The organism is Actinophytocola sp. (assembly GCF_035634895.1).
Taxonomy (GTDB): Bacteria; Actinomycetota; Actinomycetes; order Mycobacteriales; family Pseudonocardiaceae; genus Actinophytocola.
The window spans coordinates 1-42,353 of sequence record NZ_DASQCC010000249.1 but is presented as its reverse complement, the minus strand read 5'-3'; the positions used below and the strand labels follow the sequence as shown (position 1 = coordinate 42,353).

Here is a 42,353-nt window from a genome sequence, read left to right as displayed (position 1 = left end):
GCGGTGCCAGGCGACGGTGACGCGCCGGTCGTGGTTGACGAGCGTGACCACTTCGGACTGGTGTGCCTCGACCCGGCCGGCCAGCCAGCTGCCGGGTGGCAGGGTCCCGAGGTCCGGCAGCTCCTCGGCGAGCAACGCGGCCTCGGTGCCGGTGATGGTGATGTGCAGGGCGGCGAGCACGTCGGCGATGTGGTTGGCGTAGCTGTTCGCGTCGTTCGCGTCGCCCGCGAAGTGCAGCCCGACGACCTTGCGGTTCTGGTCAACGACCACCGCACCCGAGTCTCCCGGCCCGGCGAACGGGCCGGTGTCGCCCTGTATGTGGATCTGGTTGGTGAACGTGTAGGTCTTGCCGTCCAGATCGATGGACAGGGAGGGGAAGCTGGTGGTGATGATCCTTCCCGACGTGCGGTCGCTGGTCCGGCCGACCTTGAAGACCGGCTGACCGCTGACCGCGGCCGCGGTGCCCGCGACCGCGTTCGACCCGCCGACGGCGAGTTCCCTGACGACGTTGTCGAAGCCGATGCCGCAGTTGCAGCAACAGGAATAGCAGGTGTTGACGCGTGCGATCGCGCAGTCGACCTTTGCGTCCACCTTGTAGTCGGCAATCTTCGCGACCGCGTTCTTCATGCTGACCGGGCGTTTCGGATACCGGTCGTCCACCGTGTCCTCGGTGATCTCCGAGTCCGGCTGGAAAATGCTCTCGCCGTAGGTCGCGCCGTTCGCGGTCGCGACATGCCAGGCGGTCAGCAGGACGGGCTTGCCGTCGGTGACGTGGGTGGCGAAACAGCCGAGCGTGCCCGTCTCGTACTCGACCTCGGTGTGGTCGGCGCTCAACACCTTGATGCCGTTCGTGATCTGTATGCCGCCGGTCAACCCGCGGTACCGGAAGGAGTCGGACGTGAACCTCACCCGCCCGACCTCGCAGACATCGGTGCGCACACCGGAAACCGTCGACGGCACGGGTTCGTGCGACAGGGCGGCCAGTTCCCGCTTCTCGTGGACGTAGGCCTTGACGCACAGCTCGTCGGTGGCGCGGCCGCCGACCTCCTTCAACCCGGTCGCGACATGGTAGACGCCGGGCACGGCGAGCAACCGGTCCCGCGCACCCCCGGCGAGAATTCCCTCGATTCGCCGATTCTCCGCGATGAGTTCTTCGATCGAATCAGGCATCGAATTCCCCCCATGCCACATGCCTCGCAGCAGGATTTCAGTCAGCAGAGCACATCTGCTACCGCTGTCCGGGTGAACACGGAGAACGATTCAATGCCCTTTTGTCCACCCTTTCGGGCGCCTATTCAGTGGGAAAACAACAGGCCGGTCGGCCGCGGATATCTCGCGGCGCGAGTGTCGTGAGTCGCGTATCGCGATGGGTGCCGTACCTGGCCGACAGCGTCCGTGGACAAGCCCCGCCGGTCCCGGAAACCGGCACGCCATGTTCCGTGACCTGCGGCGACGCTGATCGACTAGGCTCGGCGGGTGAGCACCGCGACAGCTACCCTCCCCCGCGGTCTCGTCATCGCGTGGGCCGGGTTGGGGGACGGTGTCACCCGCGCGGTCGCGGTGGAGCACGTCGAGGTCCCGCGGGACCGGGAGGCCGGCTCATGAGGGTGTCCACCTCGGACGGCCTGGTCGTCGGTGACTGGCCGGCGTGGCCGGAGGTCACGGCGGTCCTGGAGGCGGCCGGGGTGGTGCTCGCGTGGGACGTCCTCGCCGGCGACGCCGTGCCGGCCGCGCGGGTGCACGACCCGGCGCGGGCGGCCGGGTGGCTGTGGGAGATCTACGGTTCGGCGGCCGGGGACATCCTCGCCGGCGCGCGGGACGTGACCGTGCCGGCGGCCGGTGACTGGTCGGTCCGGGACGCGTGCCGGACCGTCGCCCAACTGGACTGGGCGCAGGCGTGGTGGCCCGCGTCGGTCGCCGCCGAGGTGCCGGCTCTCGATCCCGTCGTGCTGCGGGCGGAACACGTCCTCGCGCTGTCCGGTGTGGAGCATCTGCTCGACGATCCGGGCGCCGTCGAGCGTGCCCTGGGGTCGGTCGCGTTGCCCACCGACCCCGACCTCGCCGGCCGGCTCTCCGCGCTCGCCGCGGACCACGGCATCGACCTGTCCCCCGCGCCGACGCCGGCGCGGGCGGGCTTCGCGCTCGCGGCGGGTGCCGACACCCGCGGCGGCACCACCGTGCTCACCGGAACGTCCACAGTGGACTGGACGCTCGTGCCCGCCGGTGCGGTGGACGCCGCGGCGCCGGCCGAGTGGGCGGTCGTGCGGCGCGAGGGGGCGACGGTCCTCGACGTGTCGGTCGTGCCGGGGCCTCGGCCGGGCGGCCCGTTGGCGGCCCGGTTCGGCGACGTCGAGGTGACGCTGGGCGAGGCCGACGGGCTGGGCCGTGTCACCGGGTCGGCGCCCGTGCCGGCGTCCGTGCTCACGCTGCCGCCGGACCGGCGCGTGGTCGTGGTGTACGCACCAGGCTTCGCCGTGCCGGCCGCGCCGGCACCCGGAGCAGCCGCGCGGCAGGCCGCGGTCATCGCCTACGCGCGGTTCCGCGTCGGGTCGCCGTCGGCGACGCTGACCGAGCGGACCGCGCGGTGAGGCGCCGCGGCGACACGCGGTCGACCTGCTGACCGAGCCTGCGCGCGGTGCCGGTGACGGCGGCGCGACGAGCGGGTGACGTCAGGGAGACCGGCGTCCACCATCCTTTCCACTACGCGGCGGACCTGGAGGCGCCCGCGTTGTCGATCGGACGGTGAAACCGTGACGCTGTACTACTCCCGAGTGTCGCCCCGCGACGCCGTGCCGGACGTGGAGGCGCATGTGCGTGCGCACCTGTCCGCGGTCGCCGACGGGAACGACAGCCCCACCAGCCGTGCCGGCGAGGTGCGGCTCCGCCATGACGACCACACCGAGGGTGTGCTCGTCACCGGCGAACTGGACGCGGAGCCCGACGCCCCGTACCTGCGCCCGGGGTTCACCCCGGAGCAGGACGTCGAGGCGAACCCGCTGACCGTCGAACCGATCGGGGACCGGCCATGAGCGTCGCGCGGTGCGCGGAGATCAACGCACGGCTCCGCGCCGCCGGGGTCGTGGTGCACGAGATGCCCGGCTGGCAGTCCCGGGGCAACGGCATGTCGTCGGCCTACGAAGGAGGTCTGATCCATCACACCGCCACCCCGTTCGGGATGGCGCTGCCGGGCACGAACGCGGGCCGGCTGCTCGTCGACGGCCGGACGAACCTGAGCGGTCCGCTGTGCAACTACGCCGGCAACGAGGACGGCTCCATCACGGTGATCGCGGCCCATCCGGCCAACCACGCCGGCGCGTCCGGCGGCCGGTCCATGGGGCCGCTGCCGGTGACGACGCTGTTCAACAAACGGGTGCTGGGCCTGGAGATCGTGTACCCGGGCACCAGCCCGATGCGGGACGTCCAGTTCCACGCGGCCGTGACCTGGGCGCGGGCGGTCGCCGGGGTGTTCGGCCGCGGCGAGGTCCAGCGGATCAGGGCGCACGCCGAGACCAGCGTCACCGGCAAGTGGGATCCGGGCGACGCGCCGGGACGAACCATCGACATGACCGCGTTCCGCAACGCGGTGGCGAGCGGACAGGAGAACGACTTGACTCCCGACGAGCACAACTGGCTGAAGTTCGTCCACGACCGGGTGGCGGGGATCCTGCCGCAGCGTTACTTCGTGCCGGACGGTGCGGACCCGAGCGGGCAGGCGGTGCGGGAGGTCGGGCCGGACGCGCCGGGCGCCACCCCGGCGCACGTGCTCGACACCCTGGACGGGAACTTCCTGGCGCGGCACCTGTTCCCCCTGGCCGACGACGCGGCGAAGATCCTCGCCGCGATCAGCGGCCTGCGGGAGGACCACGGGAAGGTGAGGCCGGATCAGGTCAGGCAGCTCGCGGAGGAACTGGCCGCGCGGCTCCCGCGAGACCTGGAGGACGAGTTCACCACCGAGCTGCACGCGGCGTTCGAGCGGGCGGGCCAGAAGTAGAACCAGCCGGAGCAGAACCAGACGTGTGGGGTCCGACCTCGCATACCCGCCCGGGTGTCGTTGTCCTTGGTTCGGACACACGAAATCGGCAGGTCCCGGTCTGCCTGACGGGACCCGCCGATTCGCGGCTATGAAGTCCGGATTACCCGGACGAGATCAGATGGTGGTGACGGCGGTCGCCTGCGGGCCCTTCTGGCCCTGGCCCACGGTGAACTGCACCCGCTGGTTCTCCTCCAGGGACTTGAAGCCGCCGCCCTGGATCTCCGAGTAGTGCACGAACACGTCAGCGGAGCCGTCATCCGGGGCAATGAAGCCGAAGCCCTTTTCGGAGTTGAACCACTTGACTACGCCCTCAGCCATGATATTTACGTCCTCACCAGGTTTGAAGTACGGAGCACCGCTGGCGCGGCGACCCGGGTTGTCTGCAACGGGACCGCTTCCACCAGCCTGGAGAAAACGCGAACGCCCGGAACAATGTTTCGCGAGCGTGTAGACACGAACACAAAACCAACCATCGAACTCAGCATACAACACCCGCGATCACCGCGCTCGCCCCGACCCCGCGGGTCGCGGATCTCACACGCCGACCAGCGGCGCGAGCAGCCAGGAGTCAGCGCCCAGGGGCCGGACACGTCCACCGCGGACAGCTCACCGACCGCGGCGGCCGCGGCGGGTGGGGGGCACCGCGGTCATGGACCGGAGCGACCCCGTGACGGTGCACGACCGCATCGAGGCCGCCGGGCGGATCGTGCGCCCGGCGGACACCCGGGACCGCCGCCGGCACGTGCGGCCGGCCCCCGGGGAAGGCCGCGATGCGACGCGCGGACCAACTTTCCGGTCAGGGTTTGTTATTCACCGATCCCCCGGTATTACCGTCGCCACCGGTTTTCACCCCAACGAGTGAATGAGCTGTTTGCGGCCAGCGGGACCCGTAGGCTTTCCCGATGGGACTTGTGTGGACCTAGTGGATTTGGCAAAGATGGACAGACACATTGGTTTTGTCGTTGATTCGCAGAGCGAGTTCGACGAGTTGGTTCTCCCTTTGTTCGACGAGGGGCTCCGGTCGGGTGAGAAACTGATCGTGTTCGGTTCCGGACCTGGGTCCGACGCGGGCGGGTTCTCGCGTAACGAACAGTGGCAGGTGAACGGCATGGCGGCCGAACTGCGGCGCGAGGTCGCGGCCGCGCGGCACGAGGGTTATCGCGGGGTTCGGGTGCTCGCGGAGATGCACGAGCTCGGCATGACCCCGTTGAGCACACAGGAACTGATCGCCTTCGAGCTCGCCCTCGACCGCACGGTGAAGACCTGCGGCGCGACCATGCTCTGCTCCTACCGGCGACACATGTTCGCCCCCACCGCCGTCGCCGCCGCGATGTCCGCGCACGCGCACAGCTACGGGGCCAACTACGACGACCTCGGTTTCCGCATGTGGAGCGGCGACGGCAACCGGTGGAACGTGCGCGGCGCGATCGAGCTGGGCAATGTCGCCAGTTTCCGCACCGCGCTGCACAGCGCGGTCGACGAGAACACCACTCTGCGGTTGTGTTTCGCGGATCTGCGATTCCTCGACCTGGCGGGGCTGCAGACGCTCGCCGACCTGGTCGAGTCGTTTCCGAAGTTGTCATTGCGGGTGGAGTCGCCACCGCATTCTTTCCGCCGGTGCTGGCAGATGCTGGGTTACGACGAAACCTGCCCCAGAGTGGAGATCACGGGTTGAGCGTCCAACACGAAGCGTACCTTTACCGGGACCTCGCCGAGTTCGTCGCCGCGGCACAACCGTTCGTCGAACAGGGCGTGGCGGCCGACGAAACCGTCCTCGTCGCGGTCCGGGCACCGCAGATCGACGCCCTGCGTTCCGTGCTCGCCTGCCCCGACGACGTCGTGTTCGCCGACATGGTTGAACTCGGCAGGAACCCCACGCGGATCATCGCGACGTGGCGCGAGTTCATCCGGCACAACGTCGAGGCCGGCCGCGGGGTCCGCGGCATCGGCGAACCGATCTGGCCCGGCCGCGGCGCGGCGGAACTGCTGGAATGCCAACGCAACGAGGCGCTGTTGAACGTCGCGTTCGCGGACGGACCCACGTGGCGGCTGATGTGCCCCTACAACGTCACCACGCTCCCGCCCGCCGTGATCGAGGAGGCACTGGCGAGCCACCCCATCATCGCGATGGACGGCGTGCGCACCCCGAACGACCGCTACCAACCGGGTCTGGACCGGCTCGACGGCCCGCTGCCGGTTCCGCCGCCCGGCGCGGTCGAGGTCGCCTTCACCGTGGCCGGCCTCCCGGCCCTGCGGGACGTCGTCGTGACGATGGCCAGCCGGGCGAACCTGCGTCCCGACCGCGCCGCGGAACTGCTGCTCGCGGTCCACGAGGTCGCGGTCAACAGCATCCAGCACGGCGGCGGCGAGGGTCTGCTCCGCGCGTGGCTCGATCAGGACACCGTGGTGTGCGAGGTCACCGACCGCGGCTGGGCGCCCGACCCACTGACCGGCCGCGAACGCCCACCCGCCGCGGCACGCCACGGCCGGGGCCTGTGGCTGGCCAACGAATGGTGCGACCTCGTCCAGTGGCGCTCGTGGACCACGGGCACGTGCGTCCGGCTCCACATGGCGCGACGGGGGCCGGGATGAGGGCGCCCATGGATCGTGCCGGAACGCCGCTAGAGAACTCCGGGAGGCGGAGTGGTGCGGATGGCCACCAGCGCGATGTCGTCCTCCGCGTCCCGGCCGAAGTGCTCCAGGAGGGAGTCGCAGAGGGTCTCCAGGTCCGCGTCGGGCCTGACGTGGTTCTGTATGGCCACCATGCCCCCGTCCACGTTGCGGTTCCTGCGTTCGACGATGCCGTCGGTGACGAGCAGGACGAGCGTGCCCGGCGGCAGCTCGACGTGTGACGCGGGTGGCCTGCGCCAGCCCGCGCCGAGCAGGGGGCCGACCACGTCCAGGTACCGGTTGCCGCCGGCGTCGGAGAGGAGCGGCGGGATGTGCCCGGCGTTGGCGACCTCGGCCGTGCCGGCCGCCAGGTCGACGAGCATCACGCACATCGTCGTGAACCACTCCGGGTGGAACCGGCGCACCAGTGCGTCGAGGCGTTCGAGGATGGTCACCGTGTCGTGGCCCTCGATCGCGTACGCGCGCAGCGCGTGCCGGATCTCACCCATGACCGTCGCGGCCTTGAGGGAGTGCCCCACGACGTCGCCGACCGCGACCAGCACGCGGTCACCCAGCTCGGCCACCTCGTAGAAGTCGCCGCCGATCTCGGCGTCGTGGGTCGCGGGCACGTAGCGGGTCGCGATGCTCAGGCCGGGGACGGTCGGGTTCTCGCCGGGTAGGAGGCTGCGTTGGAGCGTCACGGCCCGGGTGTGTTCCTCCGACCGCACGCGAAGGCCCTCGCACGCGAGGGTGGTGGCCTGCCCCAGCTGCAGGAGCAGCTGGCGCAGCTCGTCCCCCGAGGCATGGGCGGTGTCCACCGCGATGCACACCGGGACGGCGGATGGTTTCGGCCTGCTGACGAACACCGTGGCGCGCCCCTCGCCGTGCCAGTCCACGCTGTCCACTGTCACCACGGCCGGCAGCTGGACCGTGCCGGTGATCTCCTCGACGGCGGGCGGCGGCGCGGGCTCCGTGCCGGCCGTCACCTCACCCGCCGGCGTGCTCGCCGCCCGCACGAGGCCCAGTGGGGTCGAGGTCAGCACGGTGGCCGCCCCACCGAACATCGCCGCCGCGCCCGCCGCCGCCGCCGCGAGCAGCGACTCGAAGGTGGTGGCCGAGTTCAGGGCGTGCGTGGCCCTGGTCAGCTCGGTGAGCCGGGCGGCGAGCCGTTCCGCCACCTCGCGGGCGCGGTAGTACCGCAGCACCGCCTCGATGGTGGCAACCAGCACCCGGGGGTCGACGGGTTCGAGCAGGTAGGCGTCGGCGCCGCCGGTCAGGCCCCGCGCCTCGTCCTCGGGTTCGACGGCGGTCGCGGACACGTGGATCACCGGGACGACCGCGGTCCTCGGGTCGGCCTTGACCTGCGCGCACACGTCCAGGCCGCTCATGTCGGGCAGGTTGACGTCCAGCAGCAGGAGATCGGGACGCTCACCGGTCAGCGACGACAGTGCCTCGGCACCGGTCGACGCCTCGGTGACCCGGTAGCCGACGCGGCGCAGCCAGCTGCTCAGCAGGTAGCGGTTGGCCTCGGCGTCGTCCACCACCAGGATGGTGGCCGGTTCGGTAGGTACTGTCATTGCCGCTCCGACCTCGGTAGGACCATCAACGCCTCGGTGATCGCGTGCCGGAGCGTCTCCACGGACAGTTGCGACTTCGGCAGCAGCGCCGCGCCGAGGCCCGCGCTGGACAGGTCGAGGCCGTCGGGTACCGAGGAGGTCACCACCACGACCGGCAGAGTCCGCAGCTCCGCCTTCTCCCGCAGGACGCCCAGCACCTCGCGGCCGTTCATCCCCGGCATGTACAGGTCGAGGAAGACCATCCCCGGCCGGTGCTCGGCGACCGCGTCGAGGGCCGCCCGGCCGTCGGCGGCGTAGCTCACCGCGTCGCTGAACTCCCCGAGCAGGGAACCGATCCGGTCCCGGAAGCTCTCGTCGTCGTCCACCACGAGCAAGGTCCCGAGGTCCGGGAGGCCGCGGTCCTCGGGGTCGCGGACGGGCAGCCGGAGGGTGGCGGTGGTGCCCTCGCCGGCCTGGCTCTCCAGCACGAGGCCGCCCCCGAGGATCACGGCGAGCCGCCTGGCATAGGGCAGCCCGAGCCCGGTGCCGCCCGCGCGGGTCTGCAGCGGGGAGCGGACCTGGTGGAACTCCTCGAACACGCGCTCGATCTGGTCGTCGGGTATCCCGATCCCGGTGTCGGTGACGGTGAACCGGACGTGCCCGCCGTCCCCGGCCAGTTCGGCACGCAGGCGCACCTCGCCGCACTCGGTGAACTTGAGGCTGTTGGACAGCAGGTTGCGCAGGATGCGCACCAGCATCGTCTCGTCGGTCCACAGCGGGGGCAGCGACGACGGGTCGTCGATGACGAGCGCCACGTCGGCCGACCGGATCGTCGACCGCATGGTGCCCCTCAGGTGACCGAAGACGTCGACGAGGTTCACCGGGACCAGCTGCGGCACCAGCCGGCCGGACTCCGCCTTCGCCGTGTCGAGGAGCTCGTTGACGAGGGCGAGCAGTGTCGTGCCGGAGTCCTCGATGAGCTGGACCTGCCTGCGCTGCTCGTCGGTCAGTGGTTCGGAGCCGGGCGCGGACAGCAGCTGCGCCAGGCCGCGGACGGAGTTGATGGGTGAGCGCAGCTCGTGGCTGATCGTCGACCAGAACCTCGTCTTGGCCTCGTTGACGGCCTTGAGCTGCGTGGACTTCTCGTTCAGCTCCGCGTACAGGGCGACGACACCCCGGTTGGTCTCGTCCAGCTCGTCGGAGAGCTCCTTGTACAGCGCCATGACACCGCGGTTGGTCTCCTCCAGCTCCTCGTTGAGCCGCAACAGCTCCTTGCGCTGGAACTCGACGTTCTCGAGCGTGTCGAGCAGCTCCTGGTTCTGGGCCCGCAGCTCGTCGAGCGGGTCGGCGGCACGACTCTCGGTGAGCCTGGCCCGCAGCCCGGCGATGTCCGAGTCGGAGAGGGGCGGCAGGGTGGCCGGTCGCAGCTTGCGCAGCACGAGCCCGCCGCGGCCGTTCGCGTGGACGGGCTCCGCCGCGTCGAGCAGCCGGCTCGCGGTCGGAAACCCGTTCGGCAGCACCCGTTCGGCCGGCTCACCCTGCCAGGAGAACTCCGCCCGCAGGCTCGTCGCCGGTTCGGTGTCGATGGCGAAGGTCACGACGGCGGTCACGCCCTGGCGGACGAGGTCGCGGCCGATGTCGCTCAGTGCGGCGGCGAGCCGGAGCTGGTCCTGGCGGTCGAGCCCGATCGCCTCGGCGAACTCACGGCCCCGCTGCCGGACGGTGAAGACATCACGTTCGGTGGCACTGGTCATCCGCAGCACGTCGCTCGGCAGGTGGGACGGGGTCATCTGTCCGGCGGCCGGGCGACGAGAACCCCGGCGTCGTCCTTCCGGACGCCCGCGTCACGCAGCAGGGTGGCGGCGATCAGCAGCGGCTCGCGGTTGAACAACCGGATCCGGTCCTCGGGGCTCCAGCGCTCGGTGAGGCCGTCGGAGTGCAGGACCACGGTCGCGCCCTCGGGCAGCGAGTAGTCGAAGGTCTTGATCGTCCTGGCCTGGTAGCCGGCGATGCCGGGGACCGAGACCATGCCGTTCTTCCTGCCGTCGGCGACCACGGTGGCGGCGATGTTGCCGAGTCCGGCGAACCGCACCGCACGTCGTTCGAGGTCCAGGTCGGCCACCGCGACCGCACCGCCGCGGGTGCCGCGCATCGCCGCGTGGACACGGGCGAGGATGTCGCCCGGGCCACCGGAGTGGTCCTCGTGGAACGACCGCACGCCCGCCTGTGCCGCCCACGCGGCCAGCGGTCCGTGCCCGGAGCCGTCACACATCATCAGCCTGATCCGCCCGTTGTCACCGCACACAGCGTAGGCGTCCCCGCAGACCTCCTCCCCGTCGATCGGGAGGGTGATCCCGGCCGCGACCTCGCCGGGCAGCTCGTCCGGTATGCCCCGGCGCCGGTGGAACCGGGCCGCGACCACCGTGCCGGCGCCGGGCTCGGACGACACCGAGCACGTGTCGGCCAGGCGGCTGACCGCGCCCAACCCCACCCCGAGGGTCCCGGTCGACGACCGGCCGTCCCGCATGGCCTGGTCGACGTCCGCCATCCCCGGTCCGCTGTCGACCGCCACGATCTCGACCGCGGCGGCCTCGACGGCTCGGACCGACCGGACGAACACCATCCCCGCGCGCGCGTGCTTGTGGAGGTTGGTGCCGAGCTCCGTCACGGCTATCTCGATCTCCGCGACCCGGGTCTCGCCGAACCCGAGCTCCGTGGCCAGCGCCGCCGCGACCCGGCGGGCCCGCCCGGGGGCGGACACGTCGTCGATCCGGACCACGTCGACGTCCGCCACCACCGGCAGGCAGCACAGGTCGATCACCGGGACCACTTCACGACCGTCACCCGGGTGCCCCGGCCGACCTCGGTGTCCAGCTCGAAGTCGTCGACGAGCCGCTTGGCCCCGCTCAGTCCGAGGCCGAGCCCCTTCCCGCTGCTCCAGCCGTCGGCGAGCGCGAGTGTCGTGTCCGGAATGCCGGGTCCCTCGTCATGGAAGGAGGCACGCACGCCGTTGCGCCTGCCGTCGGTGACCATCTCCACGGTGGCCACCCCGCCCCCGCCGTACACCAGGGTGTTGCGTGCCAACTCGCTCGTGGCGGTGACGAGCTTGGTCTGGTCGACCAGCGACAGCTTCGCCTTGGTCGCGTAGGTCCTGGCGAGCTGGCGGACCCGTACCACGTCGCCGTCGTTGCCGATGGCGATCTCCTCGACCGGGCCCGACGCGGTGGTCATGCGCCGGCCACTGCGGAGCCGGCCTGGCCGTCGTGACGGAGCCCCTCTCGCCTCCCTCGCACGGCGTGCAGGATCTTCATGCCCCGCTCGAGGTCGAGGGCGGTGTGCACCTCGCCGAGCGAGAGGCCGAGCTCCACCAGTGTGATCGCCACCGCGGGACGCATGCCGACCACGACCGTGTCGGCGTCGAACAACCGGGAGATCGAGGCGATCGTGGCGAACATCCGGCCGATGAACGAGTCCACGATCTCCACCGCGGTGATGTCGATGACGACACCGGTCGCGCCGGTGGTGCTGATCTTGTCGGCGAGGTCCTCCTGGAGCGCGATGGCGCTCTGGTCCTGCAGGTCGATCTGGATCGACACCAGCAGGACGTCACCGATGCTGAGGATCGGCACTCGTTCCGTCACGACGCTCCCAACCGGCGTTGTGGTGTCCCACTCACGAGGTCACCGCGCCCGGTCTCCGGACCACCTCGACGCCGTCCCGGAGCAGCGCGTGCCGCAGCGCGTCCGCGAGGGTCGCCTTCGTCATGATGTCGCCGAACTCGATGCCGAGCGCGACGATGGTCTGGGCGATCTGCGGGCGGATGCCGGAGATGACGCACTCCGCGCCCATCAGTCGCGCCGCCATCACGGTCTTGAGCAGGTGCTGGGCGACCTGCGTGTCCACCGCGAACACGCCGGTGATGTCGACGATGGCGTGCTGGGAGCCGGTCTCGACGAGCGCCTCGAGCAGCTTCTCCATCACCACCTGGGTGCGCGCCGAGTCGAGGGTGCCGACCAGCGGCACCGCCAGCACGCCCTCCCACAGCTTCACCACGGGCGTGGTCAGCTCCAGCAGCTGCTCGGACTGCTCCTTGATGATCTCCTCGCGCGCCGCGACGTAGGTCTCGAACGTCCACAGCCCCAGTGCGTCGAGCAGGGCCGAGAACGTCTGCTGAGCACGGAACACCTCAGGGTCGTCGTCGTTCTCGGTGAGCTCGGACACCGCGCGCTTGAGCACGAACACGCTCGACGCCGTCTCCGACGGGGTGAACCCCTGCCGGGCCCGCGCGCGCGACAGGTTCGCGAGCAGCGCCTTGACCTCGGCGTACTCGCCCCTGTCCAAAGTGGATCCGTCGCCGCCCACTACGGGGAGCAACGAGTCGAACAGCTCCCGGAAGTCCTGCTGCAGTTCGGTGGTCGTCACCCTGCCGCGCACGGGGACCGCCGCCAGCTCCACCCACCGCGTGACCAGGCGATCACTGTTCGCCCGCATGCTCTCGGCGAGGCGATGACCGCTCGTCGCGTCCGTCGTCACCCGGTTCCTCCTCGTTAGGGTGTTGCCCGATCGCGGTAACCCTAGCCTGAGGATTTTCGCCGATACACCGACCGGCCAAACCCGCCGCCACCACCGGAGACACGGGTGTGAACACACCGTCGTCGGGTACCCCGCGGTTGATTTCGCGGCTCCAGGTCGGAGCACGCCTGAAACGGACAGGTACCACCGTCGGTCGAGCTGACGACAGGAGCACACGTGAGCCATGGCTCGGACGACACGGTTCTCTTCTCCGGAGACATGTCGGCATCGCGGCTCGGGCCAGCACGGCGACTCCTCAGCGACTGGGCCACGGCACGGGGGCTTGAGGCCGACGTCGTCGACGCGATCGTCCTCAGTGGGTACGAGGCCCTGGCCAACACCGTCGAACACGCCTACCGCGAGCACGGCGGCGGCCCGGTCGAGCTGCGCGCGCGGCTCGACGGGGAACTCGTGACCATCATCGTGCGCGACCACGGGCAGTGGCGGGCCCCCGCGGCGGAACCCACCACCCGGGGTGGGCGCGGCCTCGTGTTGATCCGCAGACTCGGCACCGACGCCGACGTGCGCCACACCCCCGACGGCACGATCGTCCGGATGACCTGGCGGCTGCCCTTCACCTGATTCGCCTTCGCCGTGAAACGGTCGGCTGCCGTCGGCCCACCGGGTGGCACCGCTCTTGCGCCGGCGTTCCCGCCGGCCCGCGGAAACCTTCCAGGGGTGCCCGGCACCGCCGTTCGGGCGGCGGCCGCCACGCGGCGGCGTCGGCCGCGTCGGGCCTTCTCGTCTCGAGCTGAACATTGTTGGGACACAGGCAAATCTCGAAGACGGGACCTGTGACTGGCGTCACGGACGGGCCGCCTATCATGGCGCCGTCCACTCGCGCTCTCTCCCCGAGATCATCGCTCTCGAAAGGGGATCAACACCCATGCCCGAGATCATCAACTCCCTGTTCGGCCGCGGCAGGTACGGCTCAGCGGACTCCGGTGAGCCCGCCGCCACCCCGACCGACAGCACCCAGCCCGAAGCCGCCGGCGTGGCCGTCATCGACGAACCCGTTGCCACTGAAGCAATCGACGCCGACCCGACCGAGGCCACGGCGACGGACCCCACGGACGACGCCGCCTCTGAGGACGCCACCACGGCCGACGACGCCACGGCTGAGGACGACGCCGAGACCACTGACGCCGAAGCGGAGCCCACCGACCTCGACCCCGCCCACACCGAGGACGGTGACGACGCGGAGGCCGAGGCCGACGCCGAGGACAGTGAAGACACCGACGACGAGGCCGACGAGTCGAACGGCGTCGCCGAACTGGACGACGCCGAAGAGTCCGACGACGCCGCCCTGTTGGACGACGCCGCCGAACTGGACGACGCCGCCGACGACGCCGACGCCGCCGACGACGACGCGGATGACACCGACGACGCGGATGACGCGGATGACGCCATCGAGCCGGAGGTTGCCGCCGAGCCGGAGGATGCCGCCGATCAGGCTGACACCGACGACGTCGGGGACGAAGCCGCGATCGAGACCGCTGACGACGAGTCGGTCGCCGAAGACGCCGATGCCACAGAGGAAGCCGCTCCCGAGGCGGCCGCCGAAGATGACACGAGCGTGGAGGGCATCGAGCCGGTGGCCGCCGAAGCCGATGACACGCCTGCCGCGGACGACGCCGACACCGACGCCACCGACGCAGACGGCACCGACGCAGACGGCACCGACACGGATGACACCGACACGGATGACACCGACACGGATGACGTTGCCGGGGTCGACACCGACCCGGCCGACGCCGCTGCCGACGCGAACGCCGTCGCCGTCGACACCGACGCGGACACCGACGCGGACACCGTCGATGCGGACGAGGCTGCGGTCGACGCGGACGAGGTCGAGCCGGTCGTCGTGCCGGTGACGGTCGGGACGCGTGCGGCCGCGGGCGCTCGCGGGAACGTCACGGTGGGCGAAGGGGTCGTCGCGAAGGTCGTGAACATCGTCATCAGCAAGGTCGACGGTGTGTACGGGCTTGCCGACGACGGCATCGCGGCCGACGTGGCCGACGGGGTCGCCACGATCAACATCTCGTTGGTCCTCGAGTACGGGCACGCGATCAAGGCGCTGGCCGAGCAGATCCGGACCGGCGTGATCGAGGCCGTCGAGCAGTTCCTCGGTCTCGATGTCGCGGCGGTGGACGTCCACGTCAGCGACATCCACCTGCCGGTCACCGTCTGACCGACACCGACACCGACAGCGAAACCGACGCGGGCTCGGTCCCGGGTGCGCAACGCACCCGGGACCGAACCGCGACGACTCGCCACCTCACAACCCTTCTCACGACGACTCGCCGCTTCACACCCCTCGTCGCCACACCCCCTTCTTCGGCCCGATGCGGCCCTCCCCTCTTCCAGCCGCGAGGCTCACGGCGGGTGTGCACCTCGCACCTCGCGTCCGCGCGCCGCGCATCCGCGCGCCGATGAACCGAGCCACCACGCGTGCCGACCCCAGGTGACCGCCTGGCACGTCCCCTCATACGGACCGCACGCCATCCGATGCGGCGCGTTCTCCAACAAAATCCCCCGGCGATGTCGAGATCGGCGTTCCTGCTTCGACGCTCTGGCGAGGACAGAAAGGAACGCCCCACGATGACCGCATCCCGGACGGCCGGCCACCGGCTCGCACGCGTCCACCACCTCGGCGTCCGCGCCGCCGGCGACGCCCTCGGCGACGCCGGCGACGCCCAGGTCGTCGCGCACCCGACTTTCCCCAGGAGGACCTCATGACCGTCGCCTCGGCACCGGACCGGGTCCGGAGTCCGCGGGTCGCGCTCGCGCTCCTGGCGTTGCCGTCGCTGCTCATCGCGATCGACATCAGCGTGCTGAACGTCGCGTTGCCGCGGATGACGGCCGACCTGCACCCGACGCCGACCGAGCTGCTGTGGATGAACGACATCTACGGCTTCATGGTCGGCGGCACGATGGTCACGATGGGCACGGTCGGCGACCGGATCGGCCGGCGACGCCTGATCGTCCTCTGTGCCGCGGTGTTCGCGGTGGCGTCGGCGGTCGCGGCGTTCGCCGTCGCGCCGTGGATGATCATTCTGACGCGTGCGGTCATGGGGGTCGCCGGGGCCGCGATCATGCCGGCCTCGATGGCCCTGATCGGGCGCATCTACCCCGATCCGAAGGCGTCGGTGTCCGCGATGGGCGCCTATATGACCTGCTTCCTGTCCGGTATGGCGGTGGCGCCGCTGATCGGCGGCGTGCTGGTCGAGCACTGGTGGTGGGGGTCGGTGTTCCTCATGGGCGTGCCCGTGATGGTGCTGACGGTGCTCGCGGCGCCGCGGGTGCTGCCCGAGTTCCGCGCGGAGAGTCCCGGCCGTCCCGACGTCCGCAGTGCCGTGCTGTGCCTCGCGTCGATCCTGCTGGTGGTGTACGCGCTGAAGTCGATCGTCAACAACGGCTGGACCTGGCCGGCGATCGCGAGCGCGGTGCTCGGGGCCGGGCTGGGCGTCCTGTTCGTGCGGCGGCAGAACCAGCTGGCGCACCCGCTCGTCGACCTGGGACTGCTGCGTTCTCCCGGGGTGGCCCGGACCATGTGGGTGCTGCTGCTGACGGCGCTGGTGATGGGTGGGACGTCGATCTTCGTCTCGTTCTACCTGCAGTCCGTGCAGGGCCTGACGCCACTCGAGTCGGCGATGTGTTTGCTGCCGCAGATGATCGCGATGATCATCGCGGCCAACCTCGGGCCGTGGCTCGGCCGCAAGGTCCCGCCGGCGCGGATCGTCGCCGTCTGCATGGTCGTGATGACGGCCGGGTTCACCATGTTCGCGCTGGTTCCCGACGGGCTCGCGGGCCTGCTGGTACTGGTCGGTGGCTCGGTGCTGACGACCGGCGGCATCGGGGCCGCGTTCCCATTCCTGATGAACGACGTGATCTCCCACGCGCCGGAGGAACGCGCCGGCTCCGCCGCGTCGTTCGCCCAGACCGCCAACGAGATCGGCATCGCGATGGGGCTGGTCATCCTCGGCAGCGTCGGCACCGTGTTCTACCGCACGCGGCTCACCACCGACACGGGCCATGCGGACGGGTCCTGGGTGGACGGCTTCGACGCGGCCGCCGCACACCGGGACGGCGCGCTGCTCGGCCACGTCCAGCAGGCGTTCACCTCCGGGTTCCACGCCGCCGCACTGACCAGCGTCGCGGTCATGGCCGTCGTGGTGTTCGTGACGTTCCGTGCCCTGACCAGGGGGCAGGGCACGGGGTGACACCGTGGGTGGCGGGCCGCACCGGCCCGCCACCCCCGCGTGGTGCCGGCCTCACAACTCGGTGTGTGCGAACGCGGGACTCGCTATGTCTGAACGCGGGACTCGCGCCGGGGTGGGACGGCGGCGCAGGTTCGGCGCCAGCAGCGCGGGTGGCTGGTAGGCCTGGTCGAGCGTGCCGACGTCCGTGCCCGGCGGGACGATCTCGTCGATGCGGTCGAGGACGTCGTCGGAGAGGGCGACGTCGACGCCGGCCAGCAGGTCGTCCAGCTGTTCCCCGGTGCGGGCTCCGAGCAGGGCACTGGTCACGCCGGGGTGCGCGATGGTGAACGCCATGGCGAGGTGGGTCATCGGGATGCCCGCCTCCCCGGCGAGCGCGATCAGCCGCTCGACGACATCGAGGCGGCGTTCGTCGTTGAGGTGCCTGAAGAAGCGTGCACGGCTCAGGTCGTTCCCGCCGCCCTTGCGCACGCGGCCGGTGAGCAGGCCCTGCCCGAGCGGCCCCCACACCATCGTGCCCAGGCCGAGGCGCTGCGCGACGGGCAGCACCTCACGTTCGATCCCGCGGTTGAGCATCGAGTAGACCGGCTGTTCGGTGCGAAACCGTTCCAGGCCACGGCGTTCGGCCACCCACCAGGCGTCGACGATGTCCGACGCCATCATCCCGGACGCGCCGATCGCCCGCACCTTGCCGCTGTGGACCAGGTCGGAGAGCGCCGAGAGCGTCTCCTCGATGTCGGTGGCCAGGTCGGGGCGGTGGATCTGGTAGAGGTCGATGTGGTCGGTCCGCAGCCGCCGCAACGAGTTCTCGACCGCCGTCATGATCCACCGCCGGGACCCGCCCTGCTGGTTGGGGTCGTCGCCCATCGGGCGGCTGAACTTCGTCGCGAGCACGACGTTCTCCCGCCGGCCCCGCAGGGCCTCGCCGACGACCTCCTCCGAGTCGCCGTACGCGTCGGCGGTGTCGACGAGGTTGATCCCCGCGTCGAGTGCCTTGTGGATGACCCGGATCGAGTCGCCGGGGTCGGCGTTGCCGACGGACGTGGCGAACATCAGCGCGCCGAGCGCGTACGGGCTCACCTTGATGCCGGTCCGGCCGAGGGTGCGGTACTGCATGACGGGCTCCTGCCGTATGGTGGAGACTAAGTGGAAAGCTATTCCGGAACTATACGGAAAGGCTTTCCGGTTAGGCAAGCGGCGGAGGGACGGCTGTGACGGAAAGCTCGCGCCAGCGGCGCGCCGACGCGCGACGCAACCTCGAGTCCCTGCTGGAGGCCGCGAAGGCCGTCTTCGCCACGTCCGGGGTGGACGCCCCGGCCAAGGAGATCACCGACCGGGCGGGGGTCGGGGTGGGCACGCTCTACCGGCATTTCCCGCAGCGCTCGGACCTGGTCCTCGCCGTGCTGGAGCGGGAGATCGACGCGTGCGCCGAGGCGGGCCCGGCGCTGTCCGCCACCAACCCGCCCGCGGCGGCACTCGTGAAGTGGATCCAGCGCTACACCGAGCTGGTGGCGACCAAGACGGGTCTCGCGTCCGCCCTGCAGTCGGGCGACGCCGCGCACCAGGCGCTGCGCACCTACGTCCACCAGCGCATGGTGCCCATGCTCGACACGATGATCGAGGCCGCGACCGCGGCCGGCGAGCTCCGCGCCGGCGTCGGCGCCACGGACCTCCTGCACGCGGTGGCTCTGCTGTGTCATCCGATCCCGGGCGAGCGGCCCGACTACGGCCGGCACCTGGTCGAGATCTTCGTCGACGGTCTGCGGCACCGCACAGGCTGACCGTGCGAGGACCGCGTGGACAGGTGGAATTCACCGGCGGGTCACCGCGCGAACAGGCCGGTGGCCGGGCGCGAAGCACCCGGCCACCGGCATCTCCGTGTCAGGACCTCAGCTGGTCGACACGTCGTCGATCAGGAAGTTGGTCGCCAGGCCGGCGTCCTCCGTCCCGGTCCACTTCAGCACGACCGACTGGCCCGCGAAGGCCGCCAGGCTGGACGACCGCAGGACGTACCCGGACCCGGAGTCCAGGTTGGAGAACGTCGCCAGGGTCGTGCCGTTGGCGGTCAGGGTGAGCGTGTCGAAGGCCGACGATGGTTCGTCGTCCGTGTCGATCCACAGGTAGTAGTTCAGCGTCGCGCTGCAGCCGGACGGGACGGTGATGGTCTGCTGCAGCGTGTCGGTGTGGGTGCTGCCGTAGCCGTCGAGCCACGCGAATCGGGTGCCCGCGTGCGCGTTGCTGCTGCCCGAGCTGATCACGCCGGAGGTCGCCGACCATCCGGTGCTGCCGCTCTCGAACCCGCCGTTGGCGATCAGGTTCTGGCCACAGGTGCCACCACCGCCGCTGACCGTGAACGTGAACTGGGTCGACCCGGTCTTCGCCGGGCTCGAGCTGTCGGTCACGTTGACGGTCGTGCTGAACGTGCCGCCCGCGGTCGGGGTGCCGGACACCTGGCCGCTCGTCGCGTTGATCGAGACGCCCGGGGGCAGCCCGGTCGCCGAGAAGCCGTACGGCGAGGTGCCGCCGCTCGCGGTGATCGTGAAGGCGGTGATCGCGGTGCCCACCGTGCCGGTCTTGTTGCCCGGGTTGCCGACGGTGAGGCCACCGCTCGCCGAGCAGGTCGGGTCGGCCGACTGCGCCGGCACGCTCACCGCGTCCCACGCCTTCTTCGTGGCGTTGAACAGACCACAGGTGGCGTCGAGGTTCTTCGCCGCGGTCAGCGTCCAGGTGCGGTACTTGAGGTAGGAGCTGCTGGAGGTCTTCATCAGCATCGCGCCGTACATGATCTTGATGGCGTTCTGGATGCCGACGCCGGTGACGGTGCTGCTGTTGCAGGTCGGGCTGGTGGGCTGGCCGTTGGTCGGGCTGGTGCCCTCGGCGAGCAGGTAGAACCAGTGGTTGCCCGGACCCGCCGCCGCGTGCACCTCGGAGCCGGGGGTCGAGCTCGAGTAGCAGTTCGCGTGGCCGGCGAGCGACGGGTTGTACATGTAGCGGATCGGGCCGTTGCCGGTCAGGTTGACCTGCTCGCCGACGGTGAAGTCCGGGGTGTCCCTGGTGGACTCGTTGGCGTACCACTCACTGGCCGCGCCGAAGGTGTCGGCGACGAACTCCTGGGTGCCGCCGTTCGAGATGCCACCGGGGGTGTGGTCGTCGATGCCGTGGCCCTGCTCGTGGGAGATCACGTCGATGGCGCCGATCCAGCCGCCGGCCTGGTTGTGGCCGATCTGGATCTGGCTGCCGTCGTAGAAGGCGTTTAGGTCGTTCAGGCCGACCCGGATCGGCCACGCGCCGCCCGCGCCGTCCGGCCCGTTGCGACCGAGCCAGCTGGCGAGCATCGCGTTCTCGGTCTGCGAACCGAAGTACGCGTCGACGCAGCCGGTCTCCCGGTCGCTCGCGGTGCCGTTGCCCCAGGAGTCGTCCGTGCCGGAGTAGACGGTGTTGCCGGACGCGTTCTGGCAGCTGAGGTTGGTGATGCTCGGGTCACGCAGGGAGAAGGTGGACCCGGAGTGGGTGGTGTTCAGGGTGACGGGGTTGGCGTTCCACGCGCTGGTGCCCGTGCCGTGCATGACGTGCTCGCGGGTCTCGAGCACCTTGCCGCTCCGCGCGTCGACGACCACGGAGAGCTTGCTGTAGCCCTCGCTGCCGGTGCCGGTGACCGTGGTCTGGTAGGCGAGAGCCGGCGTGCCGTGGGCGTAGACGACGAGCTGGGTGCCGGTCACCGAGGTGACGGATTTCAGCTCCTGGCCGGCGGTCGTCTCGGCCTGCTTCGCGGTGACGGCCGGGGTGGTCGAGGCGAGGTCGATGGTCTGGTCCTGGGCCACCGAGGTGTCCATGACCTGGCCCGAGGAGTTGGTGACGACCACGAAGTCGCCGCCCACCACGGGAAGTCCCTTGTAGGTGCGGTCGAACGGCACGTACTGGGTGCCCTTGAAGTCGACCACGGAGTGCTGGGTGAACGCCTCGCTCGCGCTCGCGTGGAGCGCGGCGGGCTTGGCCGCCACGAAGGCCGACGCGGCGCTGGCGGCGAGTGACTGCGCATCCGGTGTGGCGCCCGGTGTGGGTTGTGCTTGTGCCGCGGACGTTGCGACCCCCGCGGCGAGTACGCCGACGGAGGCCATGACGACAACACGTCTCAGAAACATGTACGGAACTCCTCTGTGCAGGGCGCAGCGCCCCCGAGCCCTCGACGGGGGTCCACTGCGTGAAGAGGTGATCTGGTTCGCGCGAACCAGCTCAAGAATCAAGTGCGGGTCAGTGCCGCACAAGGACCGTTTGTCGTCAACGTATAAACAGATAATGGGTATGACCGCTTTGTCCCGAACTCACCATGACGCCGACCCCGAATACTGGTAAAAACCCGTGCGGCGCAACGGATCGGTGGTCAAACGCGGAAAAGCGGCGGAATGTGTCGCTGCCGCCCGGCGACGTCGCCAGTGGACCGGACAAATCACCCGGCGCCGTCGCATGAGGACGGTCCGGCCGGGTTCAGGAGACCGCCGTGGAGGCGCGGACGACGAGGGTGGTGGCGAGCTCGATGTGCAGTGCCTCGGGCCGGTGGCCGTCGAGCACGCGCATGAGCTGGGTGACGGCGATGCGTCCCATCTCCTGCAACGGTTGGCGGACCGTGGTCAGGGGCGGGTCGGTCGCCTGGCTGAGGTCGATGTCGTCGAAGCCGGCGATGGCGAGGTCCACCGGCACCCGCAGGCCGCGTTCGCGGGCGGCCTGCAGGGTGCCGACCGCCACCTTGTCGTTGAAGCAGACGATCGCGGTGGGACGCGGGGCCTGGTCGAGCAGGTCGGCGGCGGCCAGCCGGCCCGCGGCGGTGTTGGCCTCGATGTGCCGCAACCGGTTGGGGGCCAACAGGATTCCGGCCTGGGCGAGCGCGGCGCGGTGGCCGGCCAGCCGGGCGTCGCTGGCCAGCCACTCCTCGGGGCCGGCGATGACGCCGATGTCGCGGTGGCCGAGACCGATCAGGTGGTCGGCCACGGCCCGCGCGCCGGAGAGGTGCGCGGCCGAGACGGCGGCGACGTCCGGCGGCGGCGGGGTGCGGGGGTCGACCACGACGAACGGGAAACCGCTGCGGGACAAGGCGACCAGCTGGTCGCCGTCCTCCGGGGGCAGGATGAGGATCGCGGCGTCGACGTCCTCCTGGGCCGGCAGGCCGGGCAGCGCGGCACTGTGCTGGCCGGACTCCCCCGCGTCCAGCAGCAGGCGCAGGCCGTGCAGCTTCAGCGTCTCCGCGATCGAGGACACGATCAGGCCGAAGTAGTCGGTGAGCACGTACGGGCAGCGGACGTAGACGGTGCGCGGCCGGACGGGCTCGGCGGCCGGCAGCTTGCGCCGCTCGACGGCCCGCAGGACCAGGTCGCGTGTCCGGGGGGCCACGTTGACGTGGTCGTTGAGCACACGGGAGACGGTCGCGACCGAGACACCTGTCTCCGCGGCGATGTCGCGGAGCGTCGCACGCGGGTTATCCGGCATGGCGCTGTTTCAGGAGACCAGGCTCGCGTTCCACCTGGTCAGTATAGCCAGACCGGCCCATGGGGTTGACGCTGCCGAAGCACGGGGTGTTTCATCATGAAAAGCACTTGTTTCACAGTGATTGATCTACTGTTACATCCTGCGGGTGCTCAGCCAGAAGGACGACGATGAGAACGATCGCGATCGTGGCCCTGCTCCTCGGTCTCACGGCCGTGCCCCCGGCGCAGGCCGCCGCCGGGAGGGACGTCCCGCGGGCCCAGGTGTGGGTGACCACTCCGGACCGGGCCGAGCTGATGGCGCCGCGCGCGCCCGTCACGTTCGGCACCACGCCCTCGACCCAGCCGACGATCGTCGTCGACCCGGACCGCGCCTACCAGACCGTCGACGGGTTCGGCGCGTCCATCACCGACTCGTCGGCGGCCGTGCTGGCGGGCCTGTCCCCCGCGGTGCGGGCCGACACCATGCGCAAGCTCTTCGACCCGGTGCGCGGCATCGGCGTGAGCTTCCTGCGCCAGCCGGTCGGCTCGTCGGACTTCACCGCGTCGGCGCGGCACTACACCTACGACGACGTCCCGGCGGGCCGGACCGACTTCGCGTTGCGGCACTTCAGCATCGCCCACGACGAGGCGACGGTCCTGCCACTGCTGCGCGCGGCGAAGCGGCTCAACCCACGCCTGTCGGTGATGGCCACGCCGTGGAGCCCGCCCGCGTGGATGAAGACCACCGGCTCGCTCGTCGGCGGCCGGCTCATCGACGACCCGGCGGTCTACGACGCCTACGCGCGCTACCTGGTGCGGTTCGTCCAGGCCTACCGCGCCGCCGGCGTGCCGGTCGACTTCCTGTCGGTGCAGAACGAGCCGCAGAACCGGACCCCGGACGCCTATCCCGGCACCGACATGCCCGTCGCCCAGCAGCTGAAGGTCATCGCGGCGCTCGGCCCGATGCTCCACCGGGCCAGCCCACGCACCAGGATCCTGGCCTACGACCACAACTGGGCCACGCACCCGAACGACGTCGCCAACACGCCCCCGGGGTCCAGCCCGGAGACCGACTACCCGTACGAGATCCTGCGCGACCGGGCGTCCCACTGGATCGCCGGCACCGCCTACCACTGCTACTACGGCGACCCCAGCGCCCAGACCGCCCTGCACGACGCGTTCCCCGACAAGGGAATCTGGTTCACCGAGTGCTCGGGCTCCCACGGGCCCACCGACCCGCCGGACAAGATCTTCCGCGACACGCTGGTGTGGCACGCCCGCACGGTCGCGATCGGCACGACCCGCAACTGGGCACGCAGCGCGGTCAACTGGAACATCGCCCTGGACGCCACCGGCGGCCCACACAACGGCGGCTGCGGCACGTGCACCGGCCTGGTCACCGTCGGGCCGGACGGCTCGGTGACCACCGGCGCCGAGTACTACACCATCGGGCACCTGTCGAAGTTCGTGAAGCCGGGCGCCCGCCGTATCGCCAGCACCTCATTCGGCACCACCGGCTGGAACGGCCAGATCATGGACGTGGCGTTCCGCAACCCGGACGGCTCCACCGCGCTGGTGGTGCACAACGAGAACGACGACCCGCGGACGTTCGCCGTCGACGTCGGCGACCGCACGTTCGAGTACACCCTCCCCGGCGGCGCACTCGCCACGTTCACCTGGCCGCGGAGCGGGGAACTGCGGAGCAGGCTGGACCTCGTGCCCCGCCACGGCGCGACCGCCACCGCGTCGCTCGGCACGGACGCCGCGCTCGCCGTGGACGACGACGCCTCGACCCGCTGGTCCAGCGAGACGGCCCAGGCGCCCGGCCAGTACCTCCAGCTGGAGCTGGGCGCACGCCAGCACTTCCGCCGCGTCGCCGTCGACAGCGGCGGCAACCTCGGCGACTACGCGCGCGGCTGGCGCCTGGCGGCCAGCGACGACGGCACCACCTGGCGCACCCTGGCCGCCGGAACCGGCGCCGGACAGCTCACGAACATCGACGTCCGGCCCACCAGCGCCCGGTTCCTGCGGCTCACCGCCACCACCGCCGCGAACAACTGGTGGAGCGTCGCCGACGTCCGGCTCTACGACTGACCTCTCCACAACCGGTGTGGAGACTGCTCCCAACCCTGCAAGGAGCATCATGTCGATATCCAACACACGCCGGCGGGTGGCCGCCGTCGTGACAGCGGTCCTGGCCACCGCCGGGACGTTGCTCGCGCTCCCGGCCGCGCCGGCGCTGGCGGCGACGACCGCCAGCGTCTGGCTCACCACCGCCGACCGGTCGAACCTCCTGCGACAGCAGGGGAACGTCTCGTTCGGCACCGGCGGCAGCGGATCTGTGATCACCGTGAACCCGAACACCACCTACCAGTCGATGGTGGGCTTCGGCGCCTCGCTCACCGACGCCGCGGCGTGGAACATCTTCAACTCGCCACGGCGCGACGAGATCATGAACGCGCTGTTCAACCCGGGCAGCGGCGTCGGGATGAGCTGGCTGCGCCAGCCGGTCGGCGCGACGGACTTCTCCCGCGGCTTCTACACCTACGACGACGGTGCGGCCGACCCGAGCCTCTCCCGGTTCTCCGTCGCGCACGACAACGCCTACATCCTGCCGCTGGTCAGGCAGGCGAAGGCGTTGAACCCGAGACTGTCCATCATGGCGACGCCGTGGAGCGCGCCCGCGTGGATGAAGACCAACAACAACCTCGTCGGCGGCTCCCTGTCCGACAGCCAGATCGGCGTATACGCCGACTACCTCGTCCGGTTCGCCCAGGCGTACGGCGCCGCGGGCGCCCCGGTCGACTACCTGAGCGTCCAGAACGAGCCCAACTTCTCACCACCCGGCTACCCCGGCATGCTGATGTCGGCGACCCAGCAGTCGAACATCATCAACAACCTGGCGCCGAAGCTGCGCTCGGCGGGCCTGTCCACCAAGCTGCTCGGCTACGACCACAACTGGGACGACACGAGCTACGCGCAGCAGGTCAACAACAGCACGGGCGGCAACGTGGTCGGCTCGGCGTGGCACTGCTACGGCGGCAACCCGAGCGGACAGTCCACGGTGCACAACGCCCAGCCGAACAAGGAGATCTTCTTCACCGAGTGCTCCGGCACGTCCTCGGCCGACGACGCGGCCACGTTCCGGGACTCGTTGCGCTGGCAGGGCATCAACCTCGCGGTCGGCACCACCCGCAACTGGGCCCGGACCGTGACGACGTGGAACATGGCCCTGGACGCCGGCCACGGCCCGGTCATCGGCAGCTGCGGCAACTGCATGGGCGTCGTGACCACCAACGGCGGCAACGTCACCTACAACGCCGAGTACTACGTCCTGGGTCACCTGAGCAAGTTCGTCCAGCCGGGCGCGGTCCGCGTCGACTCCACCGGCTACGGCGAGGGCGGCATCCAGAACGTCGCGTTCCGCAACCCGGACGGCACGATCGTGCTCGTCGCCGTCAACAGCGGCGGCACGCAGAACTTCCAGGTCTCCTACGGCGGCCAGTCGTTCGGCTACCAGCTGCCCGGCGGCGCGATGGCGACCTTCACCTGGCCGGGCAGCGGCGGCACCACGCCACCGCCCACCGGCCGCACCGGCCCCGTCAGCGGGCTGGGCGGCAAGTGCCTCGACGTCACCGACGGCTCGACGGCCAACGGCAACCAGCCGCAGATGTGGACGTGCTCGTCCGGTCCCAACCAGCAGTGGACCCTCGGCACGGACGGCACGATCCGCGGCCTGGGCAAGTGCCTGGACGTGACCGGCAGCGGCACGGCGGACGGCACGGCCGTCCAGCTGTGGGACTGTTTCGGTGGCGGGAACCAGCGATGGACCTACTCCTCGGCCGGTGACCTGGTCAACGCCGGCAGCGGCAAGTGTCTCGACGTGAAGGACCGCAGTACCGCCGACGGCGCCAAGCTCCAGATCTGGACCTGTACCGGCGCGTCCAACCAGAAGTGGACGGTGCCGGCGTAACAGCTCGTTCGTGAAGGGGCGCCGCGTCCGCCGGCACCCCTTCACGAACGTCCCGGCCACTGGCCGCGCAGCCCTGCTACGCCGACGGGGAGCCGGGTTTCTCCGTCGCCTTCGGGGAGCCGGACACCGTGGACACGACGGTGCCCGGGCCGTCGAGCGCCCGCGCCAGCAGCCGGTCGACGGGCACGCCGCGGATGGCGGCGTCCAGCACCTGCACGGTATGCGCGACCGGCAGGCGCCGCCCCATCCGGGCCAGCGTCGTCGCGACCTGCATCCAGCAGCCGGGGTTGGCCGTGACCATCACCTGGGCGCCGGTGGCGAGCACCGCGTTCGCCTTGCGTTCCCCGAGCTCACGCGCGGGCCCGGGGTTCAGTAGGTTGTAGGTACCCGCGCTGCCGCAACAGATCTCGGCCTCACGCAGCTCCCGCAGCTCGACCCCCGGGATGCCCCGCAGCAGCCGGCGCGGCTGGTTCCGCACGCCCTGCGCGTGCCCGAGGTGGCACGCGTCCTGGTAGGCGACGGTCATCGCCAGCGGGTGCCGCTCCGCGACCGGGCCCAGCTCGTCGAGCAGCTCGCTGATGTCGCGGGCCTTGGCGGACAACGCTTTCGCGCGCTCCGCCCACGCCGGCTCGTCACGCAGCTGGTGGGCGAAGTCCTTGAGGTTGGACCCGCAGCCGGCCGCGTTCACCACGACGTTGTCCACCCCGGCCGCCTCGAAGGTCTCGATCACCCGTTTGGCGAAACGGAGCGCCTCCGGCTCGCGGCCGGCATGCGCGGACAGCGCACCGCAGCAGCTCTGGCCGCGCGGCACGACGACCTCGCAGCCCTCCGCGGCCAGCACCCGGACGGTGGCGGCGTTGACGTCGGGGAAGAACGTGCCCTGCACGCAGCCGGTGAGCAGCCCGACCGTGCGGCGCCTGGTGCCGGCGGCCGGCGTTCGCTCGGCCAGCTTCGCCATCCTGCCGAGCTTCGGCGCGAGCGCCTCCATGGCCTGCAACGGTTCCGGCAGCCTGCGCAGCAGTCCGACGCGGGCCACGAGCCGGCCGAGGCCGCTCGCCTGGTAGGCCCGCAGCGGACCACGCAGCACCCGGAGTCGCCGGGGGTACGGGAACAGGGCGTAGATCAGCCTGCGGAGCCACCGCTGCGACGGCGGTCGCGTCACCCGCCGCTCCAGCTGCGCGCGGGTGGCCTCGATCAGCTTGTCGTACTGCACGCCGGACGGGCACGCGGTCACGCAGGCCATGCAGCCGAGGCACTGGTCGAGGTGCCGCACGCTGTTCGCGTCGAAGACGTCGCCGGCGACGCCGGCCTTCATGATGTCGATGCGGCCGCGCGGGCTGTCCATCTCCTCGCCCCACAGCACATAGGTGGGACACGTGGGCAGGCAGAACCCGCAGTGGACACAGTCGCTCAGCAGCGCGGGGTCCGGCGGGTGGTGCTCGTCGAACGCGCTCCCGCGCGGCGGTCCGCTGGCCGGCATGCCGAGCCCGACGGTCGCGCCGGGGGCGCTGGCCGCGATCGGGCCGCCCTGGCCGAGGTCCACCGGCCTGCGGGCGCCGACGGCCTCGGCGGCGGCCTGGTCGGTGGCGCGGCTCGCGCCATCGGGCAGCTGGTTCGAGTCCGTGGTCATCACAGTCCTCCCAACAGGCGACCGGGCGACAGGCGTCGGCCGGGGTCGAACTGGTCCTTGACGCGGGTCATCAGCCCGAACGAGTCGGGCACCGGCCCCCAGTGGTCGACCGCCAGGCCGGCCGGCCTGTCGAGGACGACCGCCGACCCGTCGTACGGCGCGATCGCCGCACGCAGTGCCGCCAGGTCCGTGTCCGCCGGCACCGACAGGTAGGCGACGCCGGTGCCCGCGGAGGCGGTGCCGGCCGCGGCCGCGGGCAGCGCGGCCAGCACCCTAGGCAGGGCGTGCGGCTCGTAGGCCAGCCGCAGCACCACTCCCCCGGTCGGTCGGGCGCCGAACCAGGGCGGTGGCTCGTGGGCCCGCTCACCGCCGCCCAGCAGCTCGATCGCCGCGGCCGACTGTGCGTCGACCGAGGCCGGGATGGACTCGAACAGCACGACCAGCTCCCCCGAGCCGCCCTCCCAGCGCAGCTCGACCGCGGACGGGGTGAGGGTCGACCGGACGACCAGGCTCGCGAGCCTGCCGGCCTCGGCGGCGTCGGCGACTCCGACGGCCACCGTGCCGGCCGCGGCCGGGAGCGGGTGCAGCCGCCACGTCGTGGACACGAGCACGCCGAGCGCCCCGTGCGCGCCGGTGTAGAGCTTGCCCAGGTCGTAGCCGGCCACGTTCTTCACGACCTTCCCGCCGGAGCGGGCTGTGGTGCCGTCCGCCAGCACGACCGTCACACCGATCAGCAGGTCGCGCACGGTGCCGTAGCGCAGGCGGCGCGGGCCGGAGGCGTTGGCGCTGACGATGCCGCCGAGCGTCGCGCCCGGCTCGGGCGGGTCGAGCGCGAGCATCTGGCCGTGCTCGGCGAGCCGTGCCTGCAGGGTCGCGAGCGGCACGCCCGCCTCGGCGACGACCACCAGGTCGCCGGGCACGTGCTCGACGACGCGGTCCAGCGCGGTCGTGCGCAGCAGCAGGTCGCACGAGGCGGGCGGCGCGGCCCAGCCGGTCTTGGTGCCGGCGCCGACCGGGACGACGGTGCCGGTCGTGGACCGCAGGACGTCGGCGACCTCACCGGCCGAGGAAGGGGTGACGAACCCGGACGGAGTGACGCCAGCGATCGAGGAGGAACTCAGGGCCGCCACGTCAGAACACCTCTCCCAGCGCCGGGTCGGGTGCGGTGTCCGCGGTGCGCACCCCCGGCCGCTCGCCGCACAGCCGCGGGGTCGGGAAGAGCTTGCCGGGGTTGGCCAGGCCGTCCGGGTCGAACGCACAGCGCACGAGCTGCATCGTGTCGAGGTCCGCCGGGGAGAACTGACCGGCCATCTTGGACTTCTTCTCCAGGCCGACACCGTGCTCGCCGGTGATCGAGCCGCCCGCCTCGATGCAGAGGTCGAGGATCGCGAACCCCAGGTCCTCGGCCGCCTTCGACGCGCCGGGCACCGCGTCGTCGAACAGGATCAGCGGGTGCAGGTTGCCGTCGCCGGCGTGGAAGACGTTGGCCACGCGCAGGTTCGCCTCGTCGGCGAGCGTGCTCATCGCGGCGAGGATCTCCGGCAGCCGGGTGCGCGGGATGACGCCGTCCTGCACGTAGTAGGACGGGCTGATCCGGCCGACCGCCGCGAACGCGGACTTGCGGCCGCGCCACATCAGCGCCCGGTCCTCGGCGTCGGCGGCGATGCGGGTCTCGAACGCGTGCCGGGCCCGCGCCAGCGTCTCGACGTGCCCGAACTGCTCGTCCACCTCGACCTGCGGGCCGTCCAGCTCGATCACGAGCACCGCCTCGGCACCCCCCGGATAGCCGCACCGCACGGCGGCCTCGGCCGCCTCGATCGCCAGCGCGTCCATCATCTCGATGGCGGCCGGCAGGATCCCGGCCGCGATGATGTCGCTGACCGTGCCCGCCGCGTCGGCGACGGAGTGGAAGCCGACGAGCATCGTCTGCACGGACTCGGGCACCCGCAGCAGCCGGACCGTCACCTCGGTGACGACGCCGAGCGTGCCCTCGCTGCCGACGAACGCGCCGAGCAGGTCGAAGCCGGGGTGCTCCGGCGCGCGGCCACCGAGGTGCACCACCTCGCCGTCGGCGAGCACGACCTCCGCGCCCATCACGTGGTTGACGGTGAACCCGTACTTGAGGCAGTGCGCGCCACCCGAGTTCTCCGCGACGTTCCCGCCGATGCTGCACACCTGCTGCGACGACGGGTCCGGCGCGTACAGCTGGTCGTGCGGAGCGGCCTCGCGGGTCACCCACAGGTTGATCACCCCGGGCTCGACCACCATCCGGGCGTTGTCGGGGTCGACGTCGACGATCTGGCGCAGCCGCGACAGCACGATCAGCACGCCGTCCGCGACCGGCACCGCCCCGCCGGACAGGCCGGTGCCGGATCCCCTTGCCACGAACGGGATGCCGGCCTCGGCACACAGCTTCACCGTGCGCACCACGTCGTCGCGGTGCTCGGCGAGGACCACGACGCCCGGGCGGACCCGGAACGCCTCCAGCCCGTCACACTCGTACGTGCGCAGCTGCGCGGGATCGGTGAGTACCTTGGCCGCGCCGATCGCGGCCCGCAGCCGGCCGGCCAGCTCAAGCGTCCGCGGCGATGCCTGCTCCGCGATGTCCTTAGCATCTCCTGGGGAACTCATACCGACCATGGTGCAAGGCCGGAGCGGGATTCGCGCCATCGAAGAGGGCGGTAGTTCACCCGCACGGGCCCGGGCGAGCCACCACGATCCGGCGGAAGCCGGCCGAGTCACCCCTCGTTCAGCGTGGCCCGGGCGGTCGCGCGCACCAGTTCGGACCACTCGTCGCGGTCGTCCCGGATGGTGCGGCTGATCTCCACGTGGACGAACGGGGTTCCGCGCTCGGCCGCGTCGCGGCCCTGCACGTTGGTGGTGCCCTCGAGCCGGCCGCAGTCCTGCCGCCACGAGCGGCACACCTGGAAGTCCTCGGCGAGCTGGTCGGCGACGCGGCGCACGTAGCCGCCCGGCTCGCCGGCACCCGGGGAGACCACCACGTCGCTGTCCGGCAGGTTGTCGTCGTGGAAGCCGTGCAGCTGGACCTGGGGCAGGCCGCGCCCCGCGAGGTCGCTGGCGACGGCCTGGAACATCGAGTCCGCGTGGTGGGCCACGTCGGCCGCGCCGTCGCCGGCCTTCCGGTGGGCGCCGGCGACCAGCAGGACCGAGCCCGGCACCGACCGGTACAGCGCCAGCCCGACCTCCTCCGTGTGCAGGTCGGAGTTGGGGTGCGGCACCTCGATCACGAGCCGAGGCGGCGCGGACCGGTCGACCAGGTACCAGCCCCACGCACGTTCGCCCGGCGGGTTGACCAGGAGCCCGAAGGGCCGGCCGGTCTCCTCGTCGTTGCCCGTCCGCACGGTGAACCCCGGGGCGTGGGCGGGCCTGCCCGCCTCCAGCGCGTGCAGCGCCAACAGCAGCCTGCGCCGTTCGGCCGGCCCGGGTGGGCGGTACGGGTCGCCGGCGTGCAGGCCGGCGGCGAACTCGCGGAGCTGCGCGCCCAGGTCGGTCGCCTCGCTCGGTGCGGCCGCGGGTTCCTCGCGGGTGATCACCAGGAACGTGCCGGTCACGAGCACGACCCCGAGCACGAGCCACAGCGCCGGCCGTCTCAGGACACTCATCGGCGCGCAGCTTAGAGCCACCGGGCCGTACCGCCTAGTGCGGTGTCCACCAACGTTCGCCGGGTCTCTCGGCTGCCCAGCGAGCGCCGGGCCGGCGAGACGGCGTTGCCGATCCGCCCAGGTACGGTCCAGCACGAGGGCGAATCGGCGCCTTGCCAGCGGAAACCTGGATCCACCGATAGACCCACCAACATCGGTGGACACCGCACTCGTAGGCAGTTGCCCGTTCGACCAAATCGGCAAGAACCGCTTCGGGGCCGCCGTACGTATTGATCACGACGGGAAACTGGCCGAACACGGATCTAGGGTGAAGCGCGCAACCATGGGAGTCCGAACCAGACGACCGCGCCCTCAGCCGGGGCACACGCTGACCGACCAGCTGCCGGAGAGCGGCTTCCCCGCCGGTGTCAGCACCCCGTCGGTCACCGTGTTCGCCCTGCTGCTGCTGCATGCGGGGCTGTGTGCGGTGCTGCTCGGCGGCAGCGGGTCCGGCACCGTCTCCGCCGCCATCGCCGAGTCCCAGGCGCAGCTCGTCCGGGACGCCGGTTCGGCCGTCGGCGCCTCCGCCAGCCAGGGCATCGCCGACCTCCGCGCGGCGACGGCCGTGCCGGCGGCGACGCCGGAGGACCTGCTGACGCGGCTGTTGCAGAACGGGAACTGGCGCGGCGCGGCCGTGCTGGACGCCCGCACGCGGGGCCTGGTCGCGTCCCGCGGTGAGCCCGTCTCGGTGCAGTCGGTCCCGAAGACCGTGACCAGCACGACCGTCACCCCGGTGGTCGGCGGCGACGGCGCGCTGCGCGTGGTCGTGGCCGAGGCGTTGCCCGACGGCCAGGTGCTCGTCGCCGCCCGCGGCACCCGGCTCCCGGACGCCACGTCCGGCGGCGGCCGGCGGGCGGCGCTGCTGCTCACCACCGGCGACGGCAAGGTCATCGACGCGCGCGGCACCCCACCGGGCAAGGCCGACAAAGACGTCAACCGGTTGGTCGCGCTGGCCAGCGCCGCCGGGGCGGCCGGCGAGAAGGGCAACCTGACCGGCAGGACGGTCACCGGCCCGAAGGGTGGCGTCGAACAGCCGACGGTCGTGTACTCCCCCGTCTCGTCCGCCCAGGTGAGCGGAACGCTCGGCCTCGCCGTGGTGTCGGTGGTGCGTGCGCCGGTCACCGCCGCGGGGCCGGGCGGCAACGGTCTCGTGCCGGCGGTCGCGCTCGGGTGTGTGGCGGCATTCGGCCTCCTGCTCGTCCGGCGGGTGCTGGTCGCCCCGGTCCGGCGGCTGCGGGCCGACGCGATCGCCGTCGCCGACGGCCGGCTGATGACGACGCACGTCAGGAGATCGCGAACCCGGGAGGTGGACCGGATCGCCGCCGCGTTCGAGCACTGCCGTGCCGAGCTGGGCGGCGAACCGGAGCGTGCCGTGGGGCGCAGGCGCGCCGGGCTGGCCCCCGCGCTCGCGATCGGGCTCACCACGGTCGCCGTGCTCGGCTGGTCGGCCGGGGTGGCGTTCACCGTCGGCAGCCGCGACGTCGCCGTGCCCGACACGGTGGTGTCCAGCATCCGCGACCAGACCACGGCGGCGACGGAGGCGCTGCGGCGCAGCCTCAACGACGGGCTCGCCGACCTGACCTCGCTGGCCGGCGGCGGCAAGCCCGGCGAGGTGCGGTCGAGTCTCGACGAGCTGTTCGCCGGACAGTCCCGCTACCGCAGCGTGTACCTGGTCGACGAGGCCGGCCGTGCCACCTCGGTCGTCGGCCGCGAACCGCTGCGCACCGCCGAGCCGCTGCCGGCGGAACCCGGTCTCAACCTGCGGCGGGCCGGCGCCCCGGTGCCCGTGCTGTTCGCCAACGCGCCGCTGCCGAACGGCCAGGCGCTGGTCGGCGAGTTCGACCTGGACCACATCGCGCGGCTCCTCGGCCGCGCGCCGGGCTCGGTACAGCTCGTCGACAACGGGCTGCGCACCATCGCGGCCACCGACGGCTTCATCGCCTTCGCCGACCTGAGTGTGGAGCTGCGCGACAGCGCCATCGAGTCCGGCGGTGGCCGCCCGGTCGCCAGGACACAGGAGGGCACGACCGGACGGGCCGTGATCGTGTCCGCCCCGCTGCGCGGCGGGGCGAGCGGCAAGCTCGGGTGGAAGGTCGTCGCCGAGCAGCCGGTCACCGACCTCGCGCTGCCCGGCAACGAGCTGCGGCGCAACGCCATGGTCGCCGCGCTGGTCGCCGCGCTCCTCGCGCTGCTGCTGTTCGGCTGGCAGTACCTGCTGCTGATCCGGCCGCTGCGCCGGGTGGCCGCGGCGGCCGACGAGATCGTCGCGGGCCGGTACGGGTCGGTGGTCTACCCGCAGCACCAGGACCAGGTCGGCACGATCGCCTCGTGCCTGGAGATCTGCCGGCAGGCGATGACCGACGGGGTGCGCAGGCTCGGCGGCGCCCGCCGGCCCAGCGGCGCGGCGACCGACGCCACCGAGCTGATCGCCGTGGTGCCCCCGGCGCCCCCGCGCGGCCGCGGGCAGGCCAGACCTCGGTCCACCCGCAAGGCCACCCGCCCGGCCCCCTCCCCCGCCCGGCGAGGCCGCTGATGGTCTTCCTGTACTGCGTCCTGCTCGGGGGCGCCACCGTGCTGCTGTTCGCCGGCATCGTCGAACAGCGCCGCCACTACGCCAACCTGGCGCGGATCCCGCGCCGGATCATGATCAACGGGATCCGCGGCAAGAGCTCGATCACGCGGCTGTGCGCGGGCGCGCTGCGGGGCGGCGGACTGGTCACCGTCGCGAAGACCACCGGTACCGCGGCCAGGTTCATCCACCCGGACGCCAGTGAGGAACCGGTCTACCGCAAGTTCGGGATCGCGAACGTGATCGAGCAGGTCGGCATCGTCCGGCGGGCGTCGGCGTACCGGCCGGACGCGCTCGTCATCGAGTGCATGGCGGTCATGCCGGACCTGCAGGGAATCAGCCAGGACAAGCTGATCCGCTCGAACATCGGGGTGCTGTGCAACGTCCGCGAGGACCACCTCGCCGAGATGGGCCCGACGCTCGACGACGTCGCCAGGTCCCTCGCCAGGACGATGCCGGTCGGCGGGGTGTGCGTGACCGCGGAGCGGGAGCGGCTGCCGCTGCTCAAACGCGAGGCGGCGCGACGGGACTGCAAGCTCGTGGTCGTGCATCCCGAGACGGTCACCGACGAGGAGATGGCCGGGTTCAGCTGGATCACCTTCAAGGAGAACGTCGCGATCGCGCTCGCGGTCGCCGGCCTGCTCGGGGTCAACCGGTCCTCTGCGCTGGCGGGCATGTGGTCCGCGCCGCCCGACCCGGGCGTGCTCGAGGTCAAGCGGTACCTCGTGACCGGCAAGCTGCTCCGCGTCGCCAACGTGTTCGCGGCCAACGACCCCCGGTCGACGCTGATGAACGTGCGCCGCCTCCTCACCTCGAAGGCCATCACGAGACCGTTGCACCTGGTCATCAACTGCCGGCCGGACCGGATCGAGCGCAACGGCCAGATGGGCGAGCTCGTCGCGGACATCGAGCCGGAGCGGGTCGTGCTGATCGGCACCCCGACCCGCAGCGCGCGGGTTGCCATCCCGCAGAAGTGGCACGACCGGATCGTCGACCTCGGCGGCACCCGCGACGCGCTCGAGCTCGTCGCCGAGATCATGGGCGGGATCGACGAGCAGGCCTCCCTCGTCGCCGTCGGCAACATCCACGGCCAGGGCGAGCTGCTGCTCGAACAGCTCGCCACGCTGCCGGAGGCGCCCGCCGCGACCGTGCGGGAGCCACGCGACCGGCCGCTCGACCGAGAGCGCCCACGGCCCACCCCGTACCGGCGTGACGTCGCGGCCAGTAGCCGCCAGCCCCAGCCGAACGCGGCCATGACGCAACCACTGCCCCGCATCCGGCACCGGAGCGAGCCGTGACCGTCTACAACCTGGTACCCGAGGTGGCCACCCTCGGGTTGGCGATCGGGTTGCTGTTCTCGCTGATCTGCTACCTGACCACCAACCTGTCCCCCGGCGGCATGATCACCCCGGGCTGGGTGGCCCTGACTCTCGTCGAGGACTACCGGCGGGCGGCCCTCGTCGTGTTGATGACCGCGCTCACCTTCGGCGCGAGCAAGCTGCTCCAGCAGGCGGTGATCCTCTACGGCAAGCGCCTGTTCGCCGCGGTGGTGCTCACCGGCGTGCTGTTCCAGAGCACGCTGTTCCTGTTGATCCAGCGGGACTTCCCGCTGCTGTTCGCGCACCAGACCCTCGGCTTCGTCGTGCCGGGGCTGATCGCGTACCAGCTGGTCCGGCAGCCGCCGGTGTCGACGTTGCTCGCCACCGGCACGGTCAGCTTCGCGAGCTACGGCGTGCTGGCCAGCGGGGTGCTCGTCGGGCTGGTGCCGACGATTTGAACCAACCGTTTGAACCAACCGTCCCGCGAGGACGTGCGTGAGGGCATGGCACGTGACCCCGGCAGGCAGGGCGCCAACCGCGCGCTGCGAACAGGCGTGGTGCTCGCGGTGATCGGGTTGAGCGGGTTCGGCGTGGTGCAGTTCGCCCGCCAGCACGCGAGCGGCGACGCCGCGACCGCACCGCCGGCGACCGCGGTGGCGATCCGGAGCGAAGGCGGCTCGGCCGCCCCGGCCGAGGGCGCGCCGGCCGCGGGCCCGAGCTTCGACCGGCTGGCGAACCCACCACGGACCGTGGTGCGGGACCAGACCGGCGCGGTGCTCGCCACGTTCACCGACGGCGCGCGGACCGTGGCGCTGACCGGCCCGGCACGGACGTTCGCCGAGCCGCGGTTCACCAGGGCGACCATCACCACGACGACCTGGGTCCGGCTGGCGCCGGAGGCGTGGACGCCCGGCGCCGAGTCCGCGCCGTGGTTCGCCCGGTGGTTCGACACCGCCAGGAAGGACACGACCCCCGACGTGTTCGATGTCGCGATGCAGTACTTCGACGGCGCCGCCGCGGAGAAGAACACCGACGGTCTGCAGGTCCGGGGTGACGCGATCTTCGGGCCCGTGGAACCGCAGGGCTACGCGCGCCTTGAGCAGTCCGACTTCATGGACTACCTGGGCATCCGCTACTCGTTCCCGGACATGGGCACGAAGCTGCCCAAGCCCGCGCACCGGGGTGCGCTGGACTGTTCCGGCTTCGTGCGGATGGTGTACGGCTTCCGGCTCGGCTACCCGTTGCTGGGCACCAACAACCCCGGCCCCGGCCTGCCGCGGCGCGCGTGGGCCATCGCCGAGAACGGGCCGGGCGTCAAGCTGATCCCCAACACCCGTACCCGGGTCACCGACTACGACGCGCTGCAGCCGGGTGACCTGTTGTTCTTCGAGGTCGAGGGCACCGCGGACGAGCTCGACCACGTCGGCGTCTACCTCGGCATCGACTCGGCGGGCCACCACCGCTTCATGTCGAGCCGGGAACGGGCGAACGGCCCGACGTTCGGCGACCTCGGCGGCACGTCACTGCTCGACGACGGCGGCATGTACTCGCAGGGCTGGCGTGCCGCGCGGCGCATCTGACCACGGTGTCGAACGGTCGGCGTGCCCGCCGCCGAGGTCCGCGGCGGGCACGTGCACGGTAAGGGAAATGGTTCGCACAGCGGGAACGCCGTGAATTTCTCCGATGTCACACACCGACATCCCGCTGGTTGCCGGCCGGCGGATGCTGGAAAGCACCGACACCGCGCACGGGTAGTCGTGCACCGAGTTCCGCCGGATTCTCGGCACACGTCGGCACCACCCGCTCCACATCGATCTCCTCGCGCAGGATGACGTCGATCCGGGCCGATGCCCTGCGTAACGCGCGCCGGACCAGAAGCAACACCGTGACCGCCAACGCGCAGACCAGGATCGGCATCAGGCCGACGACCGGTGTCTCCTGCCAGGTGGCCAGTGCGGCGGACAGGCTGAGCACCCCGACGACCGACGCTCCGGCCAACAGGGTCGCGCGGGCGGAATAACGACTGAAAACTCTCGGTAACATATCCGGGCGCCCCCATCCTCGTTGTGGTTTTCGAATTGGTCGTTATTTCTTTGTTCGTTTCGACAAACCACGGCGTTACTTGTTCACCAAACAACTACCTACTCACGCACAGTGATCACCGTCGAGAAGAACCGCTGTGACGCGCATTACACACTGTGATATCCCGAATCTAAAGTGAAATTGGTTCACAAATTGCGACTCGGTGACGCATGGACCACTCACAGTCGGTACGTCACCCGAGTGAGTTAACGACCGCGGAAGACGTCCAATCTCGACCAGGTGGGCGTCCAGGCCCCGTCTCCTCGGCCGGCCGGCCGGTGGACCCCCGTTCACCAGTGCGAACGAGCCGCCCGTGGGCCGGTCGGCGGTGCGGGCCAGGTTGCTAGCGTGTGCGCGATGTCTGAGCGAGGACGACCCGGGCGCCTGGTCGACGGCCGGTTCGAGCTGCTGGAGCGGCTGGGTAGCGGTGGGATGGGGACGGTGTGGCGCGCCCGCGACGTGGGCCTGCACCGCGAGGTCGCCATCAAGGAGGTGCGCCCGGCCGACTCCGCGCTGCTCGAGCACAACCCGGTGCTGGCCGCCCAGCAACGGGAGCGTGTGCTGCGTGAGTCCCGCGCACTCGCCCGGCTCCAGCACCCGAACGTGGTCTCGATCTACCAGATCATCGAGTCGCCGGACTCGCCGTACCCGTGGATCGTCATGGAGCTGGTCCGCGGCACGTCCCTGGACTCCCGCCTGCAGAGCGGCGCGCTCACCCCGGCGGAGTCGGCCCGCATCGGGCGGGACGTGCTCGCGGCGCTGCGCGCGGCACACGCGGCCGGCATCCTGCACCGCGACGTCAAGCCCGGCAACGTCCTGCTGCGACCGGACGGCGGCGCCGTGCTCACCGACTTCGGCATCGCCGCCATGCACGACTCCACCCAGCTCACCGCGACCGGCGAGGTGATCGGCTCCCCGGAGTACATGGCCCCGGAACGGCTGCGCGGCGACGAGACGCAGACCGCCTCGGACCTCTGGTCGCTCGCGATGCTGCTGTACGTGGCCGTCGAGGGCTACCACCCGATGCGCCGCGCCACCACGATGGCCACCCTCGCCGCGGTGATGACCGAGCAGGTCCCGCCACCGCGGCGCGCGGGCGCGCTCGGGCCCGCGCTCAGCGCGGTCCTCGTGCACGATCCGGCCGCCCGGCCCACCGGCGAGCAGCTCGACCTGATGCTCGCGGCCGCCGAGCACGGGGCGCTCGGGCCCCTCACGCCCGCGGGACCCGCCTTCCCGGCGCCGCACACCCCGGCGGGCGCCTTCCCGGCACAGCACAGTGGCCCGCAGGCGCCGCGGTACCAGCAGCCCTACCCCGCCTACCAGCCGTCGGAGCCGGTCACGCGGCCGCCCACCGCACGCGGGCGCGTCGTCGCCGTGGTCGCGTCGTACTCGGTGAGCGCCGTGGTGGTGATCGCCGCGATCGTGTTCCTGCTCAACAGCTTCCGGGGCGTGGACGACCCGTCGAAGTCGAACACGGGCTCGCACGGCACGGTCCCGAACGTCGGTGGACGCCCGTCGACGACCACCCGCGCGCCGGCGGAGGACCTGCTCACGCCCGCCGGCGCACGCAAGGTCGTCGACGCGCTGAAACCGGTGATGGGCGGCAGCAAGGTCTCCGACTTCACCCTCTACGTGGACAGCGCGTCGGCCACCGCGCCGGCCAAGGGGGTCAAGAACGGCTACGACGACTTCGTGTACCGCGACGGCGCCGCGACCCGCGCACGCCCGGACACGGTGGACGCCGACCGGACCGTGCTCGACCTCGACACGGTCAACTGGGACGCACTGCCGGCCCTGTGGGCGCGGGCGAACAAGGAGCTGGGCGTCGACCGGCCGACCAGCCGCTACGTGGTCGTGGACACCGACATCATCGACGGCACCCCGTCGATGAAGCTCTACGTCTCCGACGACTACGGCGCCGGCTACCTCGCCGCCGACCTGGCCGGCAACGTGACCGACCTCTACCCCCGCGGCTGAGCCCGGGGCGCGGCCGGTGTGTCCACACGAGATTGCATCGGCGGTCAACCACGCGTTCACGTCACGGAAACCAACGTGGCGGCCCCGCTGACATAGTCTCTCGCCATAATCGACGAGATTGATCCATTCATCGGCACGGCCGCCACCTCACTGCCCGCGGCGCAGGGGCTGGCGGCTACCTGGTGGTCGCCGAAACCGCAGGTGGGCAACACCCATCCGGGTGCGACGTTCCCGCTCGGCATGGTCTCGGCCTGCGCGTACTCCGGTGCGTACCCGACCGGCTACGGCCAGTACACCAAGGGCACCGAGGGGGTGCCGGAGGAGCTGTTCGGCCAGCTCCAGGCGTCCGGTTTCACCCACTTCCAGCAGTCCGGCACCGGCGCGATCCGCAAGTACTACAACTACGTGCGGGTCACCCCGATGGTCCAGCAGCTGGACGTCCTCGGCGTGTCCTGGCCACTGCGGGACGAGGCCGCGGAAGCCGGCTACTACGCGGCCACGCTCGACACGGACATCCGGTGCGAGCTCACCGTCGGTGCCAAGGTCGCGATCCACCGGTACACCTTCCCCGCGCACCGCAGTGCCCGGATCGTCGTCGACCTGTCCATCGGCGGCCTGGCCATCGACCTCGGGCGGACGGTGCCGCTGCGGGCGCACGTGGAGAGCCTCGGCAACGGCCGCGCCCAGGGCACGGTGGTCGTCGAGGGCATCCCGCTCTCGGTGTACCTGGAGGTCGACTGCCCGGGCTGGCGCCAGATGCTGTGGCACGACAGGAGACTCATCGAGGGCGGCACACGGCTGGACTTCGACCGCATCAGGCCGACCACGCTGCGCCCGTTCGGGATGCTCTACATGGGACCGACGACCGCGGGCCAGCAGGTCGAGATCCAGATCGGCTTCTCACTGCGCGGCTGCGACCAGGCCAGGGAGAACCTGTACCGCGAACGCGGCGGCGGGTCGCCGGCGTTCGACGACCTCCGGGCCAGGACCGCCGACCGGTGGCGCGACCACGTCGACCGGATCGAGGTCGAGGGCGGCTCACCGGCCCGGCGCCAGGTGTTCGCGACGGCCCTGTACCACTCGCTGATCAAGCCGTGCTTCGCCGACGACGAGAGCCCGTTCTGGCCGTCCTCCGGGCCCTTCGCGTTCGACGTCTGCACCATGTGGGACATCTACAAGACCCAGCTGCCACTGCTCACCGCGATCTGCCCGGAGCGGGCGGTCGACCTGCTGGAGTCACTGATCCGGGTCTGCGAGGAGGAGGGGAACTTCCCCATCGGGTACCGGATGGCGCGCGGCGCGGACAGGTTCTTCCGGCAGGCGAGCGCGCTGGTGCACACCGCGCTGGCCGACGTGCACGCGCTCGGCCTCGGCGACCTCGACTGGGCGTGGGCGCTGGTGCACATGCACGACGACCTGCGCCGGATGTACGGGGAGGACTTCTACGAGCACGGCGTCGTGCATCCGATCTCGCACACCCTCGACCTCGCCTACGCCTGCCACTGCACCTCCGGCGTCGCCAGGGCCCTGGGCGACACGCGGCTGGCCGACGACCTCGACCGGCGGAGCCGCCTGTGGTCCAACGCCTTCGACCCGGCCACCGGCCTGCTGTGCGACTCGTCGTTCTACGAGGGCGGCAAGTGGAACTACTCGTTCCGGCTGCTGCACGACATGGCCGCGCGGATCGCGATGGTCGGTGGTGACGACGCGTTCGTCGGCATCCTCGACGCGTTCTTCGGCTACGACGCGCCACGGGTGACACAGCCCGGCCGCCGGCCCGACCCGGCCGAGATGCGGGCCGGGTACGCGCTGAACCGGTTCGAGGGGCTGAACAACGAGCCGGACATGGAAGCGCCGTGGTCCTACCACTACGCGGGCCGGCCGGACCGCACGGCCGAGATCGTGCACGCCGCGCTGACCTGGCAGTTCGGCACGGGGCCCGGCGGGCTGCCGGGCAACGACGACTCCGGCGGGCTGAGCTCCTGGTACGTGTGGGCCTCGCTCGGGCTGTTCCCGGTCGCCGGGCAGAGCATGTTCCTCGTCAACGCGCCCGCCTTCCGGCGCGCGACCCTGCACGTCGGGGCGCACGACTTCGTCGTCGAGACGCGAGGGCACCGCGAGAACTCGATCAGCTCCGACGGGCTGGACGGCGTCCCGCCGCCGCAGTACGTGCAGTCGGCCCGGTTGAACGGGAAGCCGCTGGAGGCGGCGCACCTGAGCGCCGCCGAGGTGCACGCCGGCGGCCGGCTGATCCTGGAGCTCGGCCCGCAGCCGTCGGACTGGGGAACCAAGCTCCTGCCACCATCGCTGTCCGACCCCATCGGGAAGGGGACCCGCTCATGAGCAGGCGTCTGGTCATCGTGGTCCGGGCCGACCCGGTCATCTGCGGTCACTCGGGCGAGGCCCGCAACCTCGCCGAGGTCGCGCTCACCCGCGGCTTCTCCGACGTCAGGCTGCTGACGTGGCCCATCCCGGTCCTGCAGGCGGCGGGCCTGCCGCTCAAGCCGCTGGACGGGATCCTCCCCTACAGCAAGGGCATCACCGTGGAGCGGTCGTCGCCGCGTTCGCCGTGGCGTTCGCCCTGTTCTCGCCCGCGCCTTCGGCCGGCGCGGCCACCAGCACGCCGGTGGTGTTCGTGCACGGCTACACGGGCAGCGCGTCCAACTGGGTCACGGCCATGTCGGTGTTCCG

The 42,353-nt window shown here is 71.4% G+C and carries 35 protein-coding genes; 19 read left to right on the top strand and 16 right to left on the bottom strand.

Annotation, left to right across the window (positions count from 1 at the left end):
- The coding region (locus VET29_RS38720; protein WP_324930558.1) for a hypothetical protein at positions 1 to 1,170 on the bottom strand (1,170 nt) is incomplete at its 3' end.
- A gap of 306 nt (positions 1,171 to 1,476) precedes the next feature.
- Here VET29_RS38720 and VET29_RS38715 point away from each other — a divergent pair.
- The 4 genes from VET29_RS38715 to VET29_RS38700 all read left to right on the top strand — a co-directional run bounded on the left by VET29_RS38715 (position 1,477) and on the right by VET29_RS38700 (position 3,991).
- Positions 1,477 to 1,605 carry a hypothetical protein gene (locus VET29_RS38715; protein ID WP_324930556.1) on the top strand — a complete coding sequence of 43 codons (129 nt, stop codon included), beginning with the start codon at positions 1,477 to 1,479 and terminating at the stop codon, positions 1,603 to 1,605.
- A complete protein-coding gene (locus VET29_RS38710) occupies positions 1,602 to 2,588 on the top strand; it encodes a hypothetical protein (protein ID WP_324930553.1) in 987 nt (328 codons plus the stop codon). Before VET29_RS38715 ends, VET29_RS38710 begins: the two co-directional genes overlap by 4 nt.
- A gap of 162 nt (positions 2,589 to 2,750) precedes the next feature.
- Positions 2,751 to 3,029 carry a hypothetical protein gene (locus VET29_RS38705; protein WP_324930550.1) on the top strand — a complete coding sequence of 93 codons (279 nt, stop codon included), beginning with the start codon at positions 2,751 to 2,753 and terminating at the stop codon, positions 3,027 to 3,029.
- On the top strand, positions 3,026 to 3,991 hold the full coding sequence (locus VET29_RS38700) for an N-acetylmuramoyl-L-alanine amidase (protein WP_324930547.1): 966 nt from the start codon (positions 3,026 to 3,028) through the stop codon (positions 3,989 to 3,991). Before VET29_RS38705 ends, VET29_RS38700 begins: the two co-directional genes overlap by 4 nt.
- Positions 3,992 to 4,147: 156 nt before the next feature.
- Here VET29_RS38700 and VET29_RS38695 read toward each other — a convergent pair whose 3' ends face one another.
- Positions 4,148 to 4,351 carry a cold-shock protein gene (locus tag VET29_RS38695; RefSeq protein ID WP_324930544.1) on the bottom strand — a complete coding sequence of 68 codons (204 nt, stop codon included), beginning with the start codon at positions 4,349 to 4,351 and terminating at the stop codon, positions 4,148 to 4,150.
- Between the two features lie 544 nt (positions 4,352 to 4,895).
- Between VET29_RS38695 and VET29_RS38690 the strand changes: the two genes are divergently transcribed.
- Together VET29_RS38690 and VET29_RS38685 are read left to right on the top strand one after the other, a co-directional pair.
- Entirely contained in the window at positions 4,896 to 5,708 is an 813-nt protein-coding gene (locus tag VET29_RS38690; protein ID WP_324930541.1) for an MEDS domain-containing protein, read from the top strand.
- Positions 5,705 to 6,625, top strand: coding sequence for a sensor histidine kinase (locus VET29_RS38685; RefSeq protein ID WP_324930538.1), 921 nt, complete (start codon positions 5,705 to 5,707; stop codon positions 6,623 to 6,625). Before VET29_RS38690 ends, VET29_RS38685 begins: the two co-directional genes overlap by 4 nt.
- 29 nt (positions 6,626 to 6,654) lie before the next feature.
- Here VET29_RS38685 and VET29_RS38680 read toward each other — a convergent pair whose 3' ends face one another.
- From VET29_RS38680 to VET29_RS38655, 6 genes are read right to left on the bottom strand one after another with little or no spacing between them, the layout of a single operon-like run.
- Positions 6,655 to 8,220 carry a fused response regulator/phosphatase gene (locus tag VET29_RS38680; protein ID WP_324930535.1) on the bottom strand — a complete coding sequence of 522 codons (1,566 nt, stop codon included), beginning with the start codon at positions 8,218 to 8,220 and terminating at the stop codon, positions 6,655 to 6,657.
- Positions 8,217 to 9,989 (bottom strand): hybrid sensor histidine kinase/response regulator, encoded by a 1,773-nt coding sequence (locus tag VET29_RS38675; RefSeq protein WP_324930533.1) that lies wholly within the window; start codon positions 9,987 to 9,989, stop codon positions 8,217 to 8,219. The genes VET29_RS38680 and VET29_RS38675 overlap by 4 nt, the downstream gene beginning before the upstream one ends.
- Positions 9,986 to 11,029: an ATP-binding SpoIIE family protein phosphatase gene (locus VET29_RS38670; RefSeq protein ID WP_324930530.1), complete on the bottom strand. Its 1,044-nt coding sequence runs from the start codon at positions 11,027 to 11,029 to the stop codon at positions 9,986 to 9,988. The genes VET29_RS38675 and VET29_RS38670 overlap by 4 nt, the downstream gene beginning before the upstream one ends.
- Positions 11,017 to 11,430: an ATP-binding protein gene (locus VET29_RS38665; protein ID WP_324930527.1), complete on the bottom strand. Its 414-nt coding sequence runs from the start codon at positions 11,428 to 11,430 to the stop codon at positions 11,017 to 11,019. Before VET29_RS38665 ends, VET29_RS38670 begins: the two co-directional genes overlap by 13 nt.
- Entirely contained in the window at positions 11,427 to 11,840 is a 414-nt protein-coding gene (locus tag VET29_RS38660; RefSeq protein WP_324930524.1) for an STAS domain-containing protein, read from the bottom strand. Before VET29_RS38660 ends, VET29_RS38665 begins: the two co-directional genes overlap by 4 nt.
- Positions 11,841 to 11,871: 31 nt before the next feature.
- Complete coding sequence (locus VET29_RS38655; RefSeq protein WP_324930521.1) at positions 11,872 to 12,732, bottom strand: STAS domain-containing protein; 861 nt, start codon at positions 12,730 to 12,732, stop codon at positions 11,872 to 11,874.
- A gap of 216 nt (positions 12,733 to 12,948) precedes the next feature.
- Between VET29_RS38655 and VET29_RS38650 the strand changes: the two genes are divergently transcribed.
- The 4 genes from VET29_RS38650 (at position 12,949) to VET29_RS38635 (ending at position 16,994) form a co-directional block, all read left to right on the top strand.
- Positions 12,949 to 13,353 (top strand): ATP-binding protein, encoded by a 405-nt coding sequence (locus tag VET29_RS38650; protein ID WP_324930517.1) that lies wholly within the window; start codon positions 12,949 to 12,951, stop codon positions 13,351 to 13,353.
- 304 nt (positions 13,354 to 13,657) lie between these two features.
- Positions 13,658 to 14,962: an Asp23/Gls24 family envelope stress response protein gene (locus VET29_RS38645; protein ID WP_324930513.1), complete on the top strand. Its 1,305-nt coding sequence runs from the start codon at positions 13,658 to 13,660 to the stop codon at positions 14,960 to 14,962.
- 410 nt (positions 14,963 to 15,372) lie between these two features.
- Positions 15,373 to 15,510 (top strand): hypothetical protein, encoded by a 138-nt coding sequence (locus VET29_RS38640; RefSeq protein WP_324930510.1) that lies wholly within the window; start codon positions 15,373 to 15,375, stop codon positions 15,508 to 15,510.
- Positions 15,507 to 16,994, top strand: coding sequence for an MFS transporter (locus VET29_RS38635; protein ID WP_324930507.1), 1,488 nt, complete (start codon positions 15,507 to 15,509; stop codon positions 16,992 to 16,994). The genes VET29_RS38640 and VET29_RS38635 overlap by 4 nt, the downstream gene beginning before the upstream one ends.
- Before the next feature lie 51 nt (positions 16,995 to 17,045).
- Here the strand turns inward: VET29_RS38635 and VET29_RS38630 are convergent, their stop codons facing one another.
- Complete coding sequence (locus VET29_RS38630; protein WP_324930504.1) at positions 17,046 to 18,107, bottom strand: aldo/keto reductase; 1,062 nt, start codon at positions 18,105 to 18,107, stop codon at positions 17,046 to 17,048.
- A 95-nt stretch (positions 18,108 to 18,202) separates the two neighbouring features.
- On the opposite strand from VET29_RS38630, the gene VET29_RS38625 reads away from it, so the two are divergent.
- Entirely contained in the window at positions 18,203 to 18,772 is a 570-nt protein-coding gene (locus VET29_RS38625) for a TetR/AcrR family transcriptional regulator (protein WP_324930501.1), read from the top strand.
- A 108-nt stretch (positions 18,773 to 18,880) separates the two neighbouring features.
- Here the strand turns inward: VET29_RS38625 and VET29_RS38620 are convergent, their stop codons facing one another.
- Both VET29_RS38620 and VET29_RS38615 read right to left on the bottom strand, forming a co-directional pair.
- Entirely contained in the window at positions 18,881 to 21,133 is a 2,253-nt protein-coding gene (locus VET29_RS38620; protein WP_324930498.1) for a M4 family metallopeptidase, read from the bottom strand.
- Positions 21,134 to 21,476: 343 nt separating this feature from the next.
- Entirely contained in the window at positions 21,477 to 22,472 is a 996-nt protein-coding gene (locus VET29_RS38615) for a LacI family DNA-binding transcriptional regulator (protein WP_324930495.1), read from the bottom strand.
- 167 nt (positions 22,473 to 22,639) lie between these two features.
- Between VET29_RS38615 and VET29_RS38610 the strand changes: the two genes are divergently transcribed.
- Together VET29_RS38610 and VET29_RS38605 are read left to right on the top strand one after the other, a co-directional pair.
- Positions 22,640 to 24,544, top strand: coding sequence for a discoidin domain-containing protein (locus VET29_RS38610; RefSeq protein WP_324930493.1), 1,905 nt, complete (start codon positions 22,640 to 22,642; stop codon positions 24,542 to 24,544).
- A gap of 49 nt (positions 24,545 to 24,593) precedes the next feature.
- The gene (locus VET29_RS38605; RefSeq protein WP_324930490.1) at positions 24,594 to 26,423 is read left to right on the top strand and encodes a ricin-type beta-trefoil lectin domain protein; all 1,830 of its coding nucleotides are present in this window, start codon (positions 24,594 to 24,596) and stop codon (positions 26,421 to 26,423) included.
- A 76-nt stretch (positions 26,424 to 26,499) separates the two neighbouring features.
- Here the strand turns inward: VET29_RS38605 and VET29_RS38600 are convergent, their stop codons facing one another.
- The 4 genes from VET29_RS38600 to VET29_RS38585 all read right to left on the bottom strand — a co-directional run bounded on the left by VET29_RS38600 (position 26,500) and on the right by VET29_RS38585 (position 31,676).
- A complete protein-coding gene (locus VET29_RS38600; protein ID WP_414636719.1) occupies positions 26,500 to 27,903 on the bottom strand; it encodes a (Fe-S)-binding protein in 1,404 nt (467 codons plus the stop codon).
- A gap of 149 nt (positions 27,904 to 28,052) precedes the next feature.
- The gene (locus VET29_RS38595; protein ID WP_324930485.1) at positions 28,053 to 29,183 is read right to left on the bottom strand and encodes an FAD-binding oxidoreductase; all 1,131 of its coding nucleotides are present in this window, start codon (positions 29,181 to 29,183) and stop codon (positions 28,053 to 28,055) included.
- Between the two features lies 1 nt (position 29,184).
- Positions 29,185 to 30,684: an FAD-linked oxidase C-terminal domain-containing protein gene (locus VET29_RS38590; RefSeq protein ID WP_324930481.1), complete on the bottom strand. Its 1,500-nt coding sequence runs from the start codon at positions 30,682 to 30,684 to the stop codon at positions 29,185 to 29,187.
- A gap of 107 nt (positions 30,685 to 30,791) precedes the next feature.
- A complete protein-coding gene (locus VET29_RS38585; protein ID WP_324930479.1) occupies positions 30,792 to 31,676 on the bottom strand; it encodes a hypothetical protein in 885 nt (294 codons plus the stop codon).
- A gap of 322 nt (positions 31,677 to 31,998) precedes the next feature.
- On the opposite strand from VET29_RS38585, the gene VET29_RS38580 reads away from it, so the two are divergent.
- Genes VET29_RS38580 through VET29_RS38565 form a run of 4 tightly spaced genes read left to right on the top strand, consistent with a single transcriptional unit; the run spans position 31,999 to position 37,183 of the window.
- Entirely contained in the window at positions 31,999 to 34,248 is a 2,250-nt protein-coding gene (locus VET29_RS38580) for a HAMP domain-containing protein (protein ID WP_324930476.1), read from the top strand.
- Positions 34,248 to 35,582, top strand: a complete 1,335-nt coding sequence (pgsB, locus tag VET29_RS38575) for a poly-gamma-glutamate synthase PgsB (RefSeq protein ID WP_324930473.1) — start codon at positions 34,248 to 34,250, stop codon at positions 35,580 to 35,582. The genes VET29_RS38580 and pgsB overlap by 1 nt, the downstream gene beginning before the upstream one ends.
- A complete protein-coding gene (locus VET29_RS38570) occupies positions 35,579 to 36,061 on the top strand; it encodes a poly-gamma-glutamate biosynthesis protein PgsC/CapC (protein WP_324930471.1) in 483 nt (160 codons plus the stop codon). The genes pgsB and VET29_RS38570 overlap by 4 nt, the downstream gene beginning before the upstream one ends.
- A 45-nt stretch (positions 36,062 to 36,106) precedes the next feature.
- On the top strand, positions 36,107 to 37,183 hold the full coding sequence (locus VET29_RS38565) for an NlpC/P60 family protein (protein ID WP_324930468.1): 1,077 nt from the start codon (positions 36,107 to 36,109) through the stop codon (positions 37,181 to 37,183).
- 106 nt (positions 37,184 to 37,289) lie between these two features.
- Here the strand turns inward: VET29_RS38565 and VET29_RS38560 are convergent, their stop codons facing one another.
- Entirely contained in the window at positions 37,290 to 37,601 is a 312-nt protein-coding gene (locus VET29_RS38560; RefSeq protein ID WP_324930465.1) for a hypothetical protein, read from the bottom strand.
- 441 nt (positions 37,602 to 38,042) lie between these two features.
- Between VET29_RS38560 and VET29_RS38555 the strand changes: the two genes are divergently transcribed.
- Together VET29_RS38555 and VET29_RS38550 are read left to right on the top strand one after the other, a co-directional pair.
- Positions 38,043 to 39,662 (top strand): serine/threonine-protein kinase, encoded by a 1,620-nt coding sequence (locus VET29_RS38555; RefSeq protein ID WP_324930462.1) that lies wholly within the window; start codon positions 38,043 to 38,045, stop codon positions 39,660 to 39,662.
- Between the two features lie 105 nt (positions 39,663 to 39,767).
- Complete coding sequence (locus VET29_RS38550) at positions 39,768 to 42,005, top strand: glycoside hydrolase domain-containing protein (RefSeq protein ID WP_324930562.1); 2,238 nt, start codon at positions 39,768 to 39,770, stop codon at positions 42,003 to 42,005.
- Positions 42,006 to 42,353 lie beyond the last annotated feature (348 nt).

Coding starts and splice junctions, on each gene's coding strand:
- VET29_RS38605 (WP_324930490.1), top strand. CDS start 24,594: ATGTCGATATCCAACACACGCCGGCGGGTGGCCGCCGTCGTGACAGCG.
- VET29_RS38635 (WP_324930507.1), top strand. CDS start 15,507: ATGACCGTCGCCTCGGCACCGGACCGGGTCCGGAGTCCGCGGGTCGCG.
- pgsB (WP_324930473.1), top strand. CDS start 34,248: ATGGTCTTCCTGTACTGCGTCCTGCTCGGGGGCGCCACCGTGCTGCTG.
- VET29_RS38565 (WP_324930468.1), top strand. CDS start 36,107: ATGGCACGTGACCCCGGCAGGCAGGGCGCCAACCGCGCGCTGCGAACA.
- VET29_RS38555 (WP_324930462.1), top strand. CDS start 38,043: ATGTCTGAGCGAGGACGACCCGGGCGCCTGGTCGACGGCCGGTTCGAG.
- VET29_RS38590 (WP_324930481.1), bottom strand. CDS start 30,684: ATGAGTTCCCCAGGAGATGCTAAGGACATCGCGGAGCAGGCATCGCCG.
- VET29_RS38695 (WP_324930544.1), bottom strand. CDS start 4,351: ATGGCTGAGGGCGTAGTCAAGTGGTTCAACTCCGAAAAGGGCTTCGGC.
- VET29_RS38640 (WP_324930510.1), top strand. CDS start 15,373: ATGACCGCATCCCGGACGGCCGGCCACCGGCTCGCACGCGTCCACCAC.
- VET29_RS38645 (WP_324930513.1), top strand. CDS start 13,658: ATGCCCGAGATCATCAACTCCCTGTTCGGCCGCGGCAGGTACGGCTCA.
- VET29_RS38585 (WP_324930479.1), bottom strand. CDS start 31,676: ATGAGTGTCCTGAGACGGCCGGCGCTGTGGCTCGTGCTCGGGGTCGTG.
- VET29_RS38600 (WP_414636719.1), bottom strand. CDS start 27,903: ATGCCGGCCAGCGGACCGCCGCGCGGGAGCGCGTTCGACGAGCACCAC.
- VET29_RS38665 (WP_324930527.1), bottom strand. CDS start 11,430: ATGACCACCGCGTCGGGCCCGGTCGAGGAGATCGCCATCGGCAACGAC.
- VET29_RS38630 (WP_324930504.1), bottom strand. CDS start 18,107: ATGCAGTACCGCACCCTCGGCCGGACCGGCATCAAGGTGAGCCCGTAC.
- VET29_RS38700 (WP_324930547.1), top strand. CDS start 3,026: ATGAGCGTCGCGCGGTGCGCGGAGATCAACGCACGGCTCCGCGCCGCC.
- VET29_RS38680 (WP_324930535.1), bottom strand. CDS start 8,220: ATGACAGTACCTACCGAACCGGCCACCATCCTGGTGGTGGACGACGCC.
- VET29_RS38580 (WP_324930476.1), top strand. CDS start 31,999: ATGGGAGTCCGAACCAGACGACCGCGCCCTCAGCCGGGGCACACGCTG.
- VET29_RS38620 (WP_324930498.1), bottom strand. CDS start 21,133: ATGTTTCTGAGACGTGTTGTCGTCATGGCCTCCGTCGGCGTACTCGCC.
- VET29_RS38675 (WP_324930533.1), bottom strand. CDS start 9,989: ATGACCCCGTCCCACCTGCCGAGCGACGTGCTGCGGATGACCAGTGCC.
- VET29_RS38690 (WP_324930541.1), top strand. CDS start 4,896: ATGAGCTGTTTGCGGCCAGCGGGACCCGTAGGCTTTCCCGATGGGACT.
- VET29_RS38710 (WP_324930553.1), top strand. CDS start 1,602: ATGAGGGTGTCCACCTCGGACGGCCTGGTCGTCGGTGACTGGCCGGCG.
- VET29_RS38610 (WP_324930493.1), top strand. CDS start 22,640: ATGAGAACGATCGCGATCGTGGCCCTGCTCCTCGGTCTCACGGCCGTG.
- VET29_RS38615 (WP_324930495.1), bottom strand. CDS start 22,472: ATGCCGGATAACCCGCGTGCGACGCTCCGCGACATCGCCGCGGAGACA.